Annotated in this window: 43 protein-coding genes and 2 pseudogenes; 21 read left to right on the forward strand and 24 right to left on the reverse strand. The window is 43.6% G+C overall.

From position 1 onward, the window contains the following. Nucleotides 1–520: 520 nt before the first annotated feature. From AM629_RS02535 to AM629_RS02550, 4 genes and pseudogenes are all read right to left on the reverse strand, one after another. The gene (locus AM629_RS02535) at nucleotides 521–6,547 is read right to left on the reverse strand and encodes a non-ribosomal peptide synthetase (protein WP_054475862.1); all 6,027 of its coding nucleotides are present in this window, start codon (nucleotides 6,545–6,547) and stop codon (nucleotides 521–523) included. Continuing rightward, nucleotides 6,544–11,253, reverse strand: a complete 4,710-nt coding sequence (locus AM629_RS02540; RefSeq protein WP_083451857.1) for a non-ribosomal peptide synthetase — start codon at nucleotides 11,251–11,253, stop codon at nucleotides 6,544–6,546. Before AM629_RS02540 ends, AM629_RS02535 begins: the two co-directional genes overlap by 4 nt. Beyond that, nucleotides 11,250–14,756, reverse strand: coding sequence for a non-ribosomal peptide synthetase (locus tag AM629_RS02545; RefSeq protein WP_054475865.1), 3,507 nt, complete (start codon nucleotides 14,754–14,756; stop codon nucleotides 11,250–11,252). The genes AM629_RS02540 and AM629_RS02545 overlap by 4 nt, the downstream gene beginning before the upstream one ends. A gap of 252 nt (nucleotides 14,757–15,008) precedes the next feature. Continuing rightward, nucleotides 15,009–15,343: pseudogene (locus tag AM629_RS02550) on the reverse strand (transposase); the annotation flags it as partial. 549 nt (nucleotides 15,344–15,892) lie between these two features. Between AM629_RS02550 and AM629_RS02555 the strand changes: the two are divergent. After that, nucleotides 15,893–16,480 carry a beta-class carbonic anhydrase gene (locus AM629_RS02555; RefSeq protein ID WP_054475871.1) on the forward strand — a complete coding sequence of 196 codons (588 nt, stop codon included), beginning with the start codon at nucleotides 15,893–15,895 and terminating at the stop codon, nucleotides 16,478–16,480. A gap of 504 nt (nucleotides 16,481–16,984) precedes the next feature. Here the strand turns inward: AM629_RS02555 and AM629_RS21770 are convergent. From AM629_RS21770 to hrpB, 3 genes and pseudogenes are all read right to left on the reverse strand, one after another. Beyond that, nucleotides 16,985–17,083: pseudogene (locus AM629_RS21770) on the reverse strand (bacteriocin immunity protein); the annotation flags it as partial. A gap of 297 nt (nucleotides 17,084–17,380) precedes the next feature. Further along, nucleotides 17,381–19,843, reverse strand: a complete 2,463-nt coding sequence (gene mrcB / locus AM629_RS02560) for a bifunctional glycosyl transferase/transpeptidase (RefSeq protein ID WP_054476054.1) — start codon at nucleotides 19,841–19,843, stop codon at nucleotides 17,381–17,383. Nucleotides 19,844–19,939: 96 nt separating this feature from the next. After that, nucleotides 19,940–22,381: an ATP-dependent helicase HrpB gene (gene hrpB, locus AM629_RS02565; protein ID WP_054475873.1), complete on the reverse strand. Its 2,442-nt coding sequence runs from the start codon at nucleotides 22,379–22,381 to the stop codon at nucleotides 19,940–19,942. Between the two features lie 91 nt (nucleotides 22,382–22,472). Between hrpB and sfsA the strand changes: the two genes are divergently transcribed. The 8 genes from sfsA (at nucleotide 22,473) to panD (ending at nucleotide 29,310) form a co-directional block, all read left to right on the forward strand. After that, the gene (gene sfsA, locus AM629_RS02570) at nucleotides 22,473–23,183 is read left to right on the forward strand and encodes a DNA/RNA nuclease SfsA (RefSeq protein WP_054475875.1); all 711 of its coding nucleotides are present in this window, start codon (nucleotides 22,473–22,475) and stop codon (nucleotides 23,181–23,183) included. Nucleotides 23,184–23,499: 316 nt separating this feature from the next. Next, complete coding sequence (dksA, locus tag AM629_RS02575; RefSeq protein WP_011145244.1) at nucleotides 23,500–23,955, forward strand: RNA polymerase-binding protein DksA; 456 nt, start codon at nucleotides 23,500–23,502, stop codon at nucleotides 23,953–23,955. 64 nt (nucleotides 23,956–24,019) lie between these two features. Next, complete coding sequence (gene gluQRS, locus AM629_RS02580) at nucleotides 24,020–24,907, forward strand: tRNA glutamyl-Q(34) synthetase GluQRS (protein WP_054475877.1); 888 nt, start codon at nucleotides 24,020–24,022, stop codon at nucleotides 24,905–24,907. 152 nt (nucleotides 24,908–25,059) lie between these two features. Further along, on the forward strand, nucleotides 25,060–26,565 hold the full coding sequence (pcnB, locus tag AM629_RS02585; protein WP_235525382.1) for a polynucleotide adenylyltransferase PcnB: 1,506 nt from the start codon (nucleotides 25,060–25,062) through the stop codon (nucleotides 26,563–26,565). A 2-nt stretch (nucleotides 26,566–26,567) separates the two neighbouring features. Next, nucleotides 26,568–27,083 (forward strand): 2-amino-4-hydroxy-6-hydroxymethyldihydropteridine diphosphokinase, encoded by a 516-nt coding sequence (folK, locus tag AM629_RS02590; protein WP_054475880.1) that lies wholly within the window; start codon nucleotides 26,568–26,570, stop codon nucleotides 27,081–27,083. Nucleotides 27,084–27,149: 66 nt separating this feature from the next. After that, entirely contained in the window at nucleotides 27,150–27,941 is a 792-nt protein-coding gene (gene panB, locus AM629_RS02595; RefSeq protein WP_054475882.1) for a 3-methyl-2-oxobutanoate hydroxymethyltransferase, read from the forward strand. Between the two features lie 53 nt (nucleotides 27,942–27,994). After that, nucleotides 27,995–28,849 carry a pantoate--beta-alanine ligase gene (gene panC / locus AM629_RS02600; protein ID WP_054475884.1) on the forward strand — a complete coding sequence of 285 codons (855 nt, stop codon included), beginning with the start codon at nucleotides 27,995–27,997 and terminating at the stop codon, nucleotides 28,847–28,849. Nucleotides 28,850–28,929: 80 nt separating this feature from the next. After that, on the forward strand, nucleotides 28,930–29,310 hold the full coding sequence (gene panD, locus AM629_RS02605) for an aspartate 1-decarboxylase (protein WP_054475886.1): 381 nt from the start codon (nucleotides 28,930–28,932) through the stop codon (nucleotides 29,308–29,310). A gap of 86 nt (nucleotides 29,311–29,396) precedes the next feature. On the opposite strand, the gene AM629_RS02610 is transcribed toward panD, so the two are convergent. Continuing rightward, nucleotides 29,397–30,167, reverse strand: a complete 771-nt coding sequence (locus AM629_RS02610) for an ABC transporter permease (RefSeq protein WP_054475888.1) — start codon at nucleotides 30,165–30,167, stop codon at nucleotides 29,397–29,399. Further along, nucleotides 30,164–31,090: an ABC transporter ATP-binding protein gene (locus tag AM629_RS02615; RefSeq protein ID WP_054475889.1), complete on the reverse strand. Its 927-nt coding sequence runs from the start codon at nucleotides 31,088–31,090 to the stop codon at nucleotides 30,164–30,166. Before AM629_RS02615 ends, AM629_RS02610 begins: the two co-directional genes overlap by 4 nt. A 186-nt stretch (nucleotides 31,091–31,276) precedes the next feature. On the opposite strand from AM629_RS02615, the gene can reads away from it, so the two are divergent. The 3 genes from can to AM629_RS02630 all read left to right on the forward strand — a co-directional run bounded on the left by can (nucleotide 31,277) and on the right by AM629_RS02630 (nucleotide 33,049). Beyond that, a complete protein-coding gene (can, locus tag AM629_RS02620; RefSeq protein WP_054475891.1) occupies nucleotides 31,277–31,930 on the forward strand; it encodes a carbonate dehydratase in 654 nt (217 codons plus the stop codon). Nucleotides 31,931–32,478: 548 nt separating this feature from the next. Beyond that, nucleotides 32,479–32,760 carry a type II toxin-antitoxin system RelE/ParE family toxin gene (locus AM629_RS02625; protein WP_054475893.1) on the forward strand — a complete coding sequence of 94 codons (282 nt, stop codon included), beginning with the start codon at nucleotides 32,479–32,481 and terminating at the stop codon, nucleotides 32,758–32,760. A 10-nt stretch (nucleotides 32,761–32,770) separates the two neighbouring features. Further along, nucleotides 32,771–33,049, forward strand: coding sequence for a HigA family addiction module antitoxin (locus tag AM629_RS02630; RefSeq protein WP_011145233.1), 279 nt, complete (start codon nucleotides 32,771–32,773; stop codon nucleotides 33,047–33,049). Nucleotides 33,050–33,159: 110 nt separating this feature from the next. On the opposite strand, the gene hpt is transcribed toward AM629_RS02630, so the two are convergent. The 4 genes from hpt to cueO form a co-directional block, all read right to left on the reverse strand. Further along, nucleotides 33,160–33,696, reverse strand: coding sequence for a hypoxanthine phosphoribosyltransferase (hpt, locus tag AM629_RS02635; protein WP_054475895.1), 537 nt, complete (start codon nucleotides 33,694–33,696; stop codon nucleotides 33,160–33,162). A 225-nt stretch (nucleotides 33,697–33,921) separates the two neighbouring features. After that, entirely contained in the window at nucleotides 33,922–34,392 is a 471-nt protein-coding gene (locus tag AM629_RS02640) for a hypothetical protein (protein ID WP_054475897.1), read from the reverse strand. A gap of 3 nt (nucleotides 34,393–34,395) precedes the next feature. Further along, entirely contained in the window at nucleotides 34,396–34,935 is a 540-nt protein-coding gene (locus AM629_RS02645; RefSeq protein ID WP_054475899.1) for a Panacea domain-containing protein, read from the reverse strand. A 112-nt stretch (nucleotides 34,936–35,047) separates the two neighbouring features. Then, nucleotides 35,048–36,622 (reverse strand): multicopper oxidase CueO, encoded by a 1,575-nt coding sequence (cueO, locus tag AM629_RS02650; RefSeq protein ID WP_054475901.1) that lies wholly within the window; start codon nucleotides 36,620–36,622, stop codon nucleotides 35,048–35,050. A 192-nt stretch (nucleotides 36,623–36,814) separates the two neighbouring features. On the opposite strand from cueO, the gene AM629_RS02655 reads away from it, so the two are divergent. From AM629_RS02655 to speD, 3 genes are all read left to right on the forward strand, one after another. Next, a complete protein-coding gene (locus tag AM629_RS02655; RefSeq protein ID WP_054475903.1) occupies nucleotides 36,815–37,162 on the forward strand; it encodes a YacC family pilotin-like protein in 348 nt (115 codons plus the stop codon). A gap of 110 nt (nucleotides 37,163–37,272) precedes the next feature. Further along, nucleotides 37,273–38,136 (forward strand): polyamine aminopropyltransferase, encoded by an 864-nt coding sequence (speE, locus tag AM629_RS02660; protein ID WP_054475905.1) that lies wholly within the window; start codon nucleotides 37,273–37,275, stop codon nucleotides 38,134–38,136. Between the two features lie 28 nt (nucleotides 38,137–38,164). Continuing rightward, nucleotides 38,165–38,959: an adenosylmethionine decarboxylase gene (gene speD / locus AM629_RS02665; RefSeq protein WP_054475907.1), complete on the forward strand. Its 795-nt coding sequence runs from the start codon at nucleotides 38,165–38,167 to the stop codon at nucleotides 38,957–38,959. A gap of 95 nt (nucleotides 38,960–39,054) precedes the next feature. Here the strand turns inward: speD and AM629_RS02670 are convergent, their stop codons facing one another. Then, nucleotides 39,055–39,594: a cysteine hydrolase family protein gene (locus tag AM629_RS02670; RefSeq protein WP_072161790.1), complete on the reverse strand. Its 540-nt coding sequence runs from the start codon at nucleotides 39,592–39,594 to the stop codon at nucleotides 39,055–39,057. Between the two features lie 256 nt (nucleotides 39,595–39,850). Between AM629_RS02670 and AM629_RS02675 the strand changes: the two genes are divergently transcribed. After that, complete coding sequence (locus AM629_RS02675) at nucleotides 39,851–40,120, forward strand: type II toxin-antitoxin system HicB family antitoxin (protein WP_081861848.1); 270 nt, start codon at nucleotides 39,851–39,853, stop codon at nucleotides 40,118–40,120. A gap of 51 nt (nucleotides 40,121–40,171) precedes the next feature. On the opposite strand, the gene AM629_RS02680 is transcribed toward AM629_RS02675, so the two are convergent. Genes AM629_RS02680 through agaR form a run of 9 tightly spaced genes read right to left on the reverse strand, consistent with a single transcriptional unit; the run spans nucleotide 40,172 to nucleotide 48,888 of the window. Beyond that, nucleotides 40,172–42,076 carry an enterotoxin gene (locus AM629_RS02680; RefSeq protein ID WP_276525714.1) on the reverse strand — a complete coding sequence of 635 codons (1,905 nt, stop codon included), beginning with the start codon at nucleotides 42,074–42,076 and terminating at the stop codon, nucleotides 40,172–40,174. Nucleotides 42,077–42,121: 45 nt separating this feature from the next. Further along, nucleotides 42,122–42,976, reverse strand: a complete 855-nt coding sequence (locus AM629_RS02685; protein ID WP_054475909.1) for a tagatose bisphosphate family class II aldolase — start codon at nucleotides 42,974–42,976, stop codon at nucleotides 42,122–42,124. Nucleotides 42,977–42,985: 9 nt separating this feature from the next. After that, nucleotides 42,986–43,420 carry a PTS galactosamine/N-acetylgalactosamine transporter subunit IIA gene (gene agaF, locus AM629_RS02690; RefSeq protein ID WP_054475911.1) on the reverse strand — a complete coding sequence of 145 codons (435 nt, stop codon included), beginning with the start codon at nucleotides 43,418–43,420 and terminating at the stop codon, nucleotides 42,986–42,988. A gap of 22 nt (nucleotides 43,421–43,442) precedes the next feature. Continuing rightward, nucleotides 43,443–44,336, reverse strand: coding sequence for a PTS system mannose/fructose/sorbose family transporter subunit IID (locus tag AM629_RS02695; RefSeq protein ID WP_054475912.1), 894 nt, complete (start codon nucleotides 44,334–44,336; stop codon nucleotides 43,443–43,445). Beyond that, the gene (gene agaW / locus AM629_RS02700) at nucleotides 44,326–45,111 is read right to left on the reverse strand and encodes a PTS N-acetylgalactosamine transporter subunit IIC (protein ID WP_054475914.1); all 786 of its coding nucleotides are present in this window, start codon (nucleotides 45,109–45,111) and stop codon (nucleotides 44,326–44,328) included. Before agaW ends, AM629_RS02695 begins: the two co-directional genes overlap by 11 nt. A gap of 10 nt (nucleotides 45,112–45,121) precedes the next feature. After that, nucleotides 45,122–45,604, reverse strand: coding sequence for a PTS N-acetylgalactosamine transporter subunit IIB (gene agaV / locus AM629_RS02705; protein WP_280516018.1), 483 nt, complete (start codon nucleotides 45,602–45,604; stop codon nucleotides 45,122–45,124). Next, nucleotides 45,570–46,787 carry an AgaS family sugar isomerase gene (locus tag AM629_RS02710; protein ID WP_054475917.1) on the reverse strand — a complete coding sequence of 406 codons (1,218 nt, stop codon included), beginning with the start codon at nucleotides 46,785–46,787 and terminating at the stop codon, nucleotides 45,570–45,572. The genes agaV and AM629_RS02710 overlap by 35 nt, the downstream gene beginning before the upstream one ends. Beyond that, nucleotides 46,784–48,079, reverse strand: a complete 1,296-nt coding sequence (locus AM629_RS02715) for a D-tagatose-bisphosphate aldolase, class II, non-catalytic subunit (RefSeq protein ID WP_054476060.1) — start codon at nucleotides 48,077–48,079, stop codon at nucleotides 46,784–46,786. Before AM629_RS02715 ends, AM629_RS02710 begins: the two co-directional genes overlap by 4 nt. A 35-nt stretch (nucleotides 48,080–48,114) precedes the next feature. Next, nucleotides 48,115–48,888, reverse strand: a complete 774-nt coding sequence (gene agaR / locus AM629_RS02720) for a transcriptional repressor AgaR (RefSeq protein WP_054475919.1) — start codon at nucleotides 48,886–48,888, stop codon at nucleotides 48,115–48,117. 402 nt (nucleotides 48,889–49,290) lie between these two features. On the opposite strand from agaR, the gene ampC reads away from it, so the two are divergent. Continuing rightward, a complete protein-coding gene (ampC, locus tag AM629_RS02725; protein WP_054475921.1) occupies nucleotides 49,291–50,448 on the forward strand; it encodes a class C beta-lactamase in 1,158 nt (385 codons plus the stop codon). A 91-nt stretch (nucleotides 50,449–50,539) separates the two neighbouring features. On the opposite strand, the gene AM629_RS02730 is transcribed toward ampC, so the two are convergent. Beyond that, a complete protein-coding gene (locus AM629_RS02730) occupies nucleotides 50,540–52,135 on the reverse strand; it encodes a Tle-like phospholipase domain-containing protein (RefSeq protein ID WP_152911961.1) in 1,596 nt (531 codons plus the stop codon). A 772-nt stretch (nucleotides 52,136–52,907) separates the two neighbouring features. On the opposite strand from AM629_RS02730, the gene AM629_RS02735 reads away from it, so the two are divergent. The 4 genes from AM629_RS02735 to AM629_RS02750 all read left to right on the forward strand — a co-directional run bounded on the left by AM629_RS02735 (nucleotide 52,908) and on the right by AM629_RS02750 (nucleotide 57,550). After that, nucleotides 52,908–53,540 carry a response regulator gene (locus AM629_RS02735; protein WP_054475923.1) on the forward strand — a complete coding sequence of 211 codons (633 nt, stop codon included), beginning with the start codon at nucleotides 52,908–52,910 and terminating at the stop codon, nucleotides 53,538–53,540. Continuing rightward, complete coding sequence (locus AM629_RS02740; RefSeq protein WP_054475925.1) at nucleotides 53,537–55,075, forward strand: MASE1 domain-containing sensor histidine kinase; 1,539 nt, start codon at nucleotides 53,537–53,539, stop codon at nucleotides 55,073–55,075. The genes AM629_RS02735 and AM629_RS02740 overlap by 4 nt, the downstream gene beginning before the upstream one ends. Before the next feature lie 94 nt (nucleotides 55,076–55,169). Continuing rightward, on the forward strand, nucleotides 55,170–56,501 hold the full coding sequence (uhpC, locus tag AM629_RS02745) for an MFS transporter family glucose-6-phosphate receptor UhpC (RefSeq protein WP_054475927.1): 1,332 nt from the start codon (nucleotides 55,170–55,172) through the stop codon (nucleotides 56,499–56,501). A gap of 17 nt (nucleotides 56,502–56,518) precedes the next feature. Then, entirely contained in the window at nucleotides 56,519–57,550 is a 1,032-nt protein-coding gene (locus AM629_RS02750; RefSeq protein ID WP_054475929.1) for an ABC transporter substrate-binding protein, read from the forward strand. Nucleotides 57,551–57,671: the final 121 nt, after the last annotated feature.

Genomic DNA, 57,671 nt, shown 5'->3' on the forward strand with positions numbered 1-57,671 from the left:
CTTTCCACAGAGAATATTGATGATTTAATAGTGACATCATCAAACTATTCTAATGTGAAATTAATTGACCGTCAGAATGAATAGTGTGAAATGTGATCAGCGATCAGTTATTTACTGCTGTTAATGGGGAATTAGATATATTAAATTCCGAAAAATCACGATAAGACTGGAGATATTGTCCGTGTGGACATTGAGGGCTTCACGATAAAGTTCAGTTAAATAAGTAGCAGGAGAAAACACGGAAGATACTGCTCCCGGGGATTCTCTCCCTTGCCGTCGCAATGCACCTTGAAATCTATAGGGTATACATAAATCAAAAGAAATTTGATAATCATGAAACAGGTGTCAAAATTAGCCTCATCCCTGAGGCCAATCTCTTTATACCCGTTATCTTTCAAGTTGCCTCTTTGTTGGCTGCACTTACTCACCCCGGTCACATAGTTATCTATGCTCCCGGGGATTCGCTCCCTTGCCGTCGCGACGCATCTTGAAATCCATAGGGTATCTATCTCAGAAAAATTTAGTCATAAAACTGACTGATACTCTCTTTTTCTTGGCCGGATACGATGACGTTTAACAGTCGTTCATAATATATAGCCATCTTATCCATGACTGCTTCTGTATACAGTTCTGGATTGTAATTGAGTTCACACTTGATATTTTGTGGCATGTATAAGAAATTCATCCCAAGTGATTCAAAAGGAATTATTTCGGTATCTATCACTTCCACATCGAGATTTGGCAATGATAATTTTTCATCTTTAGATACATCGATAAAATCATAGAAACTTTGTGCATCCAAATAGTTAAACAGAACGTTAAATATGCCCTCCCTCGCCTTTTCTCCCACCGCGTCAATCACAACAGACATGTGGATATTAGTATTCGCTATGGCGTGATGAATAGACTGACTAACCTGCTTAATGATTTCTTGTAGGCTCATTTCCTGATTAATATTGGATTTTACTATCAAGTCACCCAAGAACAATCCTATTGTTTGATGGCTTTCGATGCGAGTTCGGTCAACTTTGGGTGAGGTAACAATATGTTGTGATTCACCGGAGTACATAAAAAGACAAGTGTGGAACAGAGCCATAAATAACATATAAGGTGTGATTTTATGAGTTTCACAATATTGCAAAACAGCTTTATCTAGCGAATCAGGTATTTTGATATGACGGGCATGAGACCGATATTTTGAGGCCAGATGTTTTCTGAAAGAAACTGGAAAGTCGCGTTCTGGATTAACATCCGCAAATTGTTGTTGCCAAAATTTAATTTGTTTTTTAGCGATCTCAGTCGCATGGATTTCTTGCAAGTCATAAACATAACCAGAATATTGCATGGCAATTGGCGGTAACGTGTTTTCTTGCCCCTGTGAATAAGCGGTATATAACTGTTTAAACTCATTCATAATGATATTAACAGACCACCCATCGGAAATAATATGGTGCAAATCAATCAATAATACCGTGGTTGTCTCCGAAACAGGCAGTAGGAATGTCTTGATTAGCGGGCCATTATAAACATCAAAAGGTGTTCTTAATTTTTCTTTCCAGAGCTTGTTAATTTCAATAATAATTTGGTCTTTCTCTATTCCTTTTGGTAACGCTTCGATAACTTGAAGATTAATTTTCATATTGTTATCAGGCTGCATGAAAATCTGCCCATTTTCTTTATAAAACTTAAAACGTAAACTTTCATGTCGTTCCAGGATAGTATTTAAGCTTTTTGCCAACGCACTGTGATTCAGTTCTCCTTCCATCAGCAAAGTAATGGGTACGTGGAAACTATCCTCCAACAACGCTTCCTGAATAAAATACCAATACATTTTCTGACAATAAGAAATAGGCATTTTTCCATCAAATGTATTGTGATCAGATATATTGTGTGTTGTCTGCGGTGCGGATATTTCATGCTTATGACTGTGACGAATTACACTGGCAATCTGTGCAATGGTTGGATTTGCAAACAGCTGATGCATACTGAAATGATTGGTTAAAATATTTCTTATGGAAGCGGTTATTTTAACGGCCAAGAGTGAGTGACCACCAAGCGAGAAGAAATTATCATAAATACCAATTTGATTGATTTTTAGATGTTCTTGCCATAACTGACAGAGTTTTTCCTCGATTTCATCTCTCGGTGCGATATAAGCCTGACGACGTAAATCATTTTCATTCGGAATAGGTAACGCTTTTTTATCCACTTTATTGTTCAAATTCAGTGGAATACGTTCCAATGGGATATAGAGACTGGGCACCATATAATCCGGCAGTTGTTTTTTCAAAGCGGATTCCAGTAGCTCTGCGAGTTCTCCACTAATAGCAGGAAGTTGCGGATAATTAGCTAGATGCGTTTGGCTGTAATCTGAGCGCGCCTGCACTTGAGGTAATTCACCTCGGCTGAAAATCACATCCAGTAAATCAGGCTGCTGCTGTGACCATGTAAGTTCACACTGGTAGCCGCACTGTTCCGCATATTGAAGTAAGGATTCGAGTGCCAAAACTTGCTCTGCGGCTTCTGGAGAAAAACCGCTAGCCTCTTTTGATAGAAAAACAATCTGATTAGATGACCAATGGCGTAGCCCTTCTGCTAAATCAAAATCATCTTTGATGCGGGCATTAGGAATACCAGAGACACCAAATGTATCGAATTTCCCTGTCTCTAACACATTACAGAGATCTTCAATAGAATTAAAATCGCACCAAGTTACGGGTAAATTGCAACATAATTCCGCATTTTTATCGCACTTATGTAATATCACTTCATAACGATAGCGCAACATTTCATTGTCGCCAACACCACGTTTAACCAAAATATCCACTCTGCCAATTTCAGGGTAACGCGTCGGCAATTGTGCAAAATAAGTTGGACTCAGTAAAAACTCTTTTTCTTTCTGTAAACGTTGTTGAATACGGTTTGCCAGCATACCCACCGAAATACGTTGCCCATTCAGTCGATTTTTCTCGATAGCTGTTATATGTGCAGTTAACAAATCTAAGTTACAGATATCTCCTAGCAGAATTTTTCCCCCGGTTTTAACCGCGGGTAATAACTGGGTAATGACTTTTTCCAGATATTGAATATTGGGGAAGTATTGAACAACGGAATGCATCACAACGGTATCGAACTGATCAGGCGTGATTGTGCCTAAATTCAGTGCATCTCCCCTAATTAGCTCCACGTGTGACCAGCCACGCTGTTGTAAAATTTTCTGGTGCCGTGTCAATATCTCCGCTGAAATATCCGTAGCCAATACTGATTCGCACCGTTCAGCATAGCGATACAACAATAAGCCCGATCCACAGCCGATTTCCAATAAGCTGCTGGGGTGCAGGGATTCAATCCGCTGCATGGTACCTGCCCGCCATTCTTCCATTTGGTCCAATGCAATCGGCTGTTCGGTATAATTATTTATCCAACCATCAAAATCATTCTTGTCATCACTCTTATCAAGAGTATCGGTAGCAATATTTGCTGTTATTTCCCGCCGATACTGACCATCAAAGATCTCTGTCCAGCTTTCAAGGTAATCTGCATTAAAAGCGGCTGCTTTCTCTGCCAGCCAATTGGTACTCGGGCAAACATAAGCAATGAGTTTCCTGTCCTCATTGTCATGACCATCAGCGATCACGACAGCATTACTTAAAATCTCCTGCCCCGCCAACACCGACTCGATTTCCCCCAATTCAATACGATGGCTGCGGATTTTGACCTGCGAATCCCGGCGGCCAATGAATTCCAACTCACCTTCCGGCGTCCAGCGTACTAAATCACCTGTACAGTAAAGTCGATCTGCCGGATTAGTGCTGAAAGGATCTCGGATAAACTGTTTTTCCGTGATATCCGGTGCATTCCGGTAACCGCGTGCCAGTTGAATGCCGCCGATATGCAGTTCCCCGACAGCCCCAAAAGGCACCAGATTACCGTCGGAATTTAGAATACGCATCACGGTATTCGGCAACGGTTTTCCAATTGTCACTCGCTTATTTGCTGTTAATAAGGCGGAGGTCACAATCGAAGTACACTCTGTTGGGCCATAAACGTTAAATAGCTTTCTGCCCTGCGACCACTGCGCGACAATATGCGGCGCCACAGCTTCCCCTGCCAATAACAAGGTTGAAACTGTGCGCCATTTGTTGAAATCCAGATGAGGCAACAACGCCGGCGGGAGTACGGCATAGGTAATGTGGTGTTTTTCAACCATCTCATCCAACCACTCAGGCGAACGACGATGTGTTTCTGAAATCAAATACAATATGGCGCCATAGGCTAGGGTCATTGCCATTTCCAACACTGCAGCATCAAAGCTCCAGGAAGCAAACTGCAACCCGCGAATATCAGCATCCGCACCAAATAATGTGGCTTGTGCTTGTGCCAGATTCACCCAACCCTTGTGCTCCAGCATTGCTCCTTTGGGTCGGCCAGTAGAACCCGAGGTATAAATGACATAGGCCAGATGATTTTCTGTCAGGGGCACTGAACGATGAACAACATTGCCTGTGGGCAGGTTTTGCACATGTGACTGTACCGTTTTGGCATCCAGACAGATAACGCGTTGCTGGCTGATAGGCAATTTATCAACCAGCGGTGTTTCGGTCAGGATAAACTCCGCTCCGCTGTGCTCCAGCATGTATTGCAGGCGGGCCTGCGGATAACTGGCATCCAAAGGCACATAAGCGCCACCAGCTTTGAGAATACCCAGCAGTGCAACCACCGTTTGCAACGACCGAGGCAGGCAAACTGCCACCAGAATATCTGGCTGGATACCCTGCTCAATCAGGTAATGCGCCAACTGATTGGCCTGAGCATTAACCGCCTGATAACTTAAAGCCTCTTCACCAAAAACCAGCGCGGTTTTTTCAGGATTCAGTGCCACCTGTTCTTCAAACAGCTCGTGGAAGCACCCGTGTGGGTGATGGTTCTGTGGCCCATTTAATTCATGCAGTAAGGTATGCTTTTCAGCTTCTGCCAATAATGGCAGTTCATGAATGGAGGGCTCTTTATTGACTGAATCATCTGTCATCACTTCAACAATGCCAGAAAGCAAGGTGTCGTAATTGGCGATAAATCTTTCAATAGTACGACTATCGAACAGACTGGTATTTGAAATCCATACTATAGATAATTCGCCTGTCCGTTCTTCTTCAAAAATATGGACTTCCAAATCAAACCGAGTTGTTCTAAATAAATTATCCCCGAGTTCAATAACATCATCCTGTCCCAGTATTGTGTCACGTTGGTTATTCTGTACTGCAAACATGATTTGGAAGATAGGATTATGGTTTAGGTTCCGTTCCGGGCTGAGCGTTTCCACCAACATCTCAAACGGCAAAGCTTGATGTTCATAAGCATCCAGAATGGTACGGCTGTTTTGTTTTAATAATTCACTGAACGTCGGCTGACCAGATAAATCTGTCCTGATAACCAATGAATTAACAAAAAAACCGATCAGAGGTTCAATATCAGGATGTTGTCTGCCGGCAATGGCTGTTCCAACCAGAATATCTTTTTCATTACTATAGCGACTCAGTAATACGGTAAAAGCCGTTTCCAGGAACATAAATAGTGTAACGTTATGTTTGGTACATAATGCTCTGATTGCTTGAGTAAGATGTACTGAAATACGCTGTAGATGAAGCCGTCCTTCGATATTTTGTTTTTCCGAACGAGGATTATCCAGCGGCATACGGTGGACTAGTGAAATTCCGGCTAACTGATTCTGCCAATATGTTAGCTGTTTTTTCAGCACATCATCTTGCAGCCAACCCTGTTGCCACTGAGCATAATCGGTATATTGAATTCTTAGCCGCGGTAGCGGATTTTCCTTACCCAGGCAATAAGCTTTGTATAGCGTGAAAAATTCATGGAGAAATATTGCCATCGACCAACCATCGAAGGCGATATGATGTATCGTATAAATAATAAGATAATCATCTGCTGCCAATTTTATTAACCTAATGCGCAGCATCAGATCAGTATTAAGGTTGAAAATGAGATTTTCTTCTTCCTTACTAATGTGTTTTACCTGATCGTTTTTCTCAGTTTCAGCTAACGCTGATAAATCATGATGTGTAATCGGTAAATCGAAATCCGTGGCAACAAATTGCCGTGGTTCGTTATTGATAATTTTAAAATAGGTACGCAAAACTTCATGGCGTTCAAGTAATGATTTAATGGCCGCCTCAAACGCCTCTATGTTAATGGATTCCCGCAGCCTGAAATCCCCCATACAGTTATACTGACGACTGCCGCCATCCAGTTGATCAATAAACCATAGTCGTTGTTGAGCAAATGAAAGAGGATAATGCTCTGCTTTACCATCACGCTGAATATCTTGTAAAAAATGATGCGTTTTAGTTTGCTCTTCTGAATCTAACTGGTTCAGAAAATCAATCAACTCCTGTTTATGCCATTTCCATTCACTGAGCAAGTCTGGTGAAATACTGCTGTGGCTGGTTTCATATTGTAAACGGTTATCAGTAACGAACAGAGTAATTCCCTGCTCTAAAGCTTCATTGACAATTCGCGCGGCATTTCTCATATCTCACCCTTCAATAGTTCTTGCGCTGTCTCTTTCCCAGCTTGGAAATGTTTTCTTTTTTCTTTGATAAGATGAATAGTGACCACCTGTGATAGCTGCTCAAGTGTCGGGTGTTCAAAAACACTTCTCAACGGAACTTCTATTTCTAATTCGTTACGTATTGAACTAATAAGGCGGGTTGCTTGAAGTGAATGTCCACCCAAGGTGAAGAAATTGTCATAGATGCCTACTTGACTGATATTCAATAACCGCTTCCATAACTGACCGATCTTAATTTCTATTTCATTTCTTGGCGCCACATAGTTTTGTCGGCGTAAATCGTCTTCATTGGGGATCGGTAACGCTTTTTTATCCACTTTATTATTTAACGTGAGTGGCATTCGTTCCAAAGGAATATAAAGACCAGGAACCATATATTCTGGCAATTGCTGTTTCAGTGCGGATTCGAGTAATTCTGAAAGTTCCCCACTAATGGCGGAAATTTGTGGATAATTAGCTAAATGGGTTTGATTATAGTCAGTACGTGCCTGTACAGGTGGTAGCTCTCCTCGACTAAAAATTACATCCAGCAAATCAGGTTGCTGTTGTGACCACGTGACACCGCATTGATAACCACATTGTTCAGCGTATTGCAGTAAGGATTCAAATTCCTGAACCTGTTGTAACGCTTGTGGGGAGAAACTGCCGGCATTTGTTGGTGGCGTCATCATCTGATGAGCTGACCAATGACGCAACCCTTCTGCCAAAGTGAGGTCATCTTTAATTCTGGCGTTGGGGATACCTGAAACACCTAATATCTCCTCCGCGCCCATCTGCAATAAATTACGTAGACTTTCAAAAGAATCGAAATTATGCCAATTTAACAACCACTCATTACCAGATTGGGTATTTTCATCTCTTTTGTGCAATATCACATCGTAACGATAACGTAACATTTCATTGTCGCCGATGCCACGTTTAACCAAAATATCAACCCGGCCAATGTCAGGGTAACGCTCCGGTAATTGGGCAAAATAAGTTGGACTGAGTAAAAACTCGGGTTCTTGTTGTAAACGCCGCTGAATACGGTTCGCTAGCGTCCCTACTTGAATACGCTGCCCGTTAAGGTGACTTTGCTCTATCGCTGTAGCATGGGCGGTTAATAGATCTAAGTTGCGGATATCTCCCAGCAAAATTTTCCCACCCGCTTCAACTGCCGGTATTAACTGTTCAAATACTTTTTCCAGATATTGAACATTAGGGAAATATTGGACAACAGAGTTAACCACGACAGTATCAAATTCATCAGCATGCAATGTTCCTAAGTTGAGTGCATCTCCTCTTCTGAGCTGCACATGTGACCAGCCACGTTGTTGCAGAATATGTTGATGCCGATTTAACACCTCAGCCGAAATATCGGTCGCCACCACTGATTCGCACCATTCAGCATAGCGATACAACAATAATCCGGTACCACAACCAATTTCCAGTAAGTGATGAGGATGCAGGGCTTTAATCCTGTGCATGATCCCTGCTAACCATTCCCCCATTTGCTCAAGGGCAATCGGCTGTTCAGTATAGCTGTTCATCCAACCACCGAAATCACTGTCTAATGCGACTACATCACCTTGCTGAGTACTCCCTTTTTGAGTCCTAGCCGTTGTAGGTTGACGGTATTGCTCATCAAAAATTTCTGTCCAGTTCTCAACGCTGCTTGCATTAAATTCAACCGCTTTTTCACCTAACCACTCTGTACTTGGGCAGACATACGCAATAAGTTTTTTATCTTCATCTTGACCATAAGCAATCACAACCGCACTACTTAAAGCATCATGCCCGGACAAAACTGTCTCAATTTCACCTAACTCTATACGGTGACTACGGATCTTAACCTGAGAGTCAACCCGGCCAATAAATTCCAACTGACCATCCGGTGTCCAGCGTACTAAATCGCCCGTTCGATAAAGCTTGTTTTCCCCGCCATCCGTTGAATGTGAGCTGAATGGATCACGGATAAACTGCTTTGCTGTGATTTCCGGTGAGTTTCGGTAACCGCGTGCTAACTGAACGCCGCCAATATACAGTTCCCCGATAACGCCCATCGGCGCCAAATGACCTTCCGGATCAAGAATACGCATCACAACGTTAGGCAAAGGTTTTCCAATCGTAATCTTCTCGTCAGTGAGTAAAGCGGTGGTGACAATGGATGTACATTCTGTCGGGCCATATACGTTGAACAGCTTTCTATTCTGTGACCAACGAACAGCAATCTGTGGTGGTACTGCTTCACCCGCCAAAAGCAAGGTTGAAACCGAACGCCATTGGTTAAAATTCAGATGAGGAAGCAGGGCTGGCGGTAGTACAGCATGGGTTATCTGATATTTTTCAACCACTTCATCCAACAATTCAGGGGAACGCCGTTGAGTTTCGGAAATCAAATACAGTGTTGCGCCATAGGCCAAGGTCATAGACATCTCTAAGATCATGGCGTCAAAACTCCAAGAGGCAAACTGCAACCCCCGACAATGTGAGTCAATGCCAAATAAATTTGCTTGCGAGAATGCCAGATTAACCCACCCTCTATGTTCCAGCATTACCCCTTTCGGTTTACCGGTAGAGCCGGAAGTATAAATCACATAAGCCAGATGATTTTCTGTGAGCGGAAGTGAGCGCTGAGTAATATTATCCGTAGGCCTATGTTGTAGCTGAGACTGTACTACCTCTGTATCCAGACAAATCACTTTCTGCTGGCTGATTGGCAATTTTTCAACGAGGTGAGTTTCGGTCAGGATGAATTCGACTTCACTGTGATCCAACATATATTGGAGGCGGGCTTTCGGATAACTGGGGTCTAATGGTACATAAGCGCCACCCGCTTTAAGAATACCCAATAATGCCACAACTGCTTGCAATGACCTTGGTATGCAAAGTGCAACCAACGTGTCCGGTATGATCCCCTGTTCAAGCAGATAGTGTGCCAATTGGTTAGCTTGTTCATTTAATGAGTGATAGCTCAGGGTGTCATCGCCAAAAATCAGTGCATTTTTTTCAGGGTGTTGTGATACCCGCTGTTCGAAGAGTTCATGGAAACATTTTCCGGTCGGGTAAGGAATTTGTGGCCCGCCCCATTCATGCAGTAAGGTATTCCGTTCAGCATCCGCCAATAATGGAAGGTCATGAACAGACGGTTCGCTGATACCCACATGATGCTTCATCACGTCAACAATATTGGTCAGCAAAATTCCGTAATTGGCGATTAATCTGTTAATGGTCGCATTTCTGAACAGGCTGGTGTCAGAGATCCACCCAATGGATAACTCACCTTCGTCTTCTTCATAGATATGGACTTCCAAATCAAATCGGGTAGTCAGCAGGGAACGTTCTTTAGATGTCACAATACTATCCTGCTCCAGCGTTGTATCCCGTTGATTATTCTGTACTGCAAACATGATCTGAAAAATAGGATTATAATTTAAATTCCGTTCTGGACTGATTTTCTCCACCAGCATCTCAAAAGGCAGGTCTTGGTGTGCATAAGCATCCAGGATTGCACGACTATTTTGTTTCAATAGTTCACTGAATGTCGGCTGACCGGATAAATCCGTTCTTATCACCAGAGAATTGACGAAAAATCCAATCAAAGACTCAGTGTCACGATGTCTTCGTCCTGCAAGTGGCATGCCAACCAGAATATCCTTTTCACTACTGTAACGACTCAACAACACAGCAAAAGCTGTTTCCAGAAACATAAATAACGTCACTTCATGTTTGGCGCACAGTGCTCGTATTTCTTGGGTCAACGCTTTTGAAATACGTTGTGGATGAACATTCCCTTCAAAATTTTGTTTCTCTGGCCGGGGATTATCCAGCGGGAAACGGTGAAGTGGAGAAATACCTGATAACTGGTTTTGCCAGTAATCCAATTGTTTTTCCAGAATATCCCCTTGCAGCCAATCCCGTTGCCATTGGGAATAATCGGTATATTGAACGGGTAATGGCGGCAGAGGATTACCCTCGCCTTGGCAATAAGCACGATATAATGTCAGCAACTCACTGATAAAGATTGCCAGCGACCAGCCATCACAGGCGATATGATGAATCGTATAGAGAATGAAATAATCATCATCTGCTAATTTTAGCAACCGAATACGCAGCATCAGGTCAGTGCTGAGATTAACAGCTTGTTTCCACTCCTGCTCACCGAGTTGTTTAAGCTGTTGTTGCTGCTCAAATTCTGAAAGCGTGGACAGATCATGGATGGTAATCGGCAAATCATAAGAGGTCGCGATAACCTGCCGTGGCTCATTATCAATAATTTTGAAATAAGTACGCAGCGATTCATGACGTTCAAGCAATGTTGCTATAGCCGCCTCAAAAGCTTTCAGATTGAGTGACTCTCTCAGCCTGAAATCACCGGTGCAGTTATACTGCGGACTGCCTTCGGTGAGTTGATCGATTAACCACAAACGCTGTTGAGCAAATGAAAGTGGGTAATGTTCCGCACGCTCATAACGCGGAATACCTTGCAGTCGGAGAGTGTCCGTATCCTCTTCTGAATCGATTTGCTTCAGGAAATCAATCAACTCTTGTTTATATTGTTTCCATTCACTCAGCAGTTCCGGCGGAATGCTGTTTCGGCTGGTTTTATATTTCAGTTTGTTATCAATCACAAACAGAGTAATCCCTTGATTTAAAGCTTCATTGATAATTTGTGCCGCATTTTTCATATATCACCTTCCAATAGTTCCTGTGTTGTCTCTTGCCCAGCCTGGAGATGTTTGCTCTTTTCTTTAACCTGATGAATCGTGGCGATTCGTGCTAATCGCTCAAGTGTTGGATGCTTAAAGACACTGCTCAACGGTATTTCAATGTTTAGATCATTGCGTATTAAGCTGATAAGGCGGGTTGCCTGAAGAGAGTGACCACCCAACATGAAAAAATTGTCATAAATGCTGACTTGACTCACGCCCAACACTTCTTGCCATAACTGGCTAATTTTTCTCTCCACTTCATTTCTTGGCGCGACATAACTTTGTTGGCGGAAATCATTTTCATCTGGAATAGGCAATGCTTTTTTGTCCACTTTGTTATTTAACGAGAGTGGCATTCGTTCTAGCGGAATATAAAGGCTTGGAACCATGTATTCTGGTAATTGTTTTTTCAGCGCTGATTCAAGTAGATCAGAAAGTTCAGCTTTAATATCGGAAGATTGAGAAGCGTTGTCGGTATTAAATTTCAGCCCTTTTTTATCCAGCCAATCTTTGGTTGGACAAACATAGGCAATCAATCTTTTATCGTTCCCATAAGTAATAACCGCAGCACTGCTTAAGGCGTCATGTCCGACCAATGTAGTTTCGATTTCTCCCAACTCAATCCTAAATCCTCTAATCTTGACTTGAGAGTCAATCCGGTCAATAAATTCCACACTACCATCAGGTAACCAACGGGCTAAATCTCCGGTTCGGTATAAACGTTGGGATTGGGATTTGTCCGTCAAATCAGTCATAAATTTCGTTGCGTTTGTTTCAGGAGAATTCAAATACCCGCGTGCCAGTTGGATACCGCCAATACATAACTCCCCCGTAACACCAATAGGAACTAAATTGCCTGATGGATCAAGAATACGGATAACGGTATTAGGCAATGGTTTCCCAATCGTAATTTTGTCATCCGTTAATAAGCCGGAAGTCACAATGGCAGTACACTCTGTCGGGCCATATACGTTAAACAATTTTCGATTCTGTGACCAACGAACAGCTACCTGTGGTGGTACCGCTTCCCCCGCTAAAAGTAAGGTTGAAACGGAACGCCATTTATTAAAATCCAAGTACGGCAATAAAGCAGGAGGTAATACAGCATGGGTAATCTGATGTTTGTCAACTAACTCACCCAAATATTCAGGGCTATGCTGTTGAGTTTCTGAAATTAAATAAAGTGCGGCTCCATATGCCAGTGTCATCGATATTTCTAAGATCATGGCGTCAAAGCTCCAGGAAGCGAACTGCAATCCCCGGCTATATGAATCAACACCAAATAAACCCGCCTGTGAAAGTGCCAGATTTACCCACCCCTTATGTTCCAACAAAACCCCTTTCGGTTTACCGGTAGAACCAGAGGTATAAATGACATAAGCCAGATTATTTTCCGTTAGTGGGAATGGGCGTTCAGTGATATTGCCCGTAAGCATGTGCTGCAATTGTGATTGTATTGTCTCCGTATCCAAACAGACGACTTTCTGCTGGCTGATTGGGAGTTTTTCTATCAGATTTGTTTCAGTCAGAATGAACTCAGCTTCGCTGTGTTCCAACATATATTGAAGACGGGATTTCGGATAACTGGGATCTAACGGCAAATAAGCCCCGCCTGCTTTAATAATTCCCAGTAGCGCGACTACAGCGCGTATTGAACGAGGAATACAGAGCGCGACCAATGTTTCTGGTTTGATCTTTTGTTCTATCAAATAATGAGCGAGCTGGTTAGCTTGTTTATTTAGCTCCTGATAACTTAATGAATTGCCGTCAAAAATAACGGCGGTGTTTTCAGGATGCCGGGCAGCTTGTTCTTCAAACAGTTCATGAAAACAGCCGCCATGCTGGTTATGATCCTGTGGGCCATTCCATTCATGTAATAAAGTGTGTATTTCAGCCTCTGCTAATAATGGAATGTCATGGACAGAAGGTTCCTTGTGTATTAGATCGGAGCTAATACATGGCTTCATGACACTAACAATATTAGCAAGCAAGGTTTCATAATTGGCGAGTAATCTTTCAATAGTCATCTTGTTAAACAAGCTGCTGTCATAAACCCATAAAAGGGATAATCCTCCCTCTTCTTCTTCATAAATATGAATTTCCAAATCAAATCGGACTTTCAAAAGCAAACGCTCTTCAAACTCAATATTATTATCCCGTACCAGTGCCATATCACACTGAGTATTCTCCAAAGTAAAAGCGATTTGGAATATAGGGTTATAATTTAAGTTTCGTCCCGGGCTTATTTTTTCTACCAGCATTTGAAATGGCAAATCTTGATGTGCATAAGCATCCAAGATAGTACGACTGTTCTGCTTTAATAACTCACTGAAAGTAGGCTGGCCGGATAAATCCGTTCTGATCACCAGAGAGTTAACAAAAAAGCCAATCAGAGGCTCAATATCATGGTGTCTTCTCCCTGCGAGTGGTGTTCCAACCAAAATGTCTTTTTCATTACTGTAACGACTCAACAATACGGCAAAGGCTGTCTCCAGAAACATGAATAATGTGACTTCATGTTGGTGACATAATGCGCTTATTTCTTGTGTCAAATCCTTTGAAATACGTTGATCATTAAGATGTCCCTCAAAACTCTGTTTCTCTGGTCGTGGGTTATCCAGTGGAAAACGGTGAAGTGGAGAAATACCTGATAACTGGGTTTGCCAATAATCCAGTTGTTTTTTCAGAATATCGCCTTGCAGCCAATTTCGTTGCCATTGAGCATAATCGGTATATTGGATTTTAAGTGGCGGTAATGGGGCTATTTCTCCTTTACTATACGCGCGATATAAGGTGATAAGTTCATTGACAAAGATTTCTATTGACCAGCTATCGCAAGCAATATGGTGAATGGTATAGATAATCACATAATCATCTTCGGCCAGCTTTATCAGGCGAATACGTAACATCAAATCAGTACTGAGGTTAAAAACCAAGTTATCTTCTTCTTTATTGAATCTTTTGACTTGAGATTCTTGCTCAGTTTCAGAGAATGCAGTCAGATCATATAATGTAATAGGTAAATCATAGGAATGTGTTATGACTTGCCGTGGCTCATTATCAATAATTTTAATATGGGTACGTAACGCCTCATGACGCTCAAGCAACTTTTTTACAGCCGCCTTAAAAGCGTTGAAATTAAGTTGCTCCCGTAATCTCAAATATCCGGGACAATTATATTGAGGGCTACCTTCGGTAAGTTGATCGATAAACCACAAGCGTTGCTGAGCAAATGAGAGTGGATAATGTTCTGCATTGCCATCACGTTGAATATTCTGTAACGGATATGTTTGAATTTCTTCTTTTTCATCGATCTGGTTCAGGAAGTCGATCAACTCTTGTTTATAATTTTTCCATTCACTGAATAATTCAGCAGGAATACTATCACGGCTAGTTTCGTATTGTAATCGGTTATCAGCAACAAACAGAGTAATTCCTTGATTTAAAGCCTCATTCACAATTTGCGCTGCATTTTTCATATATCTCCTCGAAAATATAATATCAGATTATTTACACACGTGATTATTTATTATATTCGTAATTGTAAAATAAAAAATTTCTAATCATGTTAGCATATAGGAATCGAAAACTATTAGCGACGCTGTTTGATTTTATTATCAAAACAGAGGAAAAATAAATAACTCTTCATAATTATGACACGCCCCATTTTATTACTCTCGGTTATTCCTATAGGAAAATGAATTCAAAAACACTTTCACTTTTTCGAGCCACTACCACATATACTGTCAGCAGTGATTTCGTATCACCATTTCATACAGGGATTGCCACAGGCGCTCAATTTTATTCAGTCAAAAATAATAAACAGGTAAAATAATAGGTTAAATTTAGGATGACGGGGCTGCCAATCACTGCCCCACCGGTTTTTATGAATACGATAATTATCCAAAATTAACGTTAAGGTTTCAGCGGGACAATCTTGGCGTTCAAGCTCTTTCAATACACTGATAAATAATCGATAATTCTTATTTAACCCACCAATATATTTCAGGTTTGCAATTGAACGACTGATCCCCTGAAAAATAAAACCTAAACATCCCATTAGGTATCTCACCAATTTCAACTAATATTTCGGTAATTTTTCCAGGGTATTTAATTAATTTCTTAATATTAGTTATTACCTATATAGCCAATATTACTCAAAAAATCATCGGGAATAATTGTCCCTTTCAATGCCGAAAAAATCATCCCAGTCGGGTGGATTACGGAGTAATATTACATCTCCGGTCTCAAAATCCTGCCGAATAAAAATTTTATCAGGGTCAAACTAATAAGCCGCAGGCAAACACACCGCTTGATTCCTCCCATTAATAAACAATTTCGCGACAATATCAAAACAGATGACAGATATTGGTACATGACCAAACATGATGTTATAAAGCTATCAATTTAACGGTAAGTAATAAATTCGTTGTCCTTCAAAAAAATTCCCTATTTCACTTGACCCGTATCAAGGATACGAGTATATATTTTCATAAATTTTATTTATGTATACCCAATAGATTTCAAGATGGATCGCGACGGCAAAGGAGCGCAGCCAACAAAGCAGCAACTTGAAAGATAACAGGTATAAACCAGAAAATATGAAGGAGAGAGGATGAGTAACGCGATCAAAGAAATAAGTGATGCTAATATTGCATATGCAGCAACTTTTGACGATGACAAAAAAAACCTTGGTTTACCTGCTGTCAGACGATTTGCCATATTGACTTGTATGGATGCCAGATTAGACCCAGCAAAATTTGCAGGTTTATCTGAAGGTGATGCCCATATTATTCGTAACGCGGGCGGAAGAGCCAGTGATGATGCCATTCGTTCACTTATTATTTCTTACAAACTTTTCGGAACAAAAGAGTTGTTTGTCATCCATCATACTCATTGTGGGATGGAACTTTTTACAGACAACATCATGGGTGATTTACTGGAAAGCAGTCTGGAAAGTGTCATCATGACGGATGAGGGATTTAAAGAAGTCGGCACCAGCGCCGGTTCACCTGAGGGAAAATATATCAAATGGCTCACCATTGACAATCAAGTTAATAGTTTAATCGAAGATATTCACCGTATTCGTACTCACCCCCTCGTACCCGCAAGTATCGCCATATATGGGTACATCTATGATGTGAAGTCAGGAAAATTAATTGAGGTTCCTGAAGCAACAAGCCTTGCAAATGCAGAGTCGTAAATTAAACTTATTGGTATATCGTCATCATTGAAAGATGTTTGATTTACGATAGGCTTATGTGATTTACTCCCCACGCTCAATCATAAGTGATTAGCGTGGGGTTTATTATCAGTGATTCTATATTCTGCTTATTTTATTGCTATAAACATTTAAAAATTCGAGTGCTGAAATATTAAATTTTTTATATAAAGGGGAGTTAACCCAATAAATTCAGATTTTCAAAAAGATAATTAACTGCGCTTAATTGAAGCCCATTAACCATTAATAAAGAGTTAAAAACCAATCAATGCAAAAAAAATAATATTATCCGAAAAGATAGGTATTTAAACACTTTCTTGCTATTATTTTATGCATAAAATCCTAAAAATCACATAATAAAAAATGGATACAATAGTTAATCTGGCAGGATTTAATCCCTGAAAAAGTTTATTATCCGTGAAAATATAAAGGGGTCTTTACAGGGTCATATAATCGCGAAAATCCTTTTCATCACTTACTCAATCTCTATTTTTTAAAGCCAGGTTTGCCGTTTTTAGCTCGCCATTCTTTTATAGTTTTTAAAATTCCCTCCGGGGAATCATCCTCTCCATTTTTGGGATAATATCTTTAGAAATCATATAGGAACATTCTGAAAATTGCGGATTTTATCGTCGAAAATGCATGCAATAACTTATGATTCGTAATGCATTAAATACAAATTTTTAATAAAAGAGCCAACAAAGGAAGAGTGAGCAAGATAAAACTGATTCTGTAGAGCGGGCATTATGTCTGACGAAATAAACGGTCAGACCAAACACAATAGATTGAAGAAAGCATCAACAAGACACTTTTAGAAATACAAAAATAAAGCGCTGACCCAAGGATCAGCACTTCACCATTATTTATCTCATCAGATATTTATTATTGACCAAACATCTCCCGCAACCAGCCCGGTGCTTGTTCTTGTTGCTGAACAGGTTCTGACACGGCTGCTTGCTGGCACAAGCTCTGTGGATCATAAGTCCAAACCGGTAATGTTCTCCAACCACTGCCACTACAGTTGAAACTGCCATCTTCGTTAACCGCCATATCCACAATCCCTTCTGGAGGCATATTGTTCAACATCAACGGGGGTTGATTTTCCAGATAACGACGATACACATTTAATGCCCCGGTAGCGCCGGTCAGATTAGTCGGTTCATTGTTATCCCGACCAACCCATGAAATCACCACTTCTTTGCCATCAATACCGGCAAACCAGCTATCACGCAGGTCATTAGTTGTTCCTGTTTTACCGGCTAAATTATAACGACCAAACTTAGCCGCCAGAGAACGAGAGGTCCCCCTCGCCACAACCTGCTGCATACCATACAACGTCAGATAAGCCGCTTGAGCAGGTACCGTCCGTTCAGCTTGCGGGTAACTCTGATATATCACCGTGCCTTCTTCCGTGATGACTGAACGTAACGCGGAAAGCGTCGCACGGTTGCCGCCGCTCGTCATCGTCTGGTATTCCTGAGCCACTTCCAGCGGTGTCAGGCTGAGAGAACCCAGTAACATGGCCGGAACCTGATGAATCACTTCTTCCGGAACCCCAAGCCGGACCAGGGTATTACTGACATGATCAAGACCCACAGCTAATCCAAGATTCACCGTCGGAATATTGATTGAACTCGCCAGCGCATCGACTAACATAACTCGCCCACGGAAACGACGGTCATAATTTCTCGGCTCCCACGCCTTACTGTTAGGCTGTTTTACCGTAAGCGGTTCATCTGCCAGCCAGGTATTTAACCGATATTGATCAGGTTCACTCAACGCCGCCAGATAAGTAGAGGGTTTTGCCAACGAACCAATTGAGCGACGTGCCATCAGCGCCCGGTTAAATCCCGCATACTGTGGTTGAGAACCACCGACCATTGCCCTGATTTCACCACTAATACGATCGACAATCACCATTGCCCCTTCAAGATCAGTAATCTTGCGGGTTTTTCTCAAGTTGGCAATCCCTTCTTCCACCGCATTTTCTGCCGCATCTTGGGATACCGGGTCCAGAGTAGTAAAGATTTTTACACCGGACAGATCATTCACTTTATCGCCCAGTTTGTCCTGTAATTCCTTTCGAACTAATTGCATAAACGCAGGTTGTGGGGTAATCACTCCACTTTTCGGTTTTACGCCCAATGGGCGAGCACTCAGTAACTTATAAAGATCTTCGTCAATAATTTGCTGATTTTGTAAAAGCTTGAGCACTACATTACGACGTTGAAGAGCTAATTTAGGATTACGCCACGGGTTATAAAGTGAAGCCCCTTTTACCATACCCACCAGCAATGCTTGCTGATCCAAACTTAATTCATCCACCGGGCGACCAAAATAATAGAGGCTCGCCAGTGGGAATCCTCGGATCTGCTCATCACCACTTTGACCTAAAAACACCTCATTCAGATACAGTTCGAGAATCCGATCTTTGCTATAGCGGTAATCCATCAGAAGCGCCATGTACGCTTCATTCGCTTTACGCACTAAAGTACGTTCATTGGTCAGGAATAAATTTTTGACCAATTGTTGCGTTAGGGTACTTCCCCCCTGAACGGTACGTCCTGCAACCAGGTTAGCCAACACCGCACGCCCAATAGAAAGAATACGGATACCATCATGTTGATAGAAATAGCGGTCTTCTGTTGCCAGTAAGGTATTAACCAGTAAATCTGGGAAGCCAGAACGGGGCACGAACAACCGCTGTTCGCCATTGGGTGACTGCAACATGGTAATCAGCTTCGGATCAAGGCGGAAGAAACCAAACTGACGTTGGTTTTCTATATTTTTGATCTCTGCCAGACGATTATCACTGAAAGTCAACAGAGCATGGATCTGCCCTTCTTTACTGTCAGGGAAATCAAACGGACGACGCAGCATTTCAATGGTTTCACCTCTGACAGAAAACTCACCTGGACGCGTGATTTTCGTCACCTGACGATACTGCATTCCTTCCAACAGATGTACCATCTCTTTTTTACTGTAGTTCATGCCCGGTTCAAGGTTAACCATCCGGCCATAAACTGCTGCTGGCAATTCCCAGACTTTTCCGTCAATGCGATCACGGATTTTACCATCCAGATAGACTCCATATCCCCCCAGTAATACCGCAAAAACAAGAAATATTTTGAATAACAACCAGAACCAACGCCACTTTTTCTTAGGTGGACGAGCATTTTTTCCTTTCTTTGTCATGGGTTGGTCCTCTTCATCATCGTAGTCGTCATCTTCTTCATAACCATCATCATAATCATCTAACAGATACCGTCTTTTCAATGACGGTTTACGACGGGATACAGATTTTTTGCCTTTACGTCCGATTGGTTGACGATCTTCACCAGACATTCCAAAATTCTCCAAAACCATTTAGATGCTGAATAATGGGTATTCATATTCCTTTCTTTTAATGAATTTATTCACCTACAAGAAAGTTGTTAAATTCTACTGCGAATATTTTTTTACCCGCCGGGTTGGTGCGGTATTTGCCGGATCATCCGGCCATAAATGTTTTGGGTAACGCCCTTTCATCTCTTTTTGCACTTCCCGGTATGATCCTTGCCAAAAAGCAGCCAAGTCCTGCGTAATCTGCAATGGCCGCTGGGCCGGCGATAATAATTCAAGCACCAATATTACCCGTCCTTTTGCCAGAGATGGGCTTTGTTGCTCACCATACATTTCCTGCATCCTAACTGATAATACTGGTGGTTTATTATCAAAATAACGGATTACTATCCGACTGCCAGTAGCAACAGTGTAATAAACCGGCAGTTCATTATCCAGACACTGTCGCTGTTGCCAGTCCAATAAACTTTCCAGTGCTGGCAATAAATCAAGCTGTTTCAGCCCTTTCAAATCATGCACATTAGTCAGAAATGGCCTCAGCCAACGTTCAAGAGAAGCCATCAATGAATCATTATCTACATCAGGCCACTGTATTTCAGGCAACCATTTGGCCGCACATTGGATACGGGTACGAAGTTGAACAACCGCAGATGACCAATTCAGTTCATGTAATCCCTCACTGCGTAACCAGTTTAACAGAGCCTGTTGTAATTGCTCATCAGAAGGTTTTGCCAATAGCTGGGCTTTTACTGTCAAGCTGCCACATTGCAGCCGTTTCCATGCTCTTAATGTGCCTTTATTGTCATCCCATTCAACGACACTCTGCTCATTGAATAAATTCGGTTGTTGCCATATCAGTTGTTCAATGTCCAGAGGACAAGCCAGTAAAATGCGGGCATCAGGGTTTTTGCTGCTTTGTAATAGTGAAGGAGCCACCAGCCACGATTCGTCAGATAATTTTTCTTTATCATCGATCATTGCCCCTAAACCATTTGCTAGTTGAAAGCGACCATGCTTATCTCGATTTTTAGCTATTCGGTCAGGAAAACCTTGAGCCAATAACATTGCGACTGCTCCACAGGCTGGCTCACCAAAATGACCACCGATATTTCTGACTAACTGCTTTGCTCGCCGTAACCACTGAGTCTGACGCTGCTCAACCCAATAAGTGATATCCAGCTGACCGTCACGGGGAGGTTCCTCCAGAATCGCTGTCAGCATAGCGGCGGTGGCCAGCGTATCGGCTCCCTGCTCCGAACCGGCACATAACATAGCAGCCAGACGCGGATCACTACCAAATTCCGCCATTTTCCTGCCTCTGGAAGTCAACTGACCATTATGATTTACCGTGCCTAACTGTAATAACAGCGATTTGGCTACCGCCAGTGCAGCGGTTGGCGGCTTATCCAACCAGTGCAGTTGGGAAGTATCATGACATCCCCACTGCAATAAAGAGAGCCATAAGCTACCGAGGTCAGCATTCAGTATTTCGGGTTCACTGTGCTCTGCGGCCCTTTCTGCCTGTTCCTGGCTGAATAGATGCCAACAAATTCCAGCTTCCAACCGTCCGGCTCGTCCAGCTCGTTGTGTCATAGAAGCCTGACTAATACGTTGTGTGATCAAACGGGTTAATCCGGTTTTTGGCTCAAAACGGGTCGTGCGTTCAAGGCCACTATCAACCACCAATCGAATACCTTCAATCGTTAAGCTAGTTTCTGCAATGTTAGTCGCCAAAACGACTTTACGGCGTCCAAGTGGTGAAGGTTCGATAGCTTTTTGCTGTTCAGCTAACGATAAGGCACCGTATAACGGGCAGAGATCGGTATCTTCTGCCACTTTCCCGTGAAGAAATCCCAATACCCGCTGAATTTCCCCAATACCCGGCAAAAACAATAACAAAGAACCCTGCTGTTGTTGGAGTAATCGCAATACAGTGGTAGCCACACTTTGCTCAAAAGGCTGATGAGCCGGTAAAGGGTGATAATTCCGGGTAATAGGAAAGCTCCGTCCTTCAGAAATAATCACCGGCGCATCAGGTAATAAAGAAGAGAGGCGCTGATTATCCAACGTCGCTGACATGATCAGAATCCGCAGATCATCCCGCAATCCTGCCTGTACATCCAGAAGCAATGCCAGCGCCAGATCAGCCTGTAAACTGCGCTCATGGAATTCATCCAGAATCACCAAAGAAACACCTTCCAGCATCGGGTCCTGCTGTAACATACGCGTCAAAATGCCTTCTGTTACCACTTCAAGACAGGTAGCCGTACTCACTTTGGTTTCTGAACGCATCCGGTAACCCACCGTCTGCCCAATATTTTCATTCAGTTGAGCAGCAAGACGGTTAGCAACACTACGAGCGGCAATTCGCCGTGGCTCTAACATAATGATACGCCCGGAAAAATCAGCTTTTTTCAGGATTTCCAATGGCAACCCCGTAGACTTTCCAGCCCCGGCAGGAGCATGCAACAGTACCTGTTGTGAGCTTTTCAACGCACTCAGGACAGGCTCGACGACCTCGTATACAGGCAATAAAGACACAAACACTCCATTAAAGAAAGTTAACTTTCAACCGCCGACATTGTAGCATTGCCTGTCTCAATCTTATGCCATCAGTCATTAAGGCGTTTTTATGAAATTCCATCCTCCGTTACAATCTGCCACGCTAATTCGTCGCTATAAACGTTTCCTGGCTGATGTCATCACACCAGAAGGCGAAACACTGACCATCCACTGTGCCAATACGGGCGCAATGACCGGCTGTGCAACACCGGGAGACACGGTTTGGTACTCCACATCTGACAATCCAAAGCGTAAATACCCCAACAGTTGGGAGTTGACAGAAACACAGGATGGTCACTGGATTTGCGTTAATACGCTCAGAGCGAATGATTTAGTGGCGGAAGCTATTAAACAAAATGCAATTTCAGAATTTTCTGAATACAAAAAAATCAGCAGGGAGGTAAAATATGGTGAAGAGCGCAGCCGGATAGATTTGCTATTGCAGGCAGAGCAGCAAGTCAACTGTTATATTGAAGTGAAATCAGTCACGCTTCTTCAAAATAATTGTGGCTATTTCCCTGATGCAGTAACCACCCGTGGGCAGAAACACTTACGGGAATTGCAACACATAGTAGAACAAGGGCAAAGAGCTGTTCTGTTTTTTGCGGTCTTGCACTCTGGGATCAAACAGGTCGCGGCGGCTGCACACATTGATGATAATTATTCATCTCTTTTGGAACAAGCGCAAAACTCTGGGGTCGAAGTTATCTGTTACCAGGCCAATATAACGGAAAAAGGGATGGTTTTAGGTGATAAATTAACTTTTATTCTAACTGGTTAATTTATTGACTCACCTAATATATACCCTATGGATTTCAAAATGGATCACGACGGCAAGGGAGCAAATCCCCGGGAGCATAGCGAACTCTATGACCGGGGTGAGTGAGTGCAGCCAACAAAGAGGCAACTTGAAAGATAACGGGTATATACAGTCAGATTGTACAAGGTGTAAAGACATCCGATACGTTTGTCTTCACTCCATAGTGAAACTAATAGCAGGAACAATTGCCAACCCATGCTCCATCTGCTATTTATAGCGGCCTGTTTTTTTCCCCGCTAGGGGTTCGTTTGATAGTGCGTGAGTTAGGAGAAGTATTATGCAAGAAGGGCAAAAACGTAAAACCTCGTCCTTAAGCATTCTCGCCATCGCTGGGGTAGAACCTTACCAAGAGAAGCCAGGTGAAGAATACATGAACGATGCCCAGTTGGCGCATTTCAAGCTAATTCTTGAAGCATGGCGCAATCAGCTCAGGGATGAAGTAGATCGTACTGTATCTCATATGCAAGATGAGGCAGCGAACTTCCCCGATCCAGTTGACCGTGCAGCGCAGGAAGAAGAGTTCAGTCTTGAATTACGCAACCGTGATCGTGAACGTAAATTGATTAAGAAGATCGAGAAGACACTGAAAAAAGTCGAAGATGACGATTTCGGTTTCTGTGAATCCTGTGGAATTGAGATAGGCATCCGTCGTCTGGAAGCCCGTCCAACCGCAGATTTGTGTATTGATTGTAAAACCTTAGCCGAAATCCGTGAAAAACAGATGGCTGGCTAATTAATCGTGTGCCAAATACGGCGTCTTTAATGGCGCCGTATACACAACTTTCACTGATCCCCATATGATAAAGCCTGAACGTCCCCTCGCTTATATTGGGCGTTTCGCCCCGTCACCTTCGGGTGATCTTCACTTTGGTTCGTTAATCACAGCAATTGGCAGCTATTTGCAAGCCCGTGCTAATCAGGGAAAATGGCTGATACGTATTGACGATATTGATCCGCCCAGAGAGGTTCCCGGCGCTGCCAGCCGTATTCTCCAGACTCTTGAACATTATGGCCTACATTGGGATGGCGAAGTTCTCTATCAATCCCAGCGTCATGACGCTTACCGCTATGTCCTTAATCAGTTGCAACAACAAGGGGTAAGCTATAACTGTATCTGTACCCGTCAACGTATTCAGCAGGCTAATGGTTTTTACGATAAAAACTGCCGTGAATTAAATCTACCTCTTAATCATGCAGCAATCCGACTTAAGCAGAATAATCCTGTTTATGGTTTTGAAGATAAATTGCTGGGATACCTGAGCGCTGACCCTGCCATGGCAGAAGAAGATTTCATTATTCATCGTCGTGATGGCTTATTTGCCTATAATCTGGCGGTTGTTATTGATGATGATTATCAGGGTGTGACAGAAGTCGTGAGAGGGGCTGATTTGATTGAGCCAACTGTTCGCCAGATTGCACTTTATCAGCAATTAAATTTAAAGATCCCTGATTATATTCACCTACCATTGGCTCTGAATAAAAACGGCAATAAACTTTCCAAACAGAATCATGCTCAACCAGTCCCGCTGGATGATCCCCGACCGTTACTCATTGAAGCATTATCTTTCCTTAATCAGCCTGTCATAAAAAATTGGCCGGACCTTTCCCGTGACCAGTTGTTGAAAAAAGCAACAGCACATTGGGATCTGGACCAGATTCCGCGACAAGATAAAATATACAAATAACATGAATAAAGTTACCGTTAGTCATAACAACCATTCTCAAAAAATACACAGTAGGCTATGATTAGCCGCTGTTTTTTATTCGTTTTTATATGATTAGTTACTTATCGAGGTGTACCATTTTTAACCGAGTAGCAAATTTCTGCCGTAATTTATTGATCCGCGAGGGAAAAATTGACCGCGAACTACAGGCAGCCAGTGAAAGGCCAGTCACCGTATCTGACCGTTCTTCTCAGGAAGAGTACGTAACTCTTCAATCTAATCACCAAAATACCTGCCAACTTTCATCCAGCGTGAACGCTCAAAAGAAAGTTGAACAGGAAAACCCTTATTCAGATTTACCCATAACGGTAATTTCACGTGAACAACACAATATTTCTCGTAGAGATATCAGTGAGAATGCGCTTAAGGTACTTTACCGTTTAAATAAATCTGGTTTTGATGCTTATCTGGTTGGCGGTGGTGTCCGTGACTTGTTGCTGGGCACAAAGCCGAAAGATTTTGATATTGCCACCAATGCAACACCAGAACAGGTTCGTAAATTATTCCGTAACTGCCGTCTGGTGGGACGCCGTTTCCGCTTAGCCCATATTATGTTTGGCCCGGAAGTGATTGAAGTTGCAACATTCCGTGGTCCACATGAACAAACTGATTCCGATGATAAAAGTCAGTCACAACATGCTCAAAGCGGTATGCTGTTACGGGATAACATCTTTGGTTCAATTGAAGAAGATGCTATGCGCCGTGATTTCACGATCAACAGCCTCTATTACGGCATCAATGATTTCTCTCTGCGTGATTATGTTGGCGGTCTTCATGATCTGGAAACCGGCGTTATCCGTCTGATTGGTGATCCAGAAACCCGCTATCGGGAAGATCCAGTAAGAATGCTGCGTGCAGTTCGTTTCGCCAGCAAACTGAATATGACCATCAACGAAGATACCGCCGAACCTATCTCTCGTCTGGCTTTTCTACTGAGCAATATTCCACCTGCTCGCCTGTTTGAAGAATCTTTAAAACTTTTGCAAACAGGCCAAGGCTACAGCACTTATAAGCTGCTACGCAAATATCACCTGTTCCAACCACTATTCCCATTGGTTCAACGCTATTTCACCGAAAATAACAATTCGCCAATGGAACATATGCTCAATCAGGTTCTGAAGAATACCGACTACCGGTTACAGAATGATAAGCGGGTTAATCCGGCGTTTTTGTTCGCTGCAATGCTTTGGTATCCACTGGTTGAACATGCTGAAAAGCTATCTCAGGAAAGTGGTTTAACTTACTACGACTCCTTTGCATTAGCGATGAATGATATTCTGGACGAACAGTGCCACTCTATTGCTATTCCTAAGCGCCTGACAACCATCATGCGTGATATCTGGCAATTACAGTTACGTCTGCCGCGCCGTCATGGTAAACGCGCAAACAAATTGATGGAGCATCCTAAATTTCGGGCTGCCTATGACCTGCTAGAACTGCGTGCGAATGTTGAAAACCGTAATGAGCTAAAAGAGCTGGCCCACTGGTGGGGAGAATTCCAGCTGGTCAATGCCTCGCAGCAGCGGGGGATGATTTCTGAATTGGGCAATGATGTTATCCGTCGCCGTACACGGTCACGCCGCTACTACAAACCAAGATTGGGCAGGGATAGCAGATAATCATGACTCGTGTTTATATCGCTCTTGGTAGCAATCTAGCGAAGCCTGTGCAGCAAGTAAAAAATGCCCTTGCTGCATTAAAAGAATTACCCGAAACAGAGTTTATTACCTGTTCCTCTCTGTATCGTACCAAACCGATGGGACCACAGGATCAACCAGACTTTCTGAATGCGGTGGTAGCACTGGAAACCACTCTGGAACCGGAAACATTGCTCAATCACACCCAAGCGATTGAATTGGCTCAAGGACGAGTAAGGAAAAATGAGCGCTGGGGGCCAAGGACACTTGATCTGGATATCATGCTATTTGGTAATCAGGTCATTAATACCGAACGCCTGACAGTTCCCCACTATGGACTAAAACAGCGCGAATTCATGCTTTATCCGTTAGCTGAAATTGCCCCTGACCTTGTGTTTCCTGATGGGGAAGCTTTATCTGAAAGACTGAAATATATCCCAGAAAACGGCCTGACACTCTGGCTACAACCACAGTCCTCTGATCCCAGTAATTGCATATAAGGATCTCAGTTCAGTCCGTGGCCGATTTCTGTACATAACAAGAAAAATTGCAGGAGAAGATAGATAATGAAACCAATGACCATGACTGATCTGAATCAGCTCAAAAAAGAAAAACGGAAATTCGCGACGATTACCGCTTATGACGCCAGCTTTGCTCAACTGTTTACCGAACAAGGTATTAATGTCATGCTGGTTGGTGACTCTCTGGGTATGACATTGCAAGGGGCGGATACCACCATTCCAGTGACCGTTGAAGATATTGTCTATCATACTCGTTGCGTCCGCGCTGGCGCACCCTATACTTTTCTTATTGCCGATATGCCTTTCATGAGTTATGCCACACCAGAGCAGAGTTGTAAAAACGCTGCCAAGCTTATGCGTGCCGGCGCTAACATGGTTAAAGTTGAGGGCGGTAGCTGGCTATATGATACCGTTAAAATGCTTACCGAGCGTTCCGTACCCGTTTGCGCTCATTTAGGGCTAACTCCCCAGTCGGTCCATGTTCTGGGCGGTTATAAAGTTCAGGGACGTGATGAAATATCGGCCAATCAATTGATAAAAGATGCAATTACATTAGAAAAGGCTGGCTCGCAATTGCTGGTACTGGAATGCGTACCCGTTGAATTGGCTAAACGTATCACCGATGAATTACAGATCCCAGTAATTGGTATTGGTGCCGGTAATATGACTGATGGGCAAGTTTTAGTGATGCATGATGCATTAGGCATTACAGCAAGCCCACCTAAATTTGCAAAAAACTTCCTTGAAGAAGCTGGAAATATGCGTGATGCCATCCGTCTATATAAAGCACAGGTGGAAAGCGGCACTTATCCTGGCAAAGAACACTCATTTTATTAATAACTCACCCTTGTTAGCCTGAAAGCTTTGAACAAATTAAGGAGTATTAAGCAATGCTGATTGTCGAAACTATACCGATTCTACGCCGTGAAATCCGCCGTTGGCGTCAGGAAGGGAAACGCATTGCACTCGTGCCAACAATGGGTAACTTGCACGACGGCCATATGACGCTAGTCGATGAAGCCAAAGCGCAAGCAGACGTTGTTATCGTCAGCATTTTCGTTAACCCGATGCAATTTAATCGTCAGGATGATCTGGCAAGATATCCGCGCACTTTGCAGGAAGATTGCGAAAAGCTCCATCAACACGGTGTCGATCTGGTATTCGCTCCTGCCGATAAGGAAATGTACCCTAATGGTATGGAACATCAGACTTATGTTGAAGTTCCTGAATTTTCTACCATTCTGGAAGGTGCCAGCCGTCCCGGTCATTTCCGTGGCGTTTCAACGGTGGTAAGCAAATTGTTCAATCTGGTGCAGCCGGATTTGACCTATTTTGGCGAGAAAGATTTTCAGCAATTACAGCTTATCCGCAAAATGATTGCCGATATGGCTTATGATATTACTTTGATTTCCGTACCGACTGTACGCGATAAAAATAGCCTGGCTCTAAGTTCACGTAATAACAACTTAACCGCCGATGAACATAAAATCGCGCCAAAACTCAGCAAGATCATGAAATCTATAGCTGAAAAAATGGCACAAGGTGAACGCCACACAGAGCAATTGCTCACCCAAGCTTCCGAACAGCTACGCGAAGTTGGTTTTATACCTGATGAGCTGTTTATCCGTGACGCCGAAACTCTGGCTCCGTTAAATACCGAAAGCAAAAAAGCGGTTATTCTGATGGCCGCCTGGTTAGGGCAAACCCGTTTGATCGATAATCAACAAATAGATTTAACGCAATAATCGCCCGCTGTATCAGGCATTACTGATACAGGAAAATAAAATAACAGATTCTAAGTTGTCATTGAATCAGGAGAGAAACCATGTTGCGCACTATGCTACAGGGGAAATTGCACCGAGTGAAAGTCACTCAGGCAGATCTGCATTATGAAGGTTCCTGTGCAATTGATCAGAATTTTATGGATGCAGCCGGTATTCTGGAATATGAAGCCATTGATATCTATAACGTGGATAACGGTGAGCGCTTTTCCACTTATGCTATTGCTGCTGAACGTGGCTCTAGAATAATTTCAGTCAACGGAGCAGCAGCGCGCCGTGCCGCAGTAGGTGATAAGCTAATTATCTGCTCATATGTACAAATTTCAGATGAAGACGCCCATCATCATAAGCCGAATGTCGCTTACTTCGATGGCAATAATATTATGAGCCGTATGGCTAAAGCCGTGCCAGTTCAGGTAGCTTAAATATTAATTATATGCTCGATAATGGGTAGGTTGTGAAGACCTCTGTAAATAAACTTCCCCTACCCATCAAATAAAAGAATCTACAATTAGGTTCTCAACCCCCGTCCTGTATCAATCAAATACCAAGCAACAAGATAAAAAACTATAATAAACGCGCTTAAAACCCCCAACGTTATGATTAATGAAACATCGGTAATTCCCAAAAAACCATAGCGGAAGCCACTGATCATATAAACTATCGGATTGAGTTTGGAAACCGCTTGCCAAAATGGGGGTAATAATGTCAGCGAGTAAAATACCCCGCCAAGATAGGTCAGCGGCGTTAATACGAACGTTGGAATAATACTGATATCATCAAACGTCTTAGCGAAAATTGAATTCAGCAATCCCCCTAATGAGAATAGAATTGATGTCATCAACAACGTGACAACAATCATCCACCAGGAATGAATATGAAGCGGAACAAAAAACAGGGAAACTAATGTCACCAAAATACCAACACAAACTCCACGAGCGACACCACCCCCCACAAAGCCCGTGATAACGATGTGCGTTGGCACCGGTGCTACCAGTAATTCCTCAATACTACGCTGAAATTTCGCCCCAAAAAAAGAAGAGGAAACATTAGCGTAAGAGTTAGTAATCACTGACATCATAATCAGGCCAGGGACAATAAACTGCATGTAATCCACACCCCCCATTTCCCCAATACGCGAACCAATCAAGCTACCGAAAATAATAAAATAGAGTGACATGGTAATAACTGGCGGTAATAAAGTTTGTACCCAAATACGACCAAAACGGGTAATTTCTTTAATCCAGATAGTTTTTAGTGCCACCCAATACAGCTGAATCATTTACTATCTCCTTGTACGTTATTCACCAAGCTAACAAATAACTCTTCCAAACGGTTCGCTTTATTACGCATACTCAAAATATGCACCCCCTGAGCGCTTAATTGGGTAAATACGCCGTTTATTCCCTGCCCACGTTGAACATCCACTTCCAAAGTAGACGCATCCAGCAGCCGATAGTCATATCCTATCAGTTCAAGAATTGGGTTTTGCATGGCCAGATCGAAGACGAACGTTTCAGACTCCACCTGACTAAGCAGGTTTTTCATACTGGTGTTTTCCACCAATTCACCATGCTGAATAATACCAATATTACGGCACAGCATTTCTGCCTCTTCCAGATAATGGGTAGTTAAAATAATCGTGGTTCCTTGTGCGTTCAATTCTTTCAAAAAACTCCACATCGAACGGCGAAGTTCAATATCGACACCCGCTGTCGGCTCATCAAGAATCAATAATTTAGGCTGATGCATCAAAGCACGTACAATCATCAGACGACGTTTCATACCACCGGATAGACGAATCGCCCGTTGATCGCGCTTCTCCCACAGCTCCAACTGAGACAGATAGATTTTCGCTCTAGCCTGAGCCACATTCCTCGGCACACCGTAGTAACCTGCCTGATTGAGCACAATCTGCAATACCGTTTCAAACGGATTAAAGTTAAATTCCTGTGGAACAAGACCTAACTGGCGTTTAGCATTGACAATATCAGTATCAATATCGTAGCCAAATACCTTAACCTTACCGCGGCTTTTATTTACCAGAGAGCTAATAATACCGATTGTGGTGGACTTCCCTGCACCGTTCGGACCCAATAATGCGTAGAAGTCTCCTGCTTCTACATTCAGGTCAATCCCGCGCAGCGCTTTAATGCCACCAGCGTAAGTCTTGGTAAGCTGCGTTAACTCCAATGCATAAGTCATAAATTAAAAAACACCTTTATTATCTAGCCACTTTTACGTGTAATATGAAAATATAATGTTCCTTTCCTGCCTAACTTTCTTTGCAAAAACAGCAGAAGATTAAAAACAAGCAGCAACAAGATATTAAAATTTCTATTGATGTTGTATATGATTCTATCTTAAAGAAACACTACCAGGCTATTAACCATGATGAAAAAAATAGAAGAGCTACTTGCCAATAACAAACAGTGGTCAGAATCGGTTAACGAAGAAAATCCAAAATTTTTCAAAGAATTAGCAAAGTCGCAGAAACCTCATTTCTTGTGGATTGGTTGTTCAGACAGTCGGGTACCCGCAGAGAAACTGATTGATGCTGCTCCAGGTGACTTATTTGTTCACAGGAATGTTGCAAACCTGGTTATCCATACCGATTTAAATTGCCTTTCTGTTATTCAGTACGCAGTAGACGTACTGGAAGTTGAACATATTATTATCTGCGGCCACTATGGCTGTGGTGGTATTGAAGCAGCCATTGATGGTACCGAACTAGGATTGATTAATAACTGGTTACTGCATATTCGTGATCTTTGGTACAAACACAGCTCTATGCTAGGTGAATTGCCACCAAGTGAGCGCTTAAACCGTCTGTGTGAAATTAATGTTGTCGAACAGGTATACAACCTTGGTCACTCAACCATTATGCAATCGGCGTGGAAACGAGGTCAAAAAGTGATGATCCATGGCTGGGTTTATGGAATCCATAATGGTCAGTTGCAGGATCTTGAAGTGACGGCTGATAGTCGCGAAAAGCTGGAACTTGCCTATCGTCAGACAATCTCCAAACTGACACATAAGAAGTGATTTTTTAGACCATTCATAAAATACGCTGTAGAAAAGGTTATCTTTGACTTTTTCTATAGTGTAATTACACGAAGATTTATACAGATTTTTATTTAATTAAACCACGAATAGCTATTTTTATTTTTCGAGTTTATACCCAAGAAACTTCAAGATGCATCGCGACGGCAAGGGAGTGAATCCCCGGGAGCATAGATAACTCTATGACCGGGGTGAGTGCAGCCAACAAAGAGACAACTTGAAAGATAACAGGTATAATTAGTTAACCTTTACTATCTAACTCAACACACTAAAATATAAAATAGTAGAAACTTTCATTTCTCAAAAATAAAACACCCAATAGTTAATTAATCCATTAAATTAGTCAGAATATTTTTATAATCTCTTTGACAATTTGTATAATTATTTCTAGAATCTGAAAGTTAATTATCCTAAATAATGTAAAATTAATAATTAACCTGAATACTTATAATATTGCAGAAATTATATGCATCAGTTGACATGCAATTACAATTTCCGCATAGTGTGCATATACAGTATACGAGCCTGGTATGATTAAGAGCTTCAAACACAAAGGACTGGAGAAATTTTTCAAAACTGGTTCTACCTCTGGCATACAGCCTAAACATGCCACAAAGCTGCAAATCCAGCTAACCGCATTGAATATGGCTAAAAAACCAGAAGATATGAGTGCCCCTGGATGGAAACTTCATCCATTAAAAGGAACAAATTTTAGCGGTCATTGGGCAATATCTGTTAACAGTAACTGGCATTTAACATTTAGATTCGAAGGCGAAGATATAATTCTCGTTAATTATCAAGATTATCACTGAGGGCAGTGAAATGAAAATGCACAAACCTGCACACCCTGGCATAGTTTTGCGTGAATATCTTGGTGACATATCTGTCACAGAGGCAGCAAAGGCTCTCGGTATAACCAGAGCTGCACTATCCCGCATATTAAACGGCAATGCAGGAATATCTGCTGATATGGCCCTGCGACTGGAAGCTGCATTAGGTACGAGTGCCGAAATGTGGACAGGAATGCAGTCTCAGTATGAACTGTGGATTGCCTCACAGCACAAAAGACCAGAAATAAAACCAATACTGGCTCACTCCTGATAGCGTAATAAAAGGGGCTTTATTTAGACAACCGCAACACTACACACCATGCCTGAATCACAAAATAAAAACGGCAACCCGGAAGCTGCCGTTTTCAAATTCGATAAAAATTACTCTTCTAGCAAAATCACATGCCCGATGTAAGGCAGATGGCGATAATGTTGTGCATAATCGATGCCGTAACCCACGACAAATTTATCTTCAATTGAATAACCAATCCACTCAACCGGAACATCAACCTCACGGCGGGAAGGTTTATCCAGTAAGGTACAGATTGCCAGTGATTTTGGCTCACGTAATGCCAAAATTTCACGTACTTTATTCAGCGTGTTACCTGAATCAATAATATCTTCCACAATCAGCACATGCTTACCACAAATATCTTCATCCAGATCTTTCATGATTTTCACATCACGAGTGGAATTCATACCATTGCCGTAACTGGAAGCCGTCATAAAGTCTACTTCATGAGAAACCTGAATTTCGCGGCATAAATCCGCCATAAAAATAAAGGAGCCTCTCAGTAATCCGACCAGCACCAGCTCACTACCGCTATCACGATAATGTTCAGTGATCTGTTTCCCCAGTTCAGCGATACGTTGCTTAACCTCCTGTTCGGAGATCATAACTTCTACAGTGTGTTTCATTATAAATTTAACCAGTTGTTTTTAATGGTAATAATCAAGATAAAGATCAGTGAAAATCATGATTACTGATACACCGTTCTTTCAAACGGATAAGATATATACCCGTCATCTTTCAAGTTGCCTCTTTGTTAGCTGCTTTCACTGCCCCCAGTCACAGAGTTATCTATGCTCCTGGGGATGCGTTCACTTGCCACCGCGCTGCAATTTGAAATCTATTAGGTATAGCTAGCCAGAAAATTGTTTTAATGACTCCAATATTTTGCGTTTCTGCCCACGTTTCATAGTCGGAGAACGTTTAATCGCGCCATATACTTCACGCATACAATAATTAGCAACTTTACCCTTAATAATATTATGATAATTAGTCCTGATTCCGCTCTTAATATCATTAATATCAAACGCGGCATGAGCCTCTATGCAATTAACAAACGAATCCCATTGTAAAAATTCATGATCTTTCTGGGGTAAATCGACTTGGCACTGAAGAAGCTCCTGTCGCAGCCGGATAAACTCGCTAATTTTAGAATTAATTATCAGAACAAGTAATGGCTCACAGCAGCAAACTAACAAATATTTTAACTTCGGAGGCATTGTAAAAGGGCAGTGAAGATAAAGAATATCTCCTATCGCCAAACTCTGTTTGGCTGAAAAATCTGCCCTAAAAGATGCGGGAAATTTGTCACCAAGATTAGTCATCAGCTACTCAGCAGAAGTCAGATAAACAATTAATCTGTCGCCATCTTTGCAATTAGCAGCTATCACTTCCAATGGAATCTCACCATTCTGGTTAGCAGCCATCCAAACACTATCGTGGCTAATATCACGTATTTCTTTAAAAGAGAGATTCCCATATTTCTCAATTGCTTCATTTATGCAGTCAATATCTGAATCACTAAATACATCTTCATCGAAATCACGCAAAGCACGTATTTGATGATTTCCATAACGACCTTCTACTGACAACGATGACCGAATAACATCAACATCACACCCATTTGGAATAAAGCGTCCATCCCCCCTGGCTACTTTGATAATATCATAGGCATTCTCTGCAACAGGGCCATCTTTCATTGCAAGATAGTTATCACCCGTAATTAACCGACCATAACGCTCTAAATGCAATCGGTCAGCAAAATACAGAATTTTACCCACATGATAAATGTCAGAAATTGGTGCTGTAGAGGCAACGTACAGAATAGCCTCTATAGCCTTTTCTGAGTCAAACCTTACATCAAGCATCTCAATACCTTCATTCAAATTAGGATAAATAATACACAAAATCTATGCCTATTTTAATACCTACCGTAATCACTGTACAACGCTTTGTTGTGTTCCATTGCAGCTGGCAAAATTATTTGCTAACAGTAAAACCCAGCATCATACCGGTATCTTCATGTTCCAACAGATGACAGTGCGCCATAAATGGATGTTTGGCTCCCGCAGTATGCTTGAACTGAACCAGCACTTCGCTTTCCTTACCTTCCACATGAACAATATCTTTCCAACCACTACGGTGAGCCGCAGGTTTACGACCATTTTCACTCAAAATACGAAAACGCGCGCCGTGGATATGGAACGGATGCAGCATCATATCGCCAACCCCCGAAATCACCCAGCGCTCATACTGCCCCTGCTTAACATCAAAGGCAGGTTCTGCCATTGAGAAAGCCTGGCCATTGATAGTATTCGCGTGATGGAAATTTAATTCACTACCCATATGACCCCCTTTCATCATACTGTCGCCATGATTCATATCCCCATGAGACATATTTCCATGATGCATTGCCATACCCGCCATGGCTTGTTCACCATAACGCTGAGACAGCAACATCATGCCTTGCATATCCAGACGACTATCCATCGTCAGATGCAAATGACGTCTGTTCAGACCGGTCAAAGAAGGCAATGCAGGAAACGTTGCAAGCTGCTCCGCCAGTATGGTGCGACTCGAAGTCAATGACGGGTGAATACACAAAACCGGCAATGGCTGATCAAATGGCGGTAATGTCATGCCTATCTGAATCACAGGCAATGTCACCAGATCAAAAGGTTTGCCATCCGAGCCATCTACCACTACCTCAAAACGCTCTCCTGCCAGAATCGATAACTCATTAACCGCCACTGGCTCCGCTAACAAGCCACCATCACTGGCAACAACATATAATTGACGGCCATCACTCGTCGCAATATTGAGGCTACGGGCATTACAGCCATTCAGCAATCGCAAACGCAACCAACCGCGTGGTGCAGTATGTTGAGGCAAAACAACACCATTAGTCAGCATCATATCGCCGAACCACCCCACAGCCGCGCTCATCACATCCAGTTGATAATCAATCTTCCCGTCTTTATTCAAGCGTTTATCTTGCAAAATCACCGGGATATCATCTACTCCCCAGCGGTTTGGTAAACCAACGTTAATGCTGTTCTCATCTTCAATCAGTACTAATCCACCAAGCCCCATTGCAACCTGATAGCCAGTCTTACCATGCGTATGCGGGTGGAACCAGCAAGTTGCTTCTGGCTGTTCAAGGGTAAAACTGACCGTCCGATGTCCACCTGGTGCAATCACTGCTTGCGGACCACCATCGGTTTCCCCAGTAATTTCGAGACCATGCCAGTGAACAGTCGTCTCTTCCGGCAGGTTATTACGAATATCAATAGTAACAGGCTCCCCTGAAGTCAATTTCAATGCAGGGCCAAGTAAATCACCGTTATAACCCCAAGTTTCAGTCGCTGTTCCGGTCTTAAAACAGGATTGCCCTGCATTGATTTCAATAATAATTTTACCGGTCTCATCTGGTGTTATCTGTGGCGGGATCGGTAATAATGGGTAGGGTTCAGCAAAGGAGAAACGGCTCCATACAGGCAATAGACTGGATACACCAATAACAGCACCTAATTTAATAAAATCACGTCGTTGCATATTCATTTCCTAATTAAGTCAACCGAAAATAAACAATAAAAGAAGAAACCTAAAGGTTCCCCTTACAGGAAGGTCAAGCGGTGGGAATGTGATTTAGGTCGATCTTTACAATAATTTAAAAAAATAAATTTTAGCGAAAAAAGATATTAATATGTTAACGTAACCTGACATGAGTTCATGATAATAATACAGATGCGAAAATTATCCCTCCTGATTTACATATTAGTTCTTTTCGGTTTTTCTCACCCCGCAAAAGCGCTGACAGAAGATGAAGCTGAAGATCTGGCGGATCTGACAGCGGTGTTTATCTACCTGAAATATGACTGCGGTTACAGCCAAATTCCTGATCGGGAAATCAAACGAGCCATTATCTATTTTGCCCAGCGTAACAAGTGGGATTTGAATAATTACAACAGCCAATTGATGAACACCCTTAATGAAAAAAGCTATCAGGATCTAAAAGGTATTTACCTATCCAATGCGATAAAGTGCCATGCTCTCGCCAGAGATTCACTGAGTTTATTCGCCTACGTTAAATAGTGCTTTTCCAGCTACTCCTTAAGAGGTAAATTTCACCGTGCAACTGTGAGAATTGTTGGCTATTATGTAGCCCGATTTTCACGGTTATCATAGTGGAGGAAAGTTGGGACATGTCACAAAAAGAAATTTGGCACGAAACCCTGCACGCCAATTTTGGTCAGTATTTTTCGGTCGATAAAGTGCTTTATCATGATAAAACCGAACATCAGGATCTGATTATCTTCGAGAATGCGCAGTTAGGCCGCATTATGGCGCTGGATGGCACGGTACAAACAACTGAACGTGATGAATTTATCTACCACGAAATGATGGCTCATGTTCCTCTATTCGCCCTTGGGAACGCTAAACGAGTACTGATTATCGGTGGTGGTGATGGCGGTATGTTACGTGAAGTCTGTCGCCATCAATACCTTGAGAATATCACCATGGTTGAGATTGATGCTGGCGTAGTTGAATTTTGCCGTCAATATCTGCCTAACCATAATGCCGGCACTTATCATGATCCACGCTTCCGCCTGATCATTGATGATGGTGTTAATTTCGTTAACACTACCAATCAGAAATTTGATGTCATTATCTCTGACTGCACTGATCCGATCGGACCTGGCGAAGGATTATTTACATCTGAATTCTATCAGGGTTGCCAGCGCTGCTTGAACGAAGGGGGCATTTTCGTTGCCCAGAATGGTGTCTGTTTCCTGCAACAGGATGAAGCCGTAACCAGCCATAAAAAATTGAGTAATTATTTCGTTGACAACAGTTTCTACCAAGCTGCCATTCCTACCTATTACGGCGGAATTATGACCTTTGCATGGGCAAGTCAGAACCCAGCATTACGTCATGTGGATCTGGCAACACTACAGCAGCGCTTTGACAGTGCGGGCTTTACCTGCCGCTACTACAACCCAGCTGTTCACACAGGTAGCTTTGCCTTACCGCAATACCTGCTGGATGTATTATCTGTAAACCAATAATCACCCATTAGCCAAGAGGTGAATTAAATTGCACAAGCTGAAATTACACGGCTTTAACAACCTGACAAAAAGCCTGAGTTTTTGTATTTATGATATCTGTTACGCAAAAAGCCAAGCCGATCGGGATAGCTATATCGCTTATATTGACGAACAATATAACGCTAACCGTCTAACGGAAATTCTTAGCGAAACCTGTTCGATTATTGGTGCAAATATTCTTAATATTGCCCGCCAGGACTATGAACCGCAAGGGGCAAGTGTCACTATTCTCGTCAGCGAAGAACCGATGGACCCAAAGGATGTGGACAATACTGAAAATCCAGGTCCACTACCTGATTCTGTTGTCGCTCATTTAGATAAAAGCCATATCTGTGTTCACACTTACCCGGAAAGCCATCCGGGTGGTGGCATATGCACTTTCCGAGCTGATATTGAAGTATCAACCTGCGGCGTGATTTCACCTCTCAAGGCACTGAATTATCTGATCCACGAACTAGAATCGGATATTGTCACAATGGATTACCGCGTCCGAGGTTTTACCAGAGACGTGAATGGCGTGAAGCACTATATCGATCACGAAATCAGTTCTATTCAGAATTATATGACCGAAGAAGTACAATCGCAGTATTACATGATGGATGTCAATATTTATCAGGAAAATCTATTTCATACAAAAATGATGCAAAAAAGATTTGACCTGAATGATTATCTATTTAATGCCACACCAGAGCAATTGGGTGAAACTGAGAAACAGGAAATTACCCATCTCTTAAAAAAAGAGATACAAGAGATTTATTACGGTCGTAATTTACCTAATGCTTAGATGTATTAGCTCAGACCTCATCTGACAGTTACCTGTTATTTATACAGGTATCTGCCAGATCATTTCTTAATAGCTTTACAAATAAATGATCCTGATTACACACCTAACGCAGTACTGGTCGTGATTTCAACATCATAAATAGTTTTAAGATAATCAAGGGCCGCCTGCTGATCGACACCAGAAAAAACGCACACAGCATCTGACAACACCTTAATTCGATAACCACGTATAAACGCGCCATAGGCGGTATGTCTGACACAACAATGAGTATGTTGACCGGTTAACACCACTTCCGTCACACCATACGCTTTAAAAACCTCTTCCAGATCGGTTCCATCGAAAGCCCCATAAAATCGCTTGGGAGAAACAATTTCACGATCTGCCCCGACAGGAGCCAATGCCTCAATAACATTAGCACCCGGTGTTCCAGCTATTGCATGTCTGCCCCAGATACTCATTTCCCGATCATCGGCTCGGTGAGCATCATTAGCATAAACTACCAGCCAATCGGGTTGGCACCGGGCGTAATTAATCAACCGTTTAATTACCGGTACAATCTTCATTGCATACGCTTCATTAGCGAGTGCTCCTGTGACAAAATCATTCAGCATGTCAACTACGATCAACGCTTTCATTAGTTTCGCCCTTTAAATGAATTCTTAAAAAACAATGACTGTGATTTATTCCCACCATTCAGTTACAGACCATTTTGACAAGATTTTCTTATGATTAATAATAGCTCATGAAACCAAGCTGGCCGACTTTTTAGCTATTCCATTAACTAATCACAACGTCAATACCTGCTAATCTTGACACATAACGTTGCAGGGTTACTATAACCCCATCAAGACAAAAGAAGAGAGCGGGAGAATCCACTTTTCGGAGGTGTAAATGTTATATCCAGTTGCGATTGATAAAGATCATTCATCCTTTGGCGTCCGTGTCCCCGATATCCTGGGTTGCTTTTCTGGCGGGGACAGTTTCACAGATGCAATAGAAAACGTCCGCGAAGCAATTGAAGCGCATATCGAATTGCTGATTGATGATAATGAATCAGTACCAGAAGCGACAAGCGTAGAAAACCACCTTGCCGACCCTGAATATATAGGAGCAATATGGGCATTAGTTGATGTGGATATTACTCGATTTTTCCCCAAATAATCACTGCCCCGAATAAAATAGTTTATTCAGGGCAGTTTAATAACACTGTGATTATTTCGATGGGGTCAGAGAAAAGGTCAATGTCTCTAATGGTTGGAGAGTAATCAGCACCGTTTTATTGATAAACTTCGGCACCGAGTTGTTCTCACCATAATTGATATTAACGTCATATACCGAAGGCTGATTATCAGGTAATTCAAGATCGCTTTGCAGATCCAGATAATATTGTTTCACTTCATCCGCCGGATTGCGCAAAGTAATAATCGACTTCTTCGGACTCCAAGCTCCCCAACCGTATACCTCTAGATCGGTGGGATCTTTACCAATCCAATGGGTATCAAACAGCACATCTTGGTTTTTTTCTGACCATTTCGCCGCGTTTGCTAACGTATCCCAATCCTCTGTGGTCAACAGTTCAGGCGTAACATACATCTCCTGTAACTGAGTACCGCTGCCAAAATAGCTCCAAACCTGATCGGCAAAATCTTTAGGTGACTGTTTATCCAGATGCCGAGCCTGTTTAGCGTAAACAATGCCATGCAGCATCAGAGAATTCAGTGGGAATAACGGCCCTTTTCTTACGACATTACGATAAGTTTCCGCATCACGGTAGGTAAGCCACTGCTGCACTTTGGAACCTTTACCGTAAAACTCCACATCATAGCCACCACGCCAAATAGAATCGGCGAAAAATAGCCAAGAAGGCGTGGCTTTGGTGCCTGTCGTTAAGTTGATAAACAGATCATTCCTTGTACTACGCATATCTTTAATAAGATGGATAGCGGCATCAAAATCACTGGTGAATGAACTCCCTTTAATCACGCGATCAGCATTGCCGGTGCCATCTAGCTTAAACATGGATACATTTTGTTGTTGAATCAGATTGAGCACCCGGTTATGGAAATTGGCGTAGTAATTAGGGCCTGAAAGCGCAAATCTGCCATCTATCACTTCATAACCAAACTCCGCCGCATGAGAAACACGTTGCTCAGCAGGTGGGCCATAACCGCCCCAAGGAGAAAGCCAAATACCTAAACGAGCACGATATTGATCCGCTGCCCGTTTAAGGTTTTTGAACTCATGGGGAAATGCCTGACTAAAACCCCAATCTCCTTTGAGATTATCCCAACCATCATCAAACAGATAACCACTCAACTTCACACCGCGCTTAGTCACCAACTCCTGCCCAAACTGATTGATACGGGTCAACGCCTCTTGTTCGGTATAAGGAGTGAAATAACCAATATCGTACCAAGAGTTGTAATGTAGGTAAGGACTATATTCACGCGGACGAGCATTGTTCAAAAACTCATTGACGTTGCGCCGCAATTGCCCTTCCTGATAAACACCAATATACGTCTTATAACTTAACGTTTTCCCCGGCTCTAACGGGATAGAGAGCGCAATTTTTTGCGCAACGCCTCCGTGATCAGCCTCAGTGTTAATCAATGGATTACCGGGAACAATAAAGAAGCTATCGCTGATAATCGGTGAACTGACGATAGAGCCGTAAACAAAAGGGATTCTAGTGTGAAATGGCATTAACGAGACAGAGCTAAGCTCCAACGCGTTTTCCTGCGGTGTAATGGTGATTTCAAACGAGCCGTACTTATCTTTATCCTCCATTGTAATAATATTTTTTATCTGTATGTCGCCATGCTTCAGAGAAACAACAATACGATTGCGCTTTTTGCTGATATCAGTGACCTGAAAATCTTTAGCCGCAAGCTTCTCTCCTGATTTCAACGTGATTTCAAACAGATTGTCTGTGATGATTTGATCATGGTTTTTCGGGTTCTCAAATTTTAACTGAGTGACTTTACCTTGCTCGTCGCTAACAGCCACGCGGTAATTATCCCCCTCCAACTGCCAACTATCCGCCCAAACCGATGTACTACACAACACAGAACTGGCTAACAAACTAAGCGTAATTTTATTTAACGTTCTTATTTTCACAGCAATTTCCTTTATCAGATAATTGAAAAAATAGAACCTTTACCTTTACAACTTACCTGCACTGCCACAAATCTGAATCTTTTCTTCAACCACTGCCTGCATAGCCTGTTTTCCTGGCACGATATATTTGCGTGGATCATTAGCGTCAGGATGCTGAATAAAATAGCTTTTTACTGCATCAGCAAAAGCAATTTTCAGATCAGTCGCTACATTGACTTTACAAACACCAAGAGCAATCGCCTGCTGTACCATAGCTTCAGGAATACCCGACGCACCATGCAACACTAACGGAATATCCACCTGTTCCCTGATCGCCGCTAACCGCTCAAAATCCAGATGAGGTTCACCATGATACAAACCATGCGCAGAACCAATCGCTACCGCTAGCGAATCAATACCGGTACGGGCCACAAAGGCTTTCGCTGCCAGCGGATCGGTAAAGAAGCTATCAGTATTAGAGACATTCAAATCATCTTCCTGTCCCCCCAATCGCCCCAATTCTGCCTCAACGCTAACATCGTAACGCAGGCAAAATCGTACCACCTCAATCACCTTACGAATATTCTCTTCAAAGGGTAAATGCGAGCCATCAATCATTACCGAACGCACACCTGCGGTCACTTTATGACTGATATCCTCCAATTCCTCATGATGATCGAGATGTAGCGCCAGCGGCAAATTATGACGACGTGCCGCTTCCTGACAGATCGACACCAAATAATCAGTACCCGCATAGCTAAAAGTCGCCGGTGTACCTGCCAGAATCACGGGTGATGCCAGACGTGCCGCAGTTTCTGCCACCACCTGAACCGTCTCCAGATTGTGGACATTAAAAGCAGGGACTGCATAGCCTTCACGCAGAGCTTTCTTCAGCATTTGACGACTGGAAATCAGATACATATAAGCTCCTTAGATACCATCCAAATTTGGGCTGCTATATCCCTGTTTTTGCTGTTCATGCCACAGGCTAGTCAATCCCCGCCGCCCACATTCTAGCGCCATATCACGAAATGCTTTTGGCACCAGCCCCTCACGATCCAGAATCATTTCTACCGCCAGTTGCATATTAGTCCCGGTGATAACTTCATAATGCGGATTGGTTATCGCTAGTTGTGCTGCCTGCCGGAACGGTGAACCGCCCAGTAAATCACTGAGAATAATCACACCATCACCACTATCGCAGGCAACGCAAGCTTCCTCCAACAACACCAGCAATTGTTCAGTACTGACTCCTTCAGGAAAATCAACAGCGCAACATTGGGGCTGCTGCCCTACTATCTGTTCCACTGCCTGCAACAAACCGCTGGCGAAACGACCATGCCCGGTGATTACAATACCTAACATTCCATCCCCTCAACGTCGTTTGTTAAAGAAAACTGAAAAATTTACCCACAATGCCGAGCACCACCGTCAAACCAATTAACTTGACCGGCGAGAATCCTTTTTTCATCAGCCAAAACACCAACAGGGTGAAACACAATGGCAACAAGTTAGGCATCAATTTATCCAGAACATCCTTCTGCAACGCCACACTCGCTTTACCGGCATTCACCACCACCGGCGTCGAAAAACGGACATACGAAGCCACCAGCGCCCCTATCACCGTCATCCCGACGATTGATGCCGCATGAGAGATGTTTTTAGTGTGTGTTTTTAACAACGCTAATGCATTGACACCCGCCCGATAGCCGTAATGGGCCAAACCAAAACGCAAACCGAAATGCACGATGTTGAATAGCAACAAGAATACGATGGGGCCAAACAAACTCCCCTGTAGCGCCAAAGATGCGCCAATACCGGCGCAGATAGGTAATAGCGTCAACCAGAACAATGCATCACCAATCCCGCCTAGCGGTCCCATTAGCGCCACTTTCACCGCGCGAATAGTGGAAATTTTTTCCTTATTTCGCTCCATTGCCAGCACCAGGCCGGACAGTAAAGTGACATCAAATGGATGCACATTGATAAACTCCATATGCATCTTCATAGCATTCCCCAGATCCTGCGGGTTCTTATGGATCTTACGCAATCCGGGGATCAAGGTGTACAACCAGCCCCCCGCCTGCATACGCTCATAGTTAAATGATGCCTGTAGCAACAAAGAGCGCCACGCCATGCGATTCAGATCGCCTTTAGTCAGCGCCTCACCCGGCATATTGTCCTGATAGTCATCTTGCTCAACCTGACTGGTCGCCAACGCCTGTGCCATCCTTTTCTCAGCTTTATCTGCCATAGCAGTATCGGTGTCGTTAAATGCCATCTTCCATCTCCTGAGACTGGGTAGTAGGTGCGCTGCGGTCAGCCACATCTTCCATACGGGAACGGTTAAAGAAATCGATTAAAGCAATCGCAAATGAGCCGAGCGCCACGGCGATAATCGGCATATTAAGGAATGTGACCGAAATGAAACCCAGAATGAAATAGGCAACATAGGTCTTTTTCATCATCATTTTCATCAGCATCGAAAAGCCGATGGCGGGCATCATACCGCCAGCAACCGCCAGACCGTCTAGCAGCCACTGTGGGGCTTTCTGTACCATGACACTGGCAACGTCGGCACCAAAATAAATTGGCAAAAATGCCACGATAAAATAGAAACAAAACAGAATGGTAATGCCCAGATAGTTGACCCTCTCCACACCGCGCCAATTCAATTCTTTCACCATCTGATCGCATTTATGCATCATTGGCGAGAACACGGTAAACAGCAACGTAATGCAACCCTGTACCGCAATGGCGAATGGCACTGCGATACCAATTGCGACTTTAGGATCAGCATTCGTCAGAATGGCAAATGCCGTCCCAATCACGCCGCCAATTACCACATTGGGCGGCTGGGCGCCAGCCAGCGGCACCATTCCCATCCAGACCAGCTCTAGCGTCCCCCCCACCAATAAACCCGTCTGTACATCCCCTAAAATCAGCCCAACCAACGGACCAATCACTACCGGACGGTGAAAATGAGTCAACCCATCAAAGAGATCCACCCCCGCCAACCCAGCCAACAATCCAATCAATATCGCATCAATCAGCATAACTCACCTCTTAGGCCAGTAACTTAACGATGGGTTCTCCCGCTTCGTCCGGCACTCGTCGAACCTCACAAGTGACACCTAATTGCTCCAGTTCGCGAAACACCACCACGTCACTGTCATCAACCGAAACCGTCTTATGGATTTGACGCTTGCCTTCGGCAAAATGCATATTACCCACATTAACAAAACTGATAGGTACTCCTCCCTTAACCAAGGTCAATACATCCTGCGGCGTTTTACAAACGATAAAAATCTTCTGACGCTCAGCCGCTTTATGGATCACATCAATGGTTTTCTGTAAGGTGAAATAACGAGTCTGAACCCCATCAGAAACCACCATATCCATCAGGTTTTGCTGCACCAAATCACTGGCAACTTGATCGTTAGCCACCAATACCAGATTAGCTCCCAGTGAATTGGTCCAGGTCACACCTACCTGACCATGCACCAACCGGTTATCAATTCGGGTCATTAAAATATTCGGCATCGACATAATCACTCCTACTACATTCAGTTGCTTGTGAGTACGCTAGAGGGTAAGGATAAATTTCCACTCCTTTCACCACACGGTTGACCTCCCCTGTCGGACATGGATTGTCTGGCGTTATGCCCAGTGCCAGCGAGGTTTCAAACGCTAACATCTGCAAAAACATCAAATAGGGGAACAACAGCCAGATATCATCTTGTTCACTATTAATCACCGTGAACCCTTTCCCCGGTGTGCCACTCAGAGCAACAATTTGACACGCCAATCCGTCATGATTCAGCTCATGCCACAGATCGAGATCATAACGACGGCGATACTGATCAGCCGAGAACATCATGACCACCAACGTATCCCGTTCGATCATAAACTTCGGCCCATGACGTACTCCCATTGACGAATCGTAACGCGTGGCAACATACCCGGCGGTCAACTCCAACATCTTGAGAGCGCCTTCTTCTGCTACACCGGTAAAACAACTGGACCCCAAACACATCATGCGTTTAAAACCATTGCGTGCCAGTTGCTTAGTCTGTATCTGCCACTGCATCCACTCCCGTTCACACAACACGGCCATCGTCATCAATGGCTCGCGGCTCTGTTCCAGTGTTAATGGCCCCAGCAGCAACACAGTTGCCAGCGTCATACAACTAAAACTGGAAGTCATGGCAAAACTTTGATCATGAGAACTCTGTGGCATGTTCAATGAACAAACATGGGAACGCCCTTCGGCGTAACGCGCCAACGCGCCATCAGGATTACAAGTCAGCATTAAGTGATAACAGCGCGGCAACAACTGATCAGCCAGTTGTACCGCCGCTACACTTTCCGGGCTATTGCCGGAACGCCCGTAAGAAATGAGTAATGTTGAACGCGTTGGATCAAGATATTGCAAAGGGGAAGGCACAATATCTGTCGTGCTGTACGCAACTACATTCAACCCACACTGCTCACGTAACCAAGGCGCCAGAGCGCGCCCAACAAATGCAGAGGAACCTGCGCCGCACAGGACTATTTGTAACTCCGGGTCAGACAACAGAGGCGCCAAAAATGGTTGCCACAGCTCTTCCTCACGTTGCAAGTTTTGATATAACTGACGCCAAAGTTCAGGCTGCTGATGAATTTCTCTGGCAGTGTATAACCCGTGATGCTCACGTAGCCAGGCTTCGGTATAGGAAAACAGTTCACTCATACTAACGCTCCTTGTACCTCAAATTCACAAGCCTGAGCATAGCTCAGCAACACAGAACGAATCTTATCCAACACCCAAGCGTGAGGATCATTGTCCAACCGTCCCGCATTAACTGCCTGCGCTTGCTCTGGCAGGTACTGACTTAGCAATGAAAGGGAAACAGGACGACGGCGCAGGTTATCCATCAAAGTATTAACGGCCTGTTGTACCTGCGGGTGCGGCCAGTAGTAACGCACGCGATCACTCAGACTGTATTGACGATCAATAAATTGTTGATGTGGTGTACCGTGGTAATAGCGATTCCAGTGCTCCGGCTGCTCAAGCATGACTTGTTCCAAAGTGGCACACAGACGAGCGGCTTGTTGTTCACTATTCCATTCACTATCGATCTTATCGAGCGCGAAAAGCGCTTCACGCAGGGCAAAAGTCAACGCTGGGCCAACTTTCAGAATAGCGAAATGATCACGTACCAGTTCACGGTAAACTTGTGCCGTTTGATAATCAGTAGAATGGGCTTCATAGACCAAATAGGGTTGAGACTCGATATATTTACTCAGGGCCGCCGCACGCTCAGATTGATAGTGTTCGACATAATGATGATCGAACTCCACCCCCGGCTGAACCACCAGTGCAACTACTCGCGGCCATACTTGTTCCAGTCCAGCCAATTGCCAGGCTTGTTGATGCACATTCAACGTCATAGCTGCGGCCTGAGACGTAGTGACTTGCATTCCTTCCAATGCTTCTTTAGCACCGCCCGGTACGGGCACTTCGGTACCTATCACATAAACAGGCGGTTCTCCCCCCACCTGCTGCCAACAACGCTCAGCCACTTGACATAAACGAGCTGCCCGTACCGCAACTTCCTTGTCGCCAAGCGGTAGCGGATCATCAGCACAGGACATAGAGCAATCAAGATGAATCTTACGAAATCCCGCAGCCACATAATCATGTATCAAGGTTTCAGCCAATTGCATTGCTTGCTCAGCGGGACGATCTTGCCAGACATTCGGTCCAAGATGATCGCCTCCCAACCAAATATGATCACGTGGTAAACCAATCCGATCGGCCTGTTGCCAAACTGCATCACGAAACTGAACGGGTTGCATACCGGTATAACCGCCAAACTGGTTAACCTGATTAGACGTTGCTTCAATCAGCACCGACGTTTTACGTTCTTTGGCTACGCGCAAAGCACTTTCCAATACCCAGGGATGGGCGGAGCAGACTGAATAGATCCCCACCGCTTCACCTGATTTGTGGCGACGGATAAGTTGTAATAGTGATTGCATGGTATCTCCCATGCGAGCAAGAACCTCAGTAAGAACTACTCGTCGGCAATAATCACATCCACGCCGAGTTCAGTTAATGCCCGCCTGTAGTTATCGGGGACCCGGCTGTCAGTAATCAGCCGATGAATCTGTCCAGCCTGACGGATCATACAAAAGCTTCTACGTCCAAATTTACTGGCATCTGCCACGGCGATAATTTCATGCGCTACCTCACACATAATGCGATTAAGGTGAGCTTCACCGGGGTGTGGCGTAGTTATCCCTGCTTCCAGATCAAACCCATCAACGCCAAGAAACAAAGTATCAAAACGATATTGACGCAATTGCTGTTCCGCAGCCGGACCATAGAGCGAGTAAGAGTTCTGACGCACACTCCCGCCAAGCACCATCACATTCATCTGATCAAATCCCGCTAATTCATAGGCGATATTCAACGCGTTTGTCATGACCACCAAATCACGCCGTTCCTTAAGATGTGGCACGATTTGCGTGGTCGTTGAGCCGGAGTCAAGGATCAATGCATCACCATCCTTAACAAACTGTGCTGCTCTGGCTGCAATGCGCGATTTCACATCACGATTCATCCTCCCCTTATCTTGCAAGGGGCGATCAAAGGCGAATTGCTGATTCAACATGGCGCCGCCATAGGAACGCAAAGCGCAGCCTTTCTGCTCAAGATAACGCAGGTCATTACGGATAGTGACGCTAGAAACCCCAAAACGAGAACTCAAATGCTCAACACGTACACTACCCTCATGGCACAGCAGGTCGATAATCTGTTCACGTCTTTTTACGGTATCCATAGCCATTCCGTTATGCTCCTCAGATCTCCAGCGACATATTCACGTCGCCTGTGATGGATTGCTTTCTCTCTCTTTCGGTTTAATTACAGCAAAAGCAATGAAATGAAATTGTGATCGGTATTGCAGTCTATTATATAGACAAAAACTAACCAAAAATGTTTCATTTGAAAACCAAACGAAAGAATACTTTCGGTTCGATGACTATTATTGTTTTATCCCGGAATCAGTCCTTATCCACCTTTTCAACGAAAATTGATACCAAAAAACCGAAAGCCCTTTGTTTTCAACCATTGAGTACAAGGTTTTATTTCAGCAAGTGATAAAGATCACAACTTTAAGATTAGATGTGCAAATCCTGATAAAATCCAGGACTGAAAGCTCTCGCTGTAATTTAAGGAAACGACACAAATGACAAAACGATTTTCGGTGCTGACTGGCAGTCTGCTGCTTGCTGCTTCTCTCGGCGCTCAAGCCACAAATACACCCGCTCAGCCCCATCTGACAAATACTGTTGATAAGACCATACACTCCCTGATGCAGGAATATGACATTCCAGGAATGGCGATTGCAGTAACGTTCCGCGGTCAACATTTTTTCTATCAATACGGTGACTCATCAAAAGAGGACAACACGCCGGTCACTAAAGAGACAATCTTTGAATTAGGTTCGGTCAGCAAAACCTTTACCGGCAGCCTGATTTCCTGGGCACAGGTGACGGGAGCCATTTCCCTCTCGGATAAGGCCAGCCAGCATTTTCAACCGCTAGCAGGCAGCACCTTTGACAACATCAACCTGCTGAATATTGCCACCTATACTGCGGGCGGCCTGCCGTTACAATTCCCTGATGAGATCGACAGCAATAGCAAAATGGTAGACTGGTTCCAGCACTGGCAGCCAAAGTACACGCCCGGAACCTACCGCCAGTACTCCAATCCCAGTATTGGCCTGGCAGGCTATATCGTTGCCCAACGCCTTGAAAAACCTTATTCAATACTGGTGAAAAACCAGATCCTTTCACCGCTTGGTCTGCACCATACCTGGTTTAACGTGCCCGAGCAGGAGATGAAAAACTATGCATTGGGTTATTCAAAAGAGAATAAACCGATTCGCATAAACCCGGGCGTGCTGGATGAGGAAGCCTATGGCCTGAAAGCCAGTGCACAGGATCTGATCGGCTTCGTTGATGCGAATATCGATCCTTCCCGCGTAGGTGACAACAAGCTGGCGCAAGCCATTCAGGCAACCCATACTGGCTATTACCGGGTGGGTGAGATGACGCAAGGACTGGGCTGGGAGCTTTATCACTGGCCCGTTACCCTTGAGCAGGTACTGAGTGGCAACTCTGCGGAGATCGCTTATCAGGCCAACAAAACCACGGAACTATCACCGCCAGAGCCGCCAACGGATGCGCTTTTTATTAATAAAACCGGTTCCACCAATGGTTTCGGCGCGTATGTTGCGTTTGTGCCGCAAGAGCAAATGGGTATTGTGCTGCTGGCCAACAAAAACTATCCCAACGAGGCACGTATCAAAGCGGCCTGGCAAATCCTCAAGGCACTGAAATAACGCGCAAGTGGCGTTAAATACGGTGTCTTTAAACCGTGTCTGTTAGCAGCGATAACGCCTCCCCAGGAGGCATTATCCATGACATATCGAGTCATGAAGCCAGTAAGGCTTCCAAACCAGCGGTCACCGACTCCATACGGTGACCACCTGAGTGCTCAATCACATAACGCTTGCCCACCTGGGAGCAGGCATCCAGCCCCCAAATGCCATGTTCGACCTTCTGACTCAGCGGATCATTACTGGTATTGATGTGGGTGACGTTAGCACTATCCAACTTGTCGGCTAACCGATCCCGCAATCCCACATGCAATCCCATACTATTGAATACGGTGACCTTGATCCCATGTTTGATGCCCGCATATTGCGCCAGCCCGCCGCCCAAGGAATGGCCCAGAACCTCAACCTTATTGCCATATTGTTTAGTAAAGGCTTTAACCAAACGGTCTGCATCCTGAAACGCGCTGTCCTTGATCCCCAAAGCCGCGCAGACATCACTTTTTATCGTACCAGGACGCTTAGTTGGCTGGGTGCCCACAAAGGAAAGCACCACGGTATCGTCACGTTTGTAAACAGCGACCTTGAGCGCAGACCAGGCATCTCCTTTAAGGATTAAAGGATCATTCTTCCCCTTGCCAGGACGAACACGCAGGGTTAACTTCTTGCCGGTCCCGCCACTCCCATCCTCCCGGCGAGCCAGTATTGAAGACGGGATATCAGCCAAAGTGGCATGACTGTAACCTGTCGGCATATCCCGATAACTACTGGAGCAACTGATTCTCGCCAATCGGGCCGTATCCATCACTGCTCTGGCTTCTGCAACATTCAACGGCTCTTGCTCTGCTTTGGCTACAAACGCTGGTTTGATGAATACTTTGGCAGTATTCAGCCATTTCTCGGCACGCATTCTAGCCTGTAAGCGATCAGACACACTGGGCGGTAGATACGAGATGCCCTTCATAACCGCTCCAGCCAACCCCAAAGCTGAGGATACCAACAAACGCCCCGTGAATTCCGCCAGGTTTTTAACTCCGGCAACACCGACCGAAATCGCACCACTTATTACACTACTAGCACCGCCCATGATATTGGCCAATCCCTTAATAATGGCCCCAGTCCAGTAACGTGCCTTACCTTTAGCACTTTGCGCATGGGAGTCATATCCTCTCTGTATGGCAGTACCAATCCTGCGAGCTGGGGCATTCAGAGTCAGATATTTCAGTGTGGTAGTCAGCACCTTGCCTAATGACACCTTTGTATCGAGGCCAGTACTGGTGTAATGGGAGGCAAGATGATGATGAACATTATGATGCCTTTTATCCGTTAACTCCTGAATACAGCGTTCTGTTGATGACAATTTGGCAGCGCCGATTTGAATGTTTTGATTGAGCAATGTTTTTTCATTACGTGCTTTTGGAAATAATTTTTTTTCCGCCTGATTAAGGGTTTCTGTGATCTTCTTGTCTTTTAATTTAAAAATGTCTGAGTTCTGCCTCTTAAATTCTTCGACACTTTTCGTAATGTTTTTGTAATATTGTAAAGAGATATTATCTGGAAAATTTTTCATCCCTTTTATTAGTTTTTCCAGGCATGAGATTTTTACTTTTCCTGCTTCGTTTACTTTTTTAAAAGTTTTATCAACGGTAGATTCACATAATAAATGCAACATCGTTACTCTGTTAGTAAACATGTCCGTATTCCTTTAAATAACTCATTGGATTTATAATCAGTATTTTAAATAAGACCCCAAAACCGCGCCACATATCACACCACAATAATTACATTAATAACAATAAGTTAAATAAATATGCAGCAGAATCATGAAACGTTATTTAATTATTTTATTAAACATCCATACCTAATTTTTACACTCTATTTACCAAATTTCCTCTTAATCTATTTCTCTAATAATGTTTTTAACAAATGTATAGAAGATAGAATTTCTGTCATTTATCGCACTTATGGAACAGAAAAAACAGTACTCTGAGTGTTTTCTGTTTTTGTTTCATAATAATCTCACGCATATATTAATTCAAAACCACAATATATCTCCTTATTTCAATAGATAATTATATCAATATCGTGTAGATATTTCCGTTTACTAGTTGTGATTATTTTGGATTTTTCGTGAAAATGACTTGCTCCTTGGATTAGATATCTGTGATTGTATGTACACAGCCTTATCCGGACACATCTCGGCATTAGTCCTTAAACGCAGGAGTTTTTGTTTGTTATCACAGAATCGGCAACTATTATTTTGCTTTTCTCATCTGGAGAAGAGCCATAGATTTATCCGGTACTTTGTCGGAGATCTGAGCGCAGCAGATAACAGACTGCGCTCAGATCACCTAAAAATTCACTAAATTTGTTAGCTTTCTTACAGATTTAGTTGATTAATTTGCACAACCTGTTTTTCCTGCACATCATGTAAGCTATTGTGTTTATAATTAATAACAAAAATTATGATTAGAATTGCACTTATTGACGACCACGTCGTTGTCCGTTCCGGCTTTGCCCAATTACTGACTCTTGAGAATGATCTTGAAATCGCCGGACAATATGGCAGCGCCAACGAAGCCTGGCTGGATTTACTCCGGAACCCTATTGATGTTGCGGTGATGGATATCGCAATGCCGGATGAAAGTGGTTTGCATCTGCTCACCCGGTTACGGCAAAAACGGCCTGATTTCCGTACCATTATTCTCAGTATTTATGACACCACAGCATTTGTACAAAGTGCGCTGGACGCCGGGGCTTGCGGCTATCTCACCAAACGATGCGGCCCGGAAGAGTTGGTGCAGGCAGTACGCTCCGTCCATAAAGGCGGTTGTTATCTGTGTGCTGATGCGCTGAAAGCACTGCGTCAGACACCACAAGATATTAAAGCGCTGCGAGTTCTGACCCTCAGAGAACGGGAAATATTTGATCTGCTTATCAATGGCATCAATGTTAAAACTATCGCAGAGCAACTCAGCCTCAGCCCCAAAACCGTTCATGTTCATCGGGCCAACATTCTTGGCAAATTACAGTGCGATAGCACTATCGATCTGGTTCATTACGCCCTGCAACACCAGATTCTAACGGGGAACCCATGAACGTTGGATTACGATTTAGCCTGTTATCACTGTTTTTGCTGATTTTCTATTCACTGAGCTGGCTTGCTCTGTGGACCATCAGTTTCTACCTGAATGATAACGGGCAACAAGCCACACTGCTTCTGCCACAAGGATTACGGCTGGCACTGTTTATTCTACTGGGCCGTCGCTACCTGCCAACCTTATTAGTCACCGAAGTTGTCATCTTACTATGGCTCGGCAGTGAACAGCTTATTACTGACAATATCATTCTGTTATCGCCATTTCTCAGCCTGATACCCACTGTTATGGTCCAGCGGATCTGGTGGCGCTATACCTTGTATTGGCAACGGCTCTCTATTCTGCTGGCAGGCGTCGCCACCAACAGTGTATTACAGGCAACCTGTTTGGGATTGACTCTGACCGCCGGAGCCAATCACTTACTTCTTACCTCACTAACGGGTGGTGTTTTGCTGTCACCTTTTGTTTATCTGATCTATGAATATCTGCGTCAGCAACAGTTGAGAAATATGCTGGATTCTGACTATTCTGATCCACAGTTACGTACTTCCCTGCTGATGTGGTGCTGCCTGTTCTGCTTACTCGGGCTGAGTGCCCAGATCTTTATATCACCAGAAATTGAGAGTCTTTTGGTGATACTGATATTTATCCCCAATGTATTTATGGCCTATCGTTATGGCTGGCAAGGTGGCGTACTGGCTGCTTTATTGGGCAGTCTAATGATCACGTCAGCCTGGCAATTCAACGGGGCTTTTGACGATTTAGGTGAACTGGAAATGTTCCTGACCATTCAAGCGCTATTGGGAATCGGACTTGGGATAGCTATCAGCCGTCAGCAGCAACTCGCCGAAAACCTACAACGCTATCGTGAACGACTGGAGCAGGAACTGACCGCCCGCCATATCCTGATGAAGAAGCTAGTTCATACAGAAGAGGATGTCTGTAAAAGTATTGCCCGCGAGTTACATGATGAAATTGGTCAGAATATTACTGCCATTCAGATTCAGGCAACATTGGTAAAACGGACTGCCACTTCCCCAGCAACAGAAATGATCGCAGAGCAGATCAATCATCTTGCTCAACAAATTCATCAATCCACCCGTCAATTACTGCGCCAATTGCGGCCTCCGGTTCTGGAAGAGATGTCTTTAGAAAAAGCACTCCACCATCTGATCAATGAGTTCGCCTTCAAACAGCAGGATATTGATTGCCAGTTGAATTACCTGCTCACTCAAAATCCAGCGAATGAAACGGTGGTTTTTACCCTTTATCGTCTGGTTCAGGAATTGCTGAACAATATCAGTAAACATGCTAACGCTAGCCGAATCAATATTACGTTGCGACAACGCAGAGATGTGATTGAACTCAGAATCAGTGATAACGGAATCGGTATCACTGAAGATAAAAAGCAAAGCGGCTTTGGTCTTCAAGGCATTGAAGAACGTATCCGGGCACTAGGCGGAGACTGGCAGTTAAGCAATGATAACGGCACACGCATAATTGTTAACCTGCCCACAAATTTTGATGAAAATTAGATGTAACTAAGAATTATTCTTAGTTACCTAAAACCTTACCCCATCCATTTTGATTAATTTTTCTTTACATTCTCTTTTCATGGAGGAATCGCGCATGCCAGCCACCAGCCAGGAACAGATCTCACAACACTATCGCTACTGGCGTAGCCGTTTGCTGATTTCCATGATCATTGGCTATGCCGCATTTTATCTGACGCGAAAAAGCTTCAATTTTGTCATGCCAGTTATGCAGTTGGAATTAGGACTCGATAAAGGAGATATCGGCTGGATAACCAGTCTGTTTTATCTGGCTTACGGCGGCTCAAAATTTGTTTCCGGTATATTTCATGATCGCACCGGCTATCGCTGGTTTATGGGTGCCGGATTAATGATGACTGGTGCATTGAACATTATGTTCGCTTTTTGCTCATCATTTTCTGCCCTACTGATCATCTGGACACTGAACGGCTTCTTTCAGGGCTGGGGATGGCCCCCTTGTGCAAGATTACTGACACACTGGTACTCCCGCAATGAACGAGGCTTTTGGTGGGGATGCTGGAATATCTCCATCAATATTGTCGGCATCACAATCCCGATGTTGTCAGCTTTTCTGGCAACAACTTACAGCTGGCAAGCTGCTTTGATGATGCCTGGAATTATCGGTATTTTACTGGGTATCTGGCTCTGCTATCAGCTATGCGACATCCCACAGCAACAAGGTTTACCCAGTATAGGGCGCTGGCGACAGGATTTACTGGAACTTCGGCACGAACAGCTATCGCCGCCCATGCCGATGATGCAGATACTGCGAGATACGATTCTGATTAACAAAACTATCTGGCTGTTGGGGTTCTCCTACATTCTGGTCTACCTCATCAGAATGGCGATTAATGACTGGGGGAATCTGTGGTTGTCAGAAATACATGGCGCTAATCTGCTCAGTGCCAATGCAACACTTTCACTGTTTGAACTCGGTGGTTTGGTAGGAGCACTCTTCTCTGGTTGTGGATCGGATTTACTGTTCCGTGGTCAGCGCGCTCCAATGATCCTTCTCTTCGCTCTGGGATTATTTATCTCTGTTACCGCATTGTGGCTAACCCCCATACATCACTATGCACTATTAGCAGTCTGTTTTTTCAGCATTGGTTTTTTTGTTTTTGGCCCGCAAATGCTGATTGGGTTGGCGGCAACAGAATATTGCCATAAACAAGCCGCCGGCACGGTCACTGGTTATTTGGGATTGTACGCCTATTTGGGCGCTGCAATGGCAGGCTGGCCATTGAGCCAGGTGGTTGCACACTACGGGTGGTCAGGAATATTTGCTCTGCTCACCGTCGCATCCGCCATGATGGGTTTGCTATTAATGCCTCTGTTAATGGCAGACATTAGTAAAAGGGAACATATGGCAGGGATAACATTGCCATTTTCCAATGATAAGAAGATCTGAATAAAAAGGACAAAATAATGAAACTGAAACCTCTCTCTACACTCATTGCAACAGGTCTGGTCCTTGCTGCATTGACCAGTAATGTTCAGGCCGCTGGCCGTTTGATCGTTTATTGCAGTGCAACTAACGCCTTATGCGAAGCTGAAACCAGAGCATTCGGTGAAAAATACAATGTAAAAACAACTTTTGTCCGCAATGGTTCAGGTAGCACCCTGGCAAAGATTGAGGCAGAAAAACGTAATCCACAGGCTGACGTTTGGTATGGCGGTACACTGGACCCACATTCTCAGGCGGGTGAAATGGATCTGCTAACCGCCTATAAATCCCCTAATCTGACACAAATCATGCCGCAGTTTCGCGATCCCGCCAAACGTAAAGGCAACTACACCTCTGCGGTTTACGTCGGTATTCTTGGCTATGGCGTCAATACCGAACGTCTGAAAGAGAAAAAGATCCCGATCCCAACCTGCTGGAAAGATCTGACCAAACCGATATATAAAGGTGAAATTCAAATTGCTGACCCTCAAAGCTCCGGTACGGCTTACACCGCACTGGCAACTTTTGTCCAGTTATGGGGCAAAGATCAGGCATTTGATTACTTGAAAAAACTGAACGCCAACATCTCTCAGTACACCAAATCCGGTGTCGCCCCTGCACGCAACGCCGCTCGTGGTGAATCTGCAATTGGCATCGGTTTCCTGCATGATTACTCATTGGAAGTCGAAAATGGCGCACCACTGAAACTTATCGCACCATGTGAAAGTACAGGCTATGAAATCGGTGGTGTCAGTATCATCAAAAATGCCCGCAATATGGACAACGCTAAGCTGTTCGTTGATTGGGTACTATCCAAAGAAGCACAAGAACTTAGCTGGAAAAAAGGTAAAGCCTATCAAATCCTGACCAATACCACAGCGAAAGCTTCTCCTCTGGCACTTAAATTGTCCGATCTAAAATTGATCAATTATGACATGGACAAATTCGGCGCCAGTGATGTGCGTAAAGAGTTAATCACCAAATGGGTGACAGAAGTGAAAATGGCTAAATAAGGTCAATCAAGGGCGGATCACTCCGCCCTTAGAAACTATCCATCAGGCTTATTCGATTTTTCCACATGAATAACGCCTGCGGGGATAAATTCTTACTGCTGCTATCTCACGATAATAATAA

This window comes from Photorhabdus heterorhabditis, assembly GCF_001280945.1.
In the GTDB taxonomy this organism is placed as follows: Bacteria; Pseudomonadota; Gammaproteobacteria; order Enterobacterales; family Enterobacteriaceae; genus Photorhabdus; species Photorhabdus heterorhabditis.

Excerpts from the sequence above, each read along its gene's own strand:
- AM629_RS02535 (WP_054475862.1), bottom strand. The coding sequence starts at position 6,547 with ATGAGAAATGCCGCGCGAATTGTCAATGAAGCTTTAGAGCAGGGAATT.
- AM629_RS02540 (WP_083451857.1), bottom strand. The coding sequence starts at position 11,253 with ATGAAAAATGCGGCACAAATTATCAATGAAGCTTTAAATCAAGGGATT.
- AM629_RS02545 (WP_054475865.1), bottom strand. The coding sequence starts at position 14,756 with ATGAAAAATGCAGCGCAAATTGTGAATGAGGCTTTAAATCAAGGAATT.
- AM629_RS02555 (WP_054475871.1), top strand. The coding sequence starts at position 15,893 with ATGAGTAACGCGATCAAAGAAATAAGTGATGCTAATATTGCATATGCA.
- mrcB (WP_054476054.1), bottom strand. The coding sequence starts at position 19,843 with ATGTCTGGTGAAGATCGTCAACCAATCGGACGTAAAGGCAAAAAATCT.
- sfsA (WP_054475875.1), top strand. The coding sequence starts at position 22,473 with ATGAAATTCCATCCTCCGTTACAATCTGCCACGCTAATTCGTCGCTAT.
- dksA (WP_011145244.1), top strand. The coding sequence starts at position 23,500 with ATGCAAGAAGGGCAAAAACGTAAAACCTCGTCCTTAAGCATTCTCGCC.
- gluQRS (WP_054475877.1), top strand. The coding sequence starts at position 24,020 with ATGATAAAGCCTGAACGTCCCCTCGCTTATATTGGGCGTTTCGCCCCG.
- folK (WP_054475880.1), top strand. The coding sequence starts at position 26,568 with ATGACTCGTGTTTATATCGCTCTTGGTAGCAATCTAGCGAAGCCTGTG.
- panB (WP_054475882.1), top strand. The coding sequence starts at position 27,150 with ATGAAACCAATGACCATGACTGATCTGAATCAGCTCAAAAAAGAAAAA.
- panC (WP_054475884.1), top strand. The coding sequence starts at position 27,995 with ATGCTGATTGTCGAAACTATACCGATTCTACGCCGTGAAATCCGCCGT.
- panD (WP_054475886.1), top strand. The coding sequence starts at position 28,930 with ATGTTGCGCACTATGCTACAGGGGAAATTGCACCGAGTGAAAGTCACT.
- AM629_RS02610 (WP_054475888.1), bottom strand. The coding sequence starts at position 30,167 with ATGATTCAGCTGTATTGGGTGGCACTAAAAACTATCTGGATTAAAGAA.
- AM629_RS02615 (WP_054475889.1), bottom strand. The coding sequence starts at position 31,090 with ATGACTTATGCATTGGAGTTAACGCAGCTTACCAAGACTTACGCTGGT.
- can (WP_054475891.1), top strand. The coding sequence starts at position 31,277 with ATGATGAAAAAAATAGAAGAGCTACTTGCCAATAACAAACAGTGGTCA.
- AM629_RS02625 (WP_054475893.1), top strand. The coding sequence starts at position 32,479 with ATGATTAAGAGCTTCAAACACAAAGGACTGGAGAAATTTTTCAAAACT.
- AM629_RS02630 (WP_011145233.1), top strand. The coding sequence starts at position 32,771 with ATGAAAATGCACAAACCTGCACACCCTGGCATAGTTTTGCGTGAATAT.
- hpt (WP_054475895.1), bottom strand. The coding sequence starts at position 33,696 with ATGAAACACACTGTAGAAGTTATGATCTCCGAACAGGAGGTTAAGCAA.
- AM629_RS02640 (WP_054475897.1), bottom strand. The coding sequence starts at position 34,392 with ATGACTAATCTTGGTGACAAATTTCCCGCATCTTTTAGGGCAGATTTT.
- AM629_RS02645 (WP_054475899.1), bottom strand. The coding sequence starts at position 34,935 with ATGCTTGATGTAAGGTTTGACTCAGAAAAGGCTATAGAGGCTATTCTG.
- cueO (WP_054475901.1), bottom strand. The coding sequence starts at position 36,622 with ATGCAACGACGTGATTTTATTAAATTAGGTGCTGTTATTGGTGTATCC.
- AM629_RS02655 (WP_054475903.1), top strand. The coding sequence starts at position 36,815 with ATGCGAAAATTATCCCTCCTGATTTACATATTAGTTCTTTTCGGTTTT.
- speE (WP_054475905.1), top strand. The coding sequence starts at position 37,273 with ATGTCACAAAAAGAAATTTGGCACGAAACCCTGCACGCCAATTTTGGT.
- AM629_RS02670 (WP_072161790.1), bottom strand. The coding sequence starts at position 39,594 with ATGAAAGCGTTGATCGTAGTTGACATGCTGAATGATTTTGTCACAGGA.
- AM629_RS02675 (WP_081861848.1), top strand. The coding sequence starts at position 39,851 with ATGTTATATCCAGTTGCGATTGATAAAGATCATTCATCCTTTGGCGTC.
- AM629_RS02685 (WP_054475909.1), bottom strand. The coding sequence starts at position 42,976 with ATGTATCTGATTTCCAGTCGTCAAATGCTGAAGAAAGCTCTGCGTGAA.
- agaF (WP_054475911.1), bottom strand. The coding sequence starts at position 43,420 with ATGTTAGGTATTGTAATCACCGGGCATGGTCGTTTCGCCAGCGGTTTG.
- AM629_RS02695 (WP_054475912.1), bottom strand. The coding sequence starts at position 44,336 with ATGGCATTTAACGACACCGATACTGCTATGGCAGATAAAGCTGAGAAA.
- agaW (WP_054475914.1), bottom strand. The coding sequence starts at position 45,111 with ATGCTGATTGATGCGATATTGATTGGATTGTTGGCTGGGTTGGCGGGG.
- agaV (WP_280516018.1), bottom strand. The coding sequence starts at position 45,604 with ATGTCGATGCCGAATATTTTAATGACCCGAATTGATAACCGGTTGGTG.
- AM629_RS02710 (WP_054475917.1), bottom strand. The coding sequence starts at position 46,787 with ATGAGTGAACTGTTTTCCTATACCGAAGCCTGGCTACGTGAGCATCAC.
- AM629_RS02715 (WP_054476060.1), bottom strand. The coding sequence starts at position 48,079 with ATGCAATCACTATTACAACTTATCCGTCGCCACAAATCAGGTGAAGCG.
- agaR (WP_054475919.1), bottom strand. The coding sequence starts at position 48,888 with ATGGCTATGGATACCGTAAAAAGACGTGAACAGATTATCGACCTGCTG.
- ampC (WP_054475921.1), top strand. The coding sequence starts at position 49,291 with ATGACAAAACGATTTTCGGTGCTGACTGGCAGTCTGCTGCTTGCTGCT.
- AM629_RS02730 (WP_152911961.1), bottom strand. The coding sequence starts at position 52,135 with ATGTTTACTAACAGAGTAACGATGTTGCATTTATTATGTGAATCTACC.
- AM629_RS02735 (WP_054475923.1), top strand. The coding sequence starts at position 52,908 with ATGATTAGAATTGCACTTATTGACGACCACGTCGTTGTCCGTTCCGGC.
- AM629_RS02740 (WP_054475925.1), top strand. The coding sequence starts at position 53,537 with ATGAACGTTGGATTACGATTTAGCCTGTTATCACTGTTTTTGCTGATT.
- uhpC (WP_054475927.1), top strand. The coding sequence starts at position 55,170 with ATGCCAGCCACCAGCCAGGAACAGATCTCACAACACTATCGCTACTGG.
- AM629_RS02750 (WP_054475929.1), top strand. The coding sequence starts at position 56,519 with ATGAAACTGAAACCTCTCTCTACACTCATTGCAACAGGTCTGGTCCTT.